The organism is Kluyvera sp., from assembly GCF_965301105.1.
This window is the reverse complement of record NZ_CBDKZX010000023.1, coordinates 1-49,401: the sequence shown is the minus strand read 5'-3', so window position 1 is coordinate 49,401 and position 49,401 is coordinate 1. Positions and strand designations below refer to the sequence as shown.

Sequence of the window (49,401 nt, the reverse complement as noted above, 5' to 3'; positions counted from 1 at the left end):
CTTCCGCGTTTTTCTTCGACAGCAGCAGGATCATGTCCTGATCGCCTTTGATCTCTCCGCTCATCAGACGCATCATCTGCTGACGCAGGTTCGGCATTTTGCCTGAGAGGTCATCAAGGGTCTCAAACGGGATTTCGCACACCATGGAAGTTTCCAGCGCCTGAGCAAAGCTCGGGTGATGGCCGGTGCCGATGGCGTCGAAGCCAACTAAATCGCCTGCCAGATGGAAACCGGTGATCTGCTCATCGCCTTGCTCGGTAATGGTGTAGCTCTTGATGGTACCGGAACGGATGGCATACAGAGACTTCAGTTCATCTCCGGCTTTGAATAACGTTTGCCCTTTCTGAATAGGCTTTTTGCGCTCGATAATATTATCCAGCTGATCAAGCTCATGCTCATTAAGAGTGAACGGGATGCAAAGCTGGCTGATGCTGCAATCCTGGCAATGGATCGCGCAACCGCCAGACTGAATGCGTCGTATAATTCTCTTTTCCGGGATCATAGGTTTGCTCAAGCCTTAATTGATATTGGTCAATTTTAACATCTTTTTGGTGAGCAGGTAAGTCTCGGCGCGCGTATTCACCCAAGATTAAAATGGGATAGCAGAGAATGAGATATATCTCATTGATATATAATATAAATTTTCAGGCGCATTTATGGCTAAAGCGCCTGTTAAGCTCATAAAGGGCACAGAAAATCAAAGCAGCAGATAGCCTTCGTGTCGCAGAAGCCACTCTTTACGCTGTACGCCGCCAGCATAACCGGTCATGGTGCCGTTGCGTCCGATCACCCGATGGCAGGGCACGACGATACTCACCGGGTTAGATCCATTGGCGGCGCCTACGGCGCGAGCGGCTCCCGGACGGCCAAGCTGTTCGGCTAGCTGCCCGTAGTGCATCACCTGACCACAGGGGATGGTGCGCAGGGTTTGCCAGACTTCGCGCTGAAAGGGGGTTCCGGCAGTGGCGGTAGGCAGGGATTCGATCACCGCCAGGTCGCCATCAAAATAGTTCGCCAACTGCTGACTCAGCCCGCCGGGGTTGCGTGATGTGACGCGGGTATAGCCTTCAGTTCGGTAGTGAATATCCAGCAGTTGCACCATACGGTCGCTGTGTTCTTCCCATTCCACGGCGCGCAAATGAAAGTTCTCATCACACAGAATCCACAGCGGCCCGAGCGGTGTGGCAATTTTATCTTCAAGCAACGTCAGCATGCGCACTCTCTATATATGATATGTTTACGCAAATTATTCCTGCTTGACACCATAGCATGTGAATGGCCGCTGGCTCTATACCTCAGATGTATAACATCACAAAGGATATGGCTTATTTATCATCAACAATAAAGCGCAGTTATATCGAATAATAATACCTGGATGAAGAGTTGGTTAAAATATAACCCGATAAACGCTGGGGGGAAAGTGATCTAATTGAATATAACTCAATGAAAGTTAAGGTGAATAACGCGTAATAAAAATCGGGGTCTGTCGACATCGCCAGACCCCGCAGCAACCACACAGGTGTATCCGTACCGATTCCCACATTTTGCTCCGCACAGCGGGTAATACTATTTATAACGGGTCTGTGCTTATTTTCCAGATAATTCTTGGTGATTTATTTCACGTATTCTGAATAGGGATAGATAATTAATTAATGATTTATATCATTTAAGTTTTAGTTAAATCATAAGTGAAGAAAATTAATTATCGTGCTGTATATTTTGCATGCCAATCATTTTGACGCAAAGGGAAAAGCATTGAGCCTGCAAGGCCGCGCGGCTATAGTATCCGCCTGTGGTAATAAGGGGGGAATTCTCATGAATCTTGACGACAAATCGCTGTTTCTTGACGCCATGGAGGATGTCCAGCCGCTGAAGCGCCACAGCGACGTTCATTGGCAGCCAGTGCGCAACGCCCGAACCCGCCAGCAGGTGGATACACTGCAGCTCGATAATTTTCTGACCACCGGTTTTCTCGACATTGTCCCGCTCGCTACCCCGCTGGAGTTTAAGCGAGAAGGGCTACAGACAGGCGTTCTGGATAAACTGCGGCAGGGCAAATACAGCCAGCAGGCCAGCCTGGATCTACGTAAGCAGACCGTCGAACAATGCCGTCAGAGCCTGTTTGCCTTTCTCCTACAGGCTGAACAAGACAATTTACGCAATATCCTGATTATTCACGGTAAAGGTAAGGAAGAGGGCTCGCACGCAAACATTATTCGCAGCTATCTTGCTCGCTGGTTAACTGAATTCGACGACGTTCAGGCTTTCTGTAGCGCGCTACCGCATCATGGCGGTAGCGGCGCATGTTATGTGGCGCTGCGTAAATCGGCGGCGGCGAAACAGGAAAACTGGGAGCGCCACGCTAAACGAAGCCGCTAACGCAGCAAAAGCGTCAACTCTGATGCGGCTTTTTGCAGTTCGGGCAACACGCGATCCAGCAATTCAGCCGCGGATACCTGTCCGGCATGGACGCCGACGTTCAGCGCCGCCTCCACCTGGCCCTGCGAATTAAACAGCGGCACCGCCAGTGAACGCAGCCCCATCTCCAGTTCCTGATCGTTTAACGCATACCCCTGTTGACGGACCGCCTTCAGCTCGCTGCGCAGCTTACTGACGGACGAAATGGTCTGCGGGGTATAGCGGATCATGGTGATGCGGGCCAACATATCGTTGAGTTTTTCTTCTGGCTGGTAGCTCAACAGCACGCGCCCCATTGAAGTTGACCATGCCGGCAGACGGCTGCCGATATCCAGGTCTATGGTCATAATGCGCGAGCTGGACGCTCGGGCGATGTAGAGAATATCGTCGCCGTCGAGGGTGGCGATTGAGCAAGACTCATTAAGCATATCGCTTAAATGTTTCAGCACCGGCTGCGCGGAACGAGCCAGGGGGGTAGAGGCCAGCCATGCGTGCCCGAGCGATAAAATGCGCGGGCGCAGTTGAAAATTCTTGCCATCCTCGGCGTAGACAAACCCCAATTTACCCAGGGTATACAGGCAGCGACGTACTGCCGCTCGGGGGATCCCCGTCTTCTGGCTGATTTGCGAAATCGACAGCAGCCGCCGCTGCGGAGTGAAGGCCTGAATCACCTCCAGCCCACGCGCCAGCGAGGCCATAAAGTTAGGGTCACCTTTAAACGGGTCGCTATCGCCCGTCAAAATATCGTCTGGATGCTTCTCCATTTTTCTCTCCGATTATGCCGCCGATCACATTCTCAGCCTAAACATACACGATGTTCGATTATCGCACCATATTTCGATTATCGCCCTTGACCGGCATCGTTAAGCGGGTCACATTTTGTGCGAACAACGAATATTAGTGCGATAACCGCACAACGAGGAGCAACCTGATGATTGATAAAAGTGTGCCGACGCTGGCGGATGCCGTCGCGGGTATTCACGATGGGGCGACCATTATGATCGGCGGCTTTGGGCCGGCCGGGCAGCCAACGCTGCTGATTGATGCGTTGATTGAACAGGGCGCACGCGACCTGACCATTATCAATAACAACGCCGGAAACGGTGAAATCGGCCTCGCGGCGCTGTTGAAGGCCGGGCGGGTACGTAAAATGATCTGCTCATTCCCACGCCAGGTCGACTCACAGATTTTCGACGACCTGTATCGCCGCGGCAAAGTGGAGCTGGAACTGGTTCCGCAAGGGAACCTGGCCGCCCGCATTCAGGCCGCTGGCGCAGGCCTTGGCGCTATTTTCACCCCGACGGGCTACGGTACACCGTTAGCGGAAGGCAAAGAAACCCGTGAAATCTATGGCCGTCACTATGTGCTGGAGTACCCGATTAGCGCCGACTTTGCGCTGATTAAAGCTCATCAGGCTGACCGTTGGGGCAATCTGGTTTATCGCAAAGCGGCACGTAACTTTGGGCCTATTATGGCCACGGCGGCGAAAACCACCATTGTGGAAGTCACCAGCATGGTGGCGCTGGGCGATCTCGACCCGGAAAACGTCGTCACGCCGGGCATTTTTGTGCAGCGCGTGTTCGCGCAAGAATCTTTCACCGCTCAGGCGCAGCGAGCTTAAGGAGCCGACAATGCAAAAACTCTCTCGTGACGATATGGCAAAACGCGTGGCGCAGGACATTCCGGAAGGCGCCTACGTGAACCTGGGCATTGGCCTGCCGACCCGCATTGCCAACTATCTGCCGTCTGATAAAGAAGTCTTTTTACACAGCGAAAACGGCCTGCTGGGCATGGGGCCAAAACCGGCGCCCGGTGAAGAAGATCCCGAACTGATTAACGCCGGCAAAGAGTACGTGACTCTGCTGCAGGGCGGCTGTTATTTCCACCATGGCGACTCCTTCGCCATGATGCGCGGCGGCCATCTGGATATTTGCGTGCTGGGAGCCTACCAGGTTTCTGCCGCCGGCGATCTCGCCAACTGGAGCACCGGCGCGCCGGACGCGATTCCTGCCGTTGGCGGGGCGATGGATCTGGCCGTTGGCGCACGTCAGGTGTTTGTGATGATGGACCACCTGACCCGTGACGGTGAATGTAAGTTAGTGGAACACTGCACCTATCCGCTGACCGGCGTCGGTTGCGTCAGCCGCATTTATACCGATCTCGCCGTCATTGATATCACCCCCAATGGCCCGGTGGTGCGGGAAATCTTCAACGGTATCTCTTTCGATGAATTACAGCGTATTACCCCTGTTACCCTGATTTACGACGCGGTCGCGGAAAGCGCCTAAGGAATGATGATGAATCAAGCATTTATCTGCGACGCGGTACGCACACCGTTTGGTCGTTTTGGTGGTACTCTGGCTGGCGTACGCGCCGACGATTTGGCCGCTCTGCCGCTGAAAGCGTTGCTGGAGCGTCATCGCGGGCTTGACCCGGCGCGTATTGACGATGTGATTTATGGCTGCGCGAATCAGGCTGGGGAAGATAACCGTAACGTCGCGCGTATGGCGCTGCTGTTGGCCGGGCTGCCGGAAACAGTACCTGGCAGCACCATCAACCGCCTTTGCGGCTCCAGCCTGGACGCCATAGGCGTGGCGGCGCGGGCGATTAAAAGCGGTGAAACCCAGTTGATGATTGCGGGGGGCGTAGAGAGCATGTCGCGCGCGCCGTTCGTGATGGGCAAAGCGGAAAGCGCGTTCAGCCGCGCCATGAAGATGGAAGATACCACCATCGGTTGGCGGTTTATCAACGCGCAAATGAAAGCGCTGTACGGCGTGGATTCGATGCCTGAGACGGCAGAAAACGTGGCGACCGATTTTACCATTTCTCGTGCCGACCAGGATGCTTTCGCGCTACGTAGCCAGCAGCGTACCGCACAGGCGCAGGCCAATGGCGTGTTTAATGACGAGCTGATCCCGGTGTGGATCCCGCAGCGCAAAGGCGAACCGCTGTGTTTTGCCCAGGATGAACATCCGCGCAGCACCTCGCTTGAGGCGCTGGCGAAGCTGAAAGGCGTGGTGCGTCCCGATGCGACCGTCACCGCGGGTAACGCGTCCGGGGTAAACGATGGCGCCTGTGCGCTGCTGTTAGCCAGCGAGCAGGCGATGGCGCAGAATGATTTACAGCCGCTGGCTCGCGTCGTCGGCGTGGCAACTGCCGGTGTTGCGCCACGTATTATGGGATTCGGGCCAGCGCCAGCGGTACGGAAAGTCCTGGCTCAAACGGGTCTGACGCTGGCGCAGATGGACGTTATCGAGTTGAATGAAGCTTTCGCCGCCCAGGCGCTGGCCGTGCTGCGCGATTTAGGTCTGCCGGATGATGCCGCGCACGTGAACCCGAACGGCGGGGCGATTGCGCTGGGGCATCCGCTGGGCGCTTCCGGTGGACGGCTGGCGATGACCGCGGCCTACCAGCTGCGTCGTACCGGCGGGCGGTATGCGCTATGCACGATGTGTATCGGCGTCGGCCAGGGGATCGCGCTGATTATTGAACGCGTATAAGGAGCTGGAATGAGTTTGTTGACCCCGCTATTGCGTACCCAGGCGCTGACGGAATTTTTCAGCGCCGAGCAAACGGTGCAGGGGATGCTGGATTTTGAGGCGGCGCTCGCGAACGCACAGGCGCAGTGTCAGGTGATTCCCGACGCTGCGGTTGCGCCGATCGCCGCAGCCTGTCAGGCGCAGTCGCTGGATTTACCCGCACTGGCGAGCGCGGCGGCCAACGCCGGCAATCTGGCGATACCGCTGGTTAAGCAGCTGACGCAGCGCGTGAAAGCGCACGATCCTGAAGCCGCGCGCTACGTCCACTGGGGAGCAACCAGCCAGGACGCCATTGATACCGGGCTGATTTTACAGCTGCGCAAGGCGCTCGATGAAACACAAGTCCGTCTTCGCCGCCTTATGCAAGTGCTGGCCGAACAAATTACCCGGCATCAACACACGCTGATGCCGGGCCGCACCTGGATGCAGCACGCGCTCCCTATCACCTTTGGTCTGAAGCTGGCCGGTACGCTTGACGCGCTGCTGCGCTGGCAATTGCGGCTGGATGAACTGCGCCCGCGCGTACTGACTCTGCAGTTTGGCGGCGCGGCGGGGACGTTGGCCTCGCTGAAAGACAAAGGGCCAGAGGTCGCGAAGCGGCTGGCCGACACGCTCAACCTTTCGCTGCCCGATACCCCCTGGCACAGCCAGCGCGATCGTATTGTTGAAGTGGCGAGTTGGTTTGCGGGGCTTAGCGGCACATTGGGCAAATTTGCCAATGATTTTTCGTTGTTGATGCAAACCGAAGTCGCCGAAGTAAGCGAACCGATTGCCGAAGGTCGTGGCGGGTCGTCTGCGATGCCGCATAAGCGCAATCCGGTAAGCTGCGCGGCGATTCTTGCCGCCGTACAGCGTATACCCGGGTTGATGGCGACGCTCTACGGCGCACAAATTCAACAGCATGAGCGTGCGCTGGGCGGCTGGCAGGCCGAGTGGGAAACATTGCCAGAGTTAGTGATGTTGACAGGCGGCGTACTGGAAAACAGTGAATATCTGCTGCGCGGTATGCAGGTTAATGCGGCGAAGATGCGCGCCGACCTGGATATCACTCACGGTCTGATTATGGCCGAATCCGTTACTCAGGCGCTGGCGGCCTTTATTGGCAAAGCCGACGCCCATCATCAGGTAGAAAAAATCTGTCATCGGGCGATAGCGCTGGATTGCCCGTTACAACCACTGCTGGAGAACGATCCGCTGGTCAGCCAGCATCTTTCTTCAGCGCAACTCTCGCAACTGCTGGACCCAGCGACCGCACTCGGCAGTACCGACCACTTTGTGCGCCAGGTTGTGGCGCGCTATCAGGAGCAGGGAAATGAACATCCATTATCGCCTTGAAGGACCAGAAACGGCACCGGTGTTGGTGCTCTCTAACTCGCTGGGTACGACTCACGCTATGTGGGATGCGCAGATGCCCGCATTGACCGAGCATTTTCGCGTGTTGCGCTACGACACGCACGGTCATGGACAAACGCAAAAACGCGGAAAGGTGACGTTGTCACAATTGGGTGAAGACGTCATTACGCTACTCGATCACCTGAATATCCCACAGGCCTTTTTCTGCGGCATTTCAATGGGCGGCCTGACCGGCCTCTGGCTGGCTCGTTTCGCGCCGGAACGCTTTACTGCCGTTGCGGTGGCGAATACGGCGGCGAAGATTGGCGAGCAGGCCAACTGGCTGTCGCGGGCGCGCACTGTGCGTACCGAAGGCATGGGCGTGGTGGCGGCAGGGTCGGCGGATCGTTGGTTTACACCGCATTTCCGTCAACATCAACCGGCGGTGGTTGAACAGCTTTGTCACCAGCTCGCCACCTCCGAGGCGGAAGGTTACGCCGAATGCTGCGAAGCGCTGGCGGCGGCTGATTTACGAGGCGAAGTTGCGGCTATCACTGTGCCGATGCTGATTATTGCCGGTGAGTTCGACCCGGTGACCACCGTAGCCGATGCCGATTATTTACATCAACAAATTGACGGTTCTTTCCAGGTGGATTTGGCGGCATCGCATTTGTCGAACGTCGAAGCCAGCGAAGAGTTTACCGCCGCGTTGATCGCATTTTTACGGAGGAATGATGGAAGATAATCAACGTTATCAGCAGGGTATGGTGGTGCGCCGTAAGGTGCTGGGTGATGCCCACGTTGACCGGACGCTGCAAAAATTAACGCCGCTGAACGAAGAGTTTCAGGATTTCATCACCCGCTACGCCTGGGGGGAAACCTGGACCCGTCCAGGTCTGGACCACCACACCCGCAGTATGATCACCATCGCCATGCTGATTGCGCTCAATCGCGAAGCCGAACTGAAAATGCATCTGCGCGCGGCCTTCAACAACGGCGTAACCCGCGATGAGCTGAAAGAGCTGATCATGCATTCGGCGCTGTATTGCGGTCTGCCGGCGGCAAATGCCACGATGCATCTGGCACAGCAGGTCTTTGATGAAATGGATGCGGTACAGTCGCAATAAAAATCAACACTTGTTGAAATTTATAATTTTGTTGAATGTGTAAAAGGGCAGTGCTATCGTTATGGCTCCTTAACCGCAGGAGTTGACGATGGCACTTGTCCGTTATCCCACGAGTAAACCTTTTCCTTTTTCCGACGCCGTTGCGGCGAACGGGTTTCTCTTTCTTTCTGGCCAGGTCTCAATGAGTCCGGACGGACAGCCGCTGTACGGTACCATTACCGAGCAGGTTAATCGGATTATGCATTCGGTCAGCGAGACGCTGGCGCGCGGTGACGCGCAATTGCGCGATGTGGTGCGCGCGCAGGTTTGGTTAAGCGATATGGCGCACTTCGCGGAGTTCAATCAGGCCTGGCGTCCATGGTTCCCCGAGGGTTTCCCCAGCCGAAGCGTCACCACCAGCCGACTGGCATTCGATCTCGACGTGGAAATTGAATTTCAGGCGGTGCTGCCATGAGCGCGGAACGGGATATCCTCATCGCCACCTTGAGCGCCTCGCTGGCGGCGTTGAAAGCGACATTACCGGCGAATACCGAAGTGGTATTGCACGATTTAACTCAGCCGCAATCCTCGGTAGTCGGTATTGTTAACGGTCACGTCAGCGGGCGGCAGGTAGGCGATGGACTGCTTAGCGGGCCAGAAGAAGATGATGGTTTTCTGGGGCTTATCGACGAGACGCAGCCGCCATCCTCAACGCGGCTGTTCAGCGGTTACACCTCGTACGCGCGCGGCGGTAAACCGTTAAGCAGCGCGTCGACGCTGTACTACGATGCCAACGGAAAGGCGGTGGCGGCGTTTTGCGTCAACGTCGACATGGAGCCGGTGATGCGTTTTCGTCGCGAACTGGATTATCTGGTTTCCGGTATGTCGGCAGCACAACCCGCGGAAAATCCTGCCACCTCGTTACCCGCGCAATCTCTGGCGGAGGTTCTGGCTCGTTTCCAGGCCTCCCCAGAGGAAAATCCAAAAGCGTTTCGCCTGCGGGTGGTCAGCGAACTGCATTCGATGGGCATTTTCAAAATTAAGGGCAGCGTCAATGAAGTCGCCAGAGCGCTCGGCGTGACGCGTTACACAATCTACAACTACCTGGATAAACTCAATGAACAATAATCTCCCGGCTACGCTTGCGTTTTATCAGGTTGATGCTTTTACCGCTAAGCCATTTGGCGGTAACCCGGCGGCGGTGATGCCGTTGACGGAATGGCCAGAAGACAGCGTATTACAAGCGATTGCCGCCGAAAATAACCTGTCCGAAACCGCCTTTTTTGTGCCGCTTGATGAGGGTTTTCATCTGCGCTGGTTTACGCCAGCGGTCGAAGTGGATCTCTGCGGCCATGCCACGCTCGCTGCGTCATGGGTACTGTTCAACGTACTCAACTATCCGCAAGAGACGCTGCGTTTCACCACCCGTAGCGGCTTGCTGACCGTCACGCGGCAGGGCGATGAGTTGTGCATGGATTTTCCGACGAAAACGCTCCAGCCGATTGACGAACCACAGGGGCTGCTGGCCGCGCTGGGCATTACCCATGGCGTAGAAGGATTCTGGCAATCAGATGACATTGTGGTGCTGGTGAAGGATAAAGCGATCGTTGAGGGGCTATCGCCCGATTTCAACCTGCTGTCGGCGTTTAACACCCGCGGGGTGATCGTCACGGCGCCAGATGATGCGGAGTTTGATTTCGTGTCACGCTGGTTTGGCCCGCAGGTCGGGGTGAATGAAGATCCGGTGACCGGTTCGGCACATACCTGGCTGGCACCGTTCTGGGCTAAACGCTGCGGTAAAAATACCCTTCATGCGCAGCAGGGCGGCGCGCGTAAAGGCACGCTGCGCTGTGTGTTGGGCGCTGATGGTCGTGTTTCGCTGTACGGGCAAGCGAAACTGATGATTGAGGGGACGTTCCGTCTGTAAAGCCGATGAACGATAAATCGCCCGTTGAGTGCCGGGTTGTCCGGTTAACGATAGTGTGTATGCTGGTGCTATATGGCCTGCTGATCTGGCTTTCCTGATGTCGTAAAGCGTGATCGTGCAGGGTTAAAATAAAATAACGTTCCATTATTATCGGTTCTCAGTTTCTATTTAACGTTGTTAATGGAGAACCGATGTCAAAAATACCTTATCTGGGCATGTCGACGCTGCTCTGTATGCCATTGGTGCTACAGGGCTGCGCCGCGCCTTCGTCAACAGGAACGGCGACAAGACCGCTGCTAACGGCGCAGGAAGCCGCACCGTATACCACCAAAAACTACTTCGCACAGGGTGGCCTGTTCAGCCAACCACAGGGGCCGTGGCAGCCGTCGGAAATTACCCTGACGCACATTGAGACACCATGGCGCGTCGCGCCAGAAGGCGCGCCTTACACCCGCGTCCAGCAGGCGGTGGATGCCGCTCTGGCTCATCATAAGGGCAATGAACGTCTCTACATTCGTCTTGAACCGGGCGTTTACAGCGGCACGGTGTATATACCCGACGATGCGCCGCCGATTACCCTTTTTGGTACGGGAAAAGGGCCTGAGGATGTACGTATTGAACTGGCGCTGGACTCGCAGTTCAGTCCGGCGAAATATCGTCAGACCGTCGACGCCGACCACTATCCGCCGACCTCGCCGGCGTATTACCAGTATGCGCTGTGTGCGGGGAAAACCACGGCGATGATCGGCACCAATTGCGCCGCGGTATTCTGGTCGCAAAGTCACGATCTCCAACTGGTCAATTTAACCATTGCCAACAGCCTGCTCGACACGGTTGACGGCGGCACCCACCAGGGCGTTGCTCTGCGAACCGACGGCGACCGCATTCAACTGCAAAACGTTCGCCTGCTTGGCCGTCAGGATACGCTCTATCTCAACGTCAGCAATCGGCGCAATGATGCGCTGACCGATCGCATTAATCGGGTTTACGTGCAGGATAGCTACATTGAAGGTGACGTTGACTATGTCTTCGGCCGCGCCAACGTAGTGTTTGACGGCGTGCATTTCCATACCGTCTCAAGCCGCCAATCGCCGGAAGCCTATGTGCTGGCACCGAATACGCTCCCCGACAATCCTTACGGTTTCCTGGTCAAAAACAGCCGTTTCACGACGGATGATGGCTACAAAGGCACCTTTAAAGCCAAGCTGGGCCGCGCATGGGATCAGGGGGCAGGGAAAACAGGTTATTTGCCGGGCAAGACCGCGAATGGGCAGGTGTTGATTGTGAACAGCACGATTGATAGCGGCTATGACAGCCTGTCGCCCTGGGGCGCGGCGGCGACTACCGCCAGGCCGTTTAAGGGGAACGCGGAGCCTTCACGTCAGTTGAACGATGTGAACACGAACCGTCTTTGGGAGTGGAACACGCGCTGGGAAAAATGAAAACCCGTAGCAGCGTAAAGAGGGCCGGATATAGCGTTAACGCTTTATCCGGCCTGATTCCTGGCAGGACGGCTTAAAACGGCAGCGTTCTCGGCTGCGTCTGCATCGTTACCCAGCGTAGCTCGGTAAATTCATGAATTCCCGCACGACCGCCAAAGCGCCCATACCCGGAGTCTTTGGTGCCGCCGAAGGGCATTTGCGCCTCGTCGTGCACCGTGGGGCCATTGATGTGGCAGATCCCGGTTTGCAGATTTTGCGCCACGTTCCACGCGCGGGCGGTATCGCGGCTGTACACCGCCGACGACAGACCGTAGGCGCTGTCATTGGCGATACGCACCGCCTCCTGCTCGTCACGGGCGCGGATCACCGCTTTCACCGGGCCAAATGACTCTTCGTGCCAGATACGCATCGCAGGCGTTACGCCATCGAGCAGCGTTGCTGACATCTGCGTAGAGTGGGCCTTGCCGCCGGTCAGCAGCGTCGCGCCTTTGGCCAACGCATCGTCAATCAATGCATTGCAGCGCTCAACGGTTTTCATCTCGACCACTGAACCTAACAGCCCGTCCGGTAGCGCGTTAACACGCTTCACCAGTGCGCTGATAAACGCTTCGGCAATGCGGTCCTCAACGATAATACGTTCGGTGGACATGCAGATTTGCCCGGCGTTAGCAAACGCGCCGAAAGTCGCGCCAGCGGCGGCCTGGGTAATATCGGCATCGTCCAGCACCAGCAAGGGCGCTTTACCGCCTAACTCCAGCACCACTGGTTTCAGATACTTCGCGCAGGTTTGGGCGATGATCCTTCCCACCGGCGTGGATCCGGTGAAGTTCACCCGTCTGACACCTGGATGAGCAATCAGCGTTTCGACAAAAGCCGGGGCATCCTGCGGCGCGCAGGTCAGATAGTTCACCACGCCCGCAGGGAATCCGGCTGCCGCCAGCGCATCAATAATCAGCCCCTGTGTCGCCGGAGAAAGTTCAGAACCTTTGAGGATCACCGTATTGCCGCAGGCAAGCGGGGTGGCAATGGCGCGAACCGCAAGGATAATCGGCGCGTTCCACGGCGCCATCCCTAACACCACGCCAGCCCCCTGACGTGTCGCCATCGCCAGATTGCCCGCAATATTGGACGGGATCACCTGGCCCTCAATCTGCGTGGTGAGCGCTGCAGCTTCACGCAGGATCTCCGCGCCGAGGTGGACGTTAAACTCTGCCCAGTGCGCTGTCGCACCGGTTTCAGCATTCATGGTGGCAATAAACTGCTCGCGGCGTTGTTCAAGCTCATCTGCAGCGGCAAGCAGCAGGCGACGTCGCTCGCCGGGTGTGGTGTCACGCCAGGCGGGAAACGCGGCGGCAGCGGCGTCTGCGGCGTGTGTGGCATCAATGAGACCCGCTGCTGGAGCGGTACTGGCAACGGCGTCGTTGACGGGATTCAGGCGTGTAAAGGTCGCATTGCCTTGCGCGGCGCACGCTTCGCCGTTAATCAACAGGGTACAGGTGATGGTCATGGAAACCTCTTCTGGGCTCGGGTAACGCTCTGAGTGTAGAGAGGCGCAAGCGTGCTGAATATCCATGATACGGATTTCGCACGCTTTTTTTCAGCTTTTGAAAGCGGTTCACATCCTTGTGCCGCCGAGGGTTACGCGAGTCGCGCCCGCAGCTCGCGCTGGCTGCTATCGCTGAGTTGGAGGAGGTTCACTGTCTCGCCCGATTCCGTGCTGCGGGCATACAGCGCGACCAGCCAGTCGTACACGTAGCGTGTGGCGGCGTGTACCGGCTGTTCGCCAAGCTGAGTCAGGCGTGCGCTGGAGGTTGGCGCATCGTGGGCGAAAACCGCGCTGCCTTTGGCGATACGGCTGGCGGGGCGCTGGCTGATGGGCTGTTCAGCGTAGCCCAGCCAGTGAATAAAGTTCGCGATGATCGCCCGCAGCTGCGCCGCGCCAGCCTGCTGTTCTGCGCTTGCGTGGCGTAACTGTTGCGCCAGCCCTTGTCGTTGGCTGGCGGTCATCAGCGCAAGTACCAGCTGCTGTTGAGTGGCTGATGTGAGCTGCGGGTGCGGCTGGCGACTCCACTGGCGCAAATGTTTACACCACAGGGCATAAACCTGTGATCCCCGATCCTGATACGTCGGCGTAGTCTGACTGACGGCTTCCGGAGCGGCGAACAGGTCGACGGATTCATTAAACAACCCGCTGGCTTTTTCTTCACGCTGCTGCTGAACCTGGCACAACGCCTCGAACGCGGGCAGAGCGGGAAGCAGACTCTCCAGCAGCTCGCCGTGGCGCGAAGCGTGCGTTTGCAGTTCACGAATCATCGTTTCCGCCTGCGTGGCGTCATGGCTTGTCGACGCGAGCAGCGGCTGGCACAGGGTGATCAACTGCTGTTGAAGGGTGTTTGCCATGGCGGCAAAACGGCGCTGGCGCAGTTCAGGCTGTGTGGCCTGCGACAGCCATTCCATCAACCGTTGCAGGCTGCTGTGATCCAGCGCTTGCAGCGTTCCCCAATGTTGGCCTGGTTTACCAACCAGCTGTTGAATCGCCTCGTCAAAGTGACGCTTATGTACAAAACGATCGTCTTCCGGCGTAATGGCCCACACCAGCCCCGGCAGTTTATTCTCCTGCGTGGGTTGGGTGTCGTTTACCCAACGCAGTAACGCCCTGGCGGTAGACGGAATCGCCGCGCGCTGGGTGGTAGCGTTACACACCAGCAGGATATCCGGTTGCCGATGCTGACGATAGTTTTCCAGCAGCCAGCGACATTTACTGGCCCACAGCGGGGTGTCAGGGGTGAGCGACGGCACGGGAATATCAATAATGTCCACATTGTCGAGCACGCCTTGTTCCGCGTTCAGCACCAGTTCAACGGTTAGCAGCGCCAGGGTGGCAACCGGTATGCTGACCGCATTCTGATAACCATCGTCGGTGAGCGGATGCACCAGTACCGCGTCATCGCTCTCAACGCCCGGCGTCAGGAACGCATCCATCGGCAGGGTAAACGCATCCACCAATAAACTCAGCGGCGCCATTACTTCCCGGCGGTTGCCCGCCTGGTGCAGGGTATGTGCCAGCGTCAACCATTGCTGGGTGAGTTCCTGTTGTTCACCCCACAGTAGCGACCACGCCCGAGCGCGCGCGGTGAGATCCAACGACGGCAGGAGATGCGCGAACTGGTACCACAGATCGTCATCGATCGTCTGGTACGCCGTCGGTAGCGTATCGCGCCAGAAGCGGGCCACGCTGGCCACTTCCGCCGCTGTCAGGCCCGGCACCGGCTGCGGCTGGCGTAGGTTCTGCCAACCGCGCAGGCGGGAGGCGATAAGGTGGCTATCCGGTGGGCGAATATCGCCGCGCTGCCAGGCATGGGCGATAAACAGCTGTACCAGCTCAGCTTCACTTATCAGTACCAGCCGCAGTGGGAAGGCGTCGTCCGGCGTAGGCTGCTCGCGGCTAAAGCGAACCGCCATTTGCGTGAGGCTGTGACCGGGATTGATATGGCTGAAGTAGTCCAGCGTTTTGCTGCCGGTTTGCACCGTCAGACGGCCATCGCCGCTGCCGCACAGGGTGCGCAGCAGGTGGGCTTTAGAGGCCTGTGAATGGCCAAACAGCGCGATGCTGGCGGGCTGGGCGCGAGTGTCCTGACGCGCTTTCTGCTGGGCGTCGAGCGCCAGCAGTCGAATCAGCAGTGCGTTGGCGTCATCATCCAGTAACGGATGCTCCTGACGGGCGGCAGCGAGCCAGTCGATTACTGCGGCTATCGTGGTCATTTGAGGAATACGCTCCCGCTGTCGATCCAGTAGTGGCTGCCGCTATGGCGACGGTCAGCCAGGGTATTGAGTTTCAGGGTCAGGGCATCTGGCGAAACCGGCGTGCCGTCCTGAAGCCAGGCGTCGCTCAATACAAACGACAGCGGCGCTTCGTGTCGGCTACCGCCTTCAAGCTTCAGGCGAACCTGCAGCACGCCGTCTCCGGCGATGGCTTTCGCCAGTTCTGGCGAGTTGATGCTCAACGTATACAGCGGCGTCGCGGGCCAGCGGGTGTTCGCCAGTTGGCGGAAGCCGAGGGTTACATTGCCGCGCAGCGGGAAGTGCAGGCGGGCATCCAGCCTGGCGCCGGGTTTGTCGAGATCGAGATCGTGGTACCAGATATTTTCATCGCGCAGCGTGTTGACGGTTTTATCCAGTACCCCCAGATAGCGCACGGTGGAGTACGCGCCAATATCGGCGGCTTTAAAGTTGAAGTGCGGCAGGCGTAGGTCCAGCGCCAGGCTGCACAGCATCGCTCCCACAGCGGCGGTGGATTTCGGATTGCCGATACGCCCCTGTTGGCTGAACGGATACCATTCATGGACATGATATTTATCCAGCCAGACCATCCGGTTGACCGGCACTGGCTGAAGGTAGCGGATCAGCGCCTGTATGCCCGGCAGGCAGCCGGGCCGCCCGGTAATCAGCAGCACGTCGCAGGCATAGTGTGAGATTGCCTCGCAGAGCGCGTGCAGCGGACCGGCGAGGGTAAACTCACCGGCGAGCATGGCTTCCTGCAATCGGCTGAAGGTCACTTCCAGCGGTACGGCCAGCAGGTCGAACGGCGCGCTACCGGAAGGCAAGGCGTGCTCTACGGCCTGGCCGACGTAGTTCATTACGTTACGCGTCGGCGCCTGGTTCAGCAGTTCACCGAAGGTGGCATGTAATCCAGCGAGCGGATCCTGCGGGTCGCTCTGTTCCCACGCCGCCAGAATGGCGTGGCCGATGGGCATAAAGAGTTGCAGCGTGGTTTGCTGGCGCAGCACGGCCTGAGTATCCAGCCTGCCGGAGTCGCCAAACAGCGTGGCCATCAGCGCCTGTGCGTCAGCGACGCCGGATTTTTGCAGCTGGGTTTGCAGCGCGGGCAGCACGCAGCGCTGAATAATATCCAGCAGGACATCATCCCCGGCAATTTTAAATCCTTCGCGGAACAGCAGCTGTGGGGTGATTTTGACGTTGCCGCCAATACCGTCGTCCAGTTGATACTGGGCGATAGCCATGTCTGTCGTGCCGCCGCCGAGATCGAGCGAGGCGATGCGCAGCGCGCGGCCCGGCGCGATGCCTGGCTCCGGCTGGCGGTCCGGCCGCGCCATCGCTGCAAACAGCGCTTCGGTCTGCCCGGAGAAATGGGAAATCGCTTCGTTGTAAAGCCACACCAGCTGGCCGCAGCTGGCTTCATCCCACTCCATATGAATTTTCGGGATGGGCACGACGCTTTTTTCCTGCACGCGGACAGGGGCAAAATCATCATCCTGCGGGTGCCAACCCATCGCTTTCCACACCAGCGCGATAGCTTCAAACATCCGGCGGCGGAAAATTTCGCGTTCCTGCTTTGGCATGGCCGACGGTAGCGTGAGGATCAGCGTACGCAGCTGGCGCGGTGAGGCGGGGAAGCCCAGGCGAAGGCGGGTGGCGACGCTGTTAATCTGCCCCAACGCCTGTGCCAGCAGTTCGCACAGCATATGGGTCATCAGGGTGCTGCGGCTGTACTGAGGCGAGAAGACCGGCATCCGCTCGTCTGGCGGTAGGGTAAACAGCGGCTGGCCTTCGTCGTTCATCAGGTTCATCAGCGGGAAGGCGGTGGCCAACGGTTCGCGCTGGGTCTTGCCATTCATCTGGCTAAAGCGCCAGTCCTGCACGGTCGGTGTCTCATCCCACAAATAGCGGCGTGGGCTGGAGATACCGCTGTAGCCTTCCGTACCTAAACGCTGCATCGCCAGCTTACGGGCTTCATCACCCACACGCACCAGCGATGGCCAGATAAACGCGTCTTCGCGGCCGCTTTCCACCGAGAAATGCTGCTTGCCAAACCGTGATTCCGAGAACTCGACGCGGCTGGTGAACAGCGGTTCATTCAGATATTGCGGTTCGCTTAATGAGCGCACTTGCAGCTCGGCGGTCTGGCGTAAACCGTCGTTCGCGTCGCCGTGATCTTCGATAATGACGCCACAGGTATGGGTGTTACCCACGTCGAGGATCAAATCTACCGGGATGGCCGGGGTGCTCAGCGTGGCGGTGACGATTTTAATTTCCGGCACCGTCAATTGTTCGCCCAGCAGCGCCAGAATATTCAGCCAGTGGCCCTGATATTCAAAACTGCGCAGCGCCTGTGCCACATCGCGTTCGCTTCGGGATTCATGAGTGGCAACGGTCTGCTGGAAAACTTCACGCAGCCAGCCGTCAATCCATGTTTGATCGAGGAAGTCGCTGATTTCATTGTCGCGCCACGCCAGCGCAAAGCGGGTACCGTTGAGCAGATCGCTGGCGACGGGCGACAGGCCGTTGGCGTCATCGTCGCTGATCTGGCTATCAAACGCTAACGTCACGCGGTGCGTATTGCCCGCGTTGTCCGGTTCCGCCAGGCGACGAATCTGCACGCGCGCCCAGTTGTCCGGTCCTTCAACGAAGGTGCGCGGCGGGTTAAAACGCAGGAACGGCAGCGGCAGCCAGATGCCGTCTAACAGCGTGAGTGAGTGGTGCAGGGCCAGGGTCGATTCCGGTTTCACCACCTCGGGCGCGCGTCCGGCTTCACCGGGCAGCGTGTAGCGCTGATTGACGACGTCATAGTCCAGACGTAGCAGCGGGCCGTTAGCGGTTTTTCGCACGAAACGACCGTTTTGCAGCGACTCCTGCGGGCTAAGGCCAAAGTCGAGAAACTGCACGCCGCTGTTGGCAATTAATGTGACGCTCTGTTTGTAATCGCAAAGAGTGACCAGCATAGGTTACGCTCCCGTCTTCTTAAAGGTCAGCGGTACCACCGTTCTGGCGTCAAAGCGGGCGGTGCACACAGCCACGTTGCTGTTGCCGGGTTTACAGCTGATTTCCGGCAGCGGGTAGCGGGCGCCGTCGCTGCACTGGGCGTTGCCGCGGCTTTTGATCATCAGCTCGCCGTTTTGATGCAGGCCAGAAAAGACCGCGGCTTTACAGACGATATTGCCTTCTCGCACGAGGCGCACGGCGCCTTTATTGTTCTGAATCTGGTAGCGCAGGCTTGGCGCTTTACCGGTATGCGCGTCGCTGATATCCATCTGTGCCCGCCAGTTGCCGTTGAGGAAGCGCGTGGTGCCTGCGCGCATTTGGTCGGCATCCATCACCAGCGCATCTTTTGGAATAACGGCAATCACCACCGGTTTTTCTTCTTCTTTCACCACCGGTTCCGCTTTCACACTGGCCTGATGCAACGGCAGGTCGGTAATCAGTACCGGCATGGCGGGCGCTTGCGGGAGGGCTGGCGCGTCGGCAGTCTGAACGACGGGCTCGGACTCAGCCTGAGTGGTCGGGATCATCATGGGAACCGCAATCGCTACGGCGGCAACAGCGGCGGCAATCGGCAGGCCCCATAGCCAGCGCGGACGGCGCGTTCTGGCGACCGTCATCGGTATCATCGGTTCGGCGGGTACCTGCGGTTCTTCAGGCTCCTCCACCGGCAGCGTGTAGGCGTTAATCAACGGTTCATTCGCTGAAATCAGCGGCGCATCGGCTTCGCTAAACGTCACCACGGCGGGTTCGGGTTCTTCTACGAGAGGCACTTCGTCAATGGTCGGCGCTTGTGGTTGTTCCGGTTCAACGTAGCGCAGACAGTCGAATACGTCTTCACGTGCGCCTTCGTTGAGGTTCACAAAGCCCCAGAAGCTGATAACCGGCTTACCGTCGACGAGGAACAGGTGATTTTCACCAGGAAATTGCAGCGATTTATCCAGCAGGGCGCCGAACAGTTGTTGTGCGGTTTTGTCGGATTGCAGGCATTTTTTGCTGAGCGTGCGTGCGCTCTCCTGCAAACCTTCTAAATAGTGCAGCGCCCGCGTGCGTGAGGTTTCATCCGCCGCTTTCCAGCTCATCGCCGTACCATCAATGGGCGAATACCAGTCCACCCGGTCGCCTTCATCATTTAACTGCGGTATCGCCAGGCAGTCGACCAGCGCGTTTTGCTTTCGTAAACGCAGGGTTTCGCGCACCTGAAGCGCGGAATGAAATACGGTTTGCCCGCCGCCGCCCACGGCCTGAAAGTCATCAAGACTTCCGCTGCGTAAAAGAGTTTTTGCCACGTTCCTGTCCCATAGACTTCTTCACGGCATTACTTTACGCAAAGCAAAATGCAACAAACGGCGAAAGAGAGGGGTAAATCGGGTAATTCTCGCGGCATTGAATCGCTGGACTTAAGTCAAACCTGAGGAATCGCCGATGAAGAAACCAACAAATTAAGGTTATTCAGCATAACCTGAGACAAATTGGTTATTTGCCAGTTATCCGGGGCTGTGCTGTTATTAAGCCGTTAATATAATAAAATCGAAAGGCTTATAACCATGACCACAGGGAAAACGCTCCTCGCGCTGGCGCTCAGCGCGTTGTTACCGGCAAGCGCCGCCTGGGCGGCGAACAACGACACACTCGTCTACTGCTCCGAAGCCTCGCCGGAGTCCTTTAACCCGCAAATCGCCAGCTCAGGCCCGACGTTCGTCGCCAGTTCGCAAACGCTGTATAACCGGCTGATCAACTTTGACCCGGTGAAAAATACACCGATTCCCTCGCTGGCTACCGACTGGACGATTTCCCCGGATGGGCTGACTTATACCTTTACGCTGCGTCAGGGCGTGAAGTTCAACAGCAATAAATTCTTTACGCCGACTCGCGACTTTAACGCTGATGACGTGATTTTCTCCGTACTACGACAGAAAGATAGCGATCATCCGTACCATAAGGTTTCGCAAGGCAACTACGAATATTTCAACGACGTGGGTCTCGCTAAGCTGATTAAGTCGGTGAAAAAGCTCGATGACTATCACGTGCAGTTTGTTTTGAGTGAACCGAACGCCGCATTCCTGGCCGACTGGGGGATGGATTTTGCGTCTATCCTGTCGGCGGAGTACGCCGATGCGATGATGAAAAAAGGCACGCCGGAAAACGTGGATAACTGGCCGATTGGTACCGGACCGTACGTGTTACAGCAATATAAGGCTGACTCGCAGATTCGCTACCTTGCGAACCCGAACTACTGGGACGGCGCGGTGCCGACGAAGCACCTGATCTTCGCCATCACCCCGAACGTCGAGACGCGTCTGGCCAAGCTGCAAACCAACGAATGCCAGATTATCCCTGCGCCGTCGCCGGTACAGTTTGATGTGATTAAAAACAATCACGATCTGGCGTTGCATGCGGTCGAAGCCCTGAACGTTGGCTATCTGGCGTTTAATACCGAGAAAAAGCCGTTCGATAATGTGCTGGTCCGCCAGGCGCTGAACTACGCTACCGACAAGCAGGCGATCGTCAATGCGGTATTTATGGGCTCCGGCACGGTGGCAAAATCACCGATCCCGCCAAACATGATGGGCTTTAATAAAGATCTGAAAGATTACAGCTACGATCCTGAAAAAGCGAAAGCGTTGCTGAAACAGGCCGGGTTAGAGAAGGGGGTTGATGTGACGCTGTGGTCAATGCCGGTGCAGCGCCCTTACAACCCGAACTCGCGCCGGATCGCGGAAATGATCCAGAACGATTGGGCCAAAGTGGGCGTGAAGGCCAAAATTGTGACCTATGAGTGGGGGGAGTACCTCTCCGGTATCCGCAAAGGCGAACATGGCAGCGCGCTGTACGGCTGGATGTCGGACAACGGCGATCCGGATAACTTCGCCAATACGCTGCTCGGATGCGATAGCATTAAAACGGGCTCTAACGCCGCGCGCTGGTGTAATAAAGAGTATGATGGCCTGGTGAAAAAAGCGCTGGTGGTGAGCGACCCGGCGAAACGTGCCGCGCTCTACGAGCAGGCGCAAGAGATTTACTACCAGCAGGCGCCGTGGATTGCGTTGGCGAACGGCAAAACGTTCTATGCCACGCGTAGCAACGTAACCGGCTACAGCGTAAGCCTGATGGGCAGCGATTTCTCGAAAGTGAAAATCAATTAAGGAGCAGGTATGTCACATCTGGATGAGGTCATCGCGCGCGTTGACGCGGCGATTGAAGAGAGCGTGATTACGCACATGAATGAGCTGCTGGTGGCGCTAAGCGACGATGCAGAGCTGAGTCGTGAAGATCGTTTTACCCAGCAGCAGCGCCTGCGCGTGACGATTTCCCATCACGGGCAGCATCTGCGCGAGCAGGAAGAGTCACGTAAAGAGCAGCTCACTCAGGGTGGAACAATCCTGTAAACCGCTCTGGCCGGGCTGAGCCCCGGCCAGGCGCAGCGCGGGGAGGCGGCGCTGATTCAGAACTGCCTCCTCGCCACCAGCCACGCCCCGACAATCAACATCACCGCGCCGCACACCGGCCCCACCAGCGCTCGCCAGGGCACACCATGGCTGCGCATCACGTCCATCACCAGACCGCCGATAAGCTGGCTGGCGACCAGCACGGCAATCGTGGTTGCCGCGCCCACGTACTGATAGCCGCTGATGCTGGCAAAGACGAAGAACGAACCCAACAGACCGGGAAGCAGCGTCCACCACTTAACGGTGGAGATGAGTTCGTTTACGCCCGCCAGCCCGTGTTTGATCAGCAGAATACTGACGAATAGCACAATACCAACCAGTGAATTGAGCAGCATCGCCACCAGAATCGTCGAGGCCGATTGGGTGATCCGCACCATCAGCGTGTTCTGGATAACCAGGCCGATGCCGGCGGCAACCAGAAACGTCAACGTGAGGGATTGATTCATGCTTTACCGTCCGGATCGCGACGATTATCCAACTGAAGTTGCATAAAGGTGAGGTCCAGCCAGCGGCCAAATTTGGTGCCCACCTGCGGCATTTGCCCGGTGGTGACAAAACCGTGCTTTTCGTGCAAATGCAGGGAGGCATGGTTTTGCGACTCGATGCCTGCGACCATTACGTGCTTACCGCGCCGCTTCGCTTCTTCAATCAGCGCGGCGAGCAGAATATGGCCCAGCCCCTTACCCTGATGGTCCGGATGGACGTAAACGGAGTGTTCGACGGTATGGCGGAATCCATCGAACGCGCGCCAGTCACCGTAGGAGGCATAGCCCGTCACCACGCCGTTTTCTTCGCTGACCAATACGGGAAAGTGCCCAAGCTGACGCGCTTCAAACCAGGCAATGCGGTTGTCGGTATCGACGGTTTTATCGTTCCAGATGGCCGCGGTATGCAGCACGGCGTGATTATAGATGGCCGCAATCGCGGCGCAGTCTTCTTTGGTCGCAAAACGAATAGGCATGGTTGCACCCTGTGTGTTGTTCACTATAGTATAACGATATGAATACTATTGAAGACAACTTAAATCAACGGATCGGCGCAAGAATTCGTATTGAGCGCGAATCGCGAAGCTGGTCGCTGAGTGAGTTAGCCGAGCGCGCTGGCGTATCTCGGGCGATGATTCACAAAATTGAGCGCGGTGAAAGCAGCCCCACGGCGACGCTGCTGGCGCGGCTTTCCGGCGCGTTCGGCATCAGCATGTCAACCTTGATTGCCCGCGCCGAGATTCAGGAGGGGAAACTGCTGCGTTTCGCGGACCAGCCCGTGTGGCACGATCCACAAAGCCACTATCTGCGGCGTCATGTTTCGCCGCGCGGTGAGTTGCCTGTCGATTTAGTACAAATTGAGCTTCCCGCAGGTAGCGATATCCCGATGCCGGCTTCGGCTTACGCGATGGCGCGTCAGCTGATCTGGGTGCAGCAAGGGGAATTGCTCTTCATGGAAGGGGAGACCGGGCATCGTATGCAGGCTGGCGACTGTCTGGAGCTGGGGCCGCCGAACGACTGCCGCTTTATTAACGATAGCGGTCATACATGTGTTTATCTGGTTGTTCGTTTGAATCTTCCACTCTCGTGATTATTTCGCTAATGACGTATTAATGCGTCATTTGGCGAAGCGCTCTCAATCGCTTTTAATTTCACGTCTGCAACATGTGAAAAATATATATTGTGTTTTTTGCACAAAACAGGAAACGCCAGCTATTAATTATTATAGGCTCTGGGCCAATTAACCGTGGGGTTATAATAAATATGCTGGATTTTGCTAAAGCACAACGTATGAGCCTGACACAGCAGGTTGAGAATAATATCAAGAACGCACTTATCATTGGCGCATTAAAACCCGGTGCCCGACTCGTGACGCGTGAAATAGCCGCGAATCAAGGGATCAGCATTACACCCGTTCGCGAGGCGCTGCTGCGGCTGGTCTCCTTGGGGGCATTGCAGGCCGCACCGGCGCAGGCATTTATGGTTCCGGTGCTAACCGATTCCAGCTATCAGGAAATAACCCAGATACGAAAAAATCTCGAAGGAATGGCGGCCGCAGCGGCCTCCGGGAATATGACCGCACAAAAAATGCAGGAACTCCATCATCTGTTGGCGTTACTGCATGAAGCAAAAGCCTCTGGTGATATCACCCGCATGCTGCAGAGCAATTACCAGTTTCGTTTTCGAATATATGAATACGCGGAAATGCCCACTTTAATGATTATGATCGAACAATTATGGGTTCGGGTAGGGCCAAGTTTCCACTATTTATATTTAAATTCAGTAGAACCGTTTCAGCAAACCAATTTATATCAGCGCCTGCTGATGGCGCTGGAGAAAAAAGACTCGATGGCCAGCCATACGGCAATGTGCCAGATTGTTGATGAATCAGCGCATTTTTTACAGCGCCAGTATTGCCCTAGCCATTAATCTGCAAATACGTTTCCGGGTTTCCCCGGAAACGTTCACGCGCTTTACTCAAAACGCCAGGCGACATTCACGCCAACGCCGTAGTTACGCCCAGGAGCCGGTTCGTAATAACGACCATTCGACTCGTTGACGATAACGGAGCCGACATATTGGCGGTCGAAAAGGTTATCGACCCGGCCAAACACATCCAGATTCCAGTTGCCGATATCGAACTTGTAGCCGGTGTTCAATCCGACAACCGTCCACGATGGCGCGCGGGCGGTGTTTTCATCGTTGGCCATAATATCGCTCATATAGCGCACGTCGGCACCCGCATACCAGCCGTTCTCCGGTTCATAGCCCAGAGAGGCAAAGCCCATATTGCGCGCAATCCCGGGAATGCGATTGCCATTACAATTGGAGTCATCACAAACGTTGGTACGATAGGTCGCGTCAAGCCAGGTCCAGGCCGCTTTGGCGCGCCAGTTTTCAGCGAATTGCTGATCCAGCGACAACTCCGCCCCCTGGCGACGTGTTTTACCGGCGTTTTTGTAGCTGGTACGTCCGCCGCTGCTGCTGTCGACGACAATTTCGTTATCGGTATCTGTCTGGAACAGCGCTGCCGTCAGCAAACCGTTGCCAATACGCGTTTTGCTGCCAATTTCCACCGTTTCGTTGGTCGAAGGTTGTAATCCAAAGTTCAGTCCGCCGCGATCGTCCGAACGGTAGGAAAGCTCGTTAATCGTCGGGGTCTCAAAGCCGCGTCCGGCGGAGAGATAGACGTTCCACGCATCGGTGACCGCGTACTTCAACGATCCCGCAGGTAGCCATTTGTGATAGCTGGCGTCGCCGCTATCGTCGCCATTTGTCGCGGTGATGTAGTGGTCGTTGGAGTCAAACCACACTGAGCTGTAGCGCACGCCTGCATCAAGACTGAGTTTATCGGTTAACTGCCACTGGGTTTGCAGGTAGGGATCGACGTTCCACATCAGGTTGCGTTCATTGCGACGCAGATTACCTTTCTCACCGTATTCCGGCGTGGTGCCATTCATCACGAAGTTTTCGTAACCGCGACGCTTCTCGCTCATGTTCTCGTAGTTCAGGCCGGTGGTGAAGCTGACCGGAACCAGCAGTTCGCCGCGGTGCGTCCAGCGGGTATCGATGCCCTGATAGTGACGATCGAGGTCGATCACGCCGCCCGCATGGGTGGGTTTAAGCTGCGGGGCACGTGGAATCGACTGATACTGCGTGGTTTGACGTTCACCAGCGTACATCATGACGCTTAAATCGTCCTGTTCACTGAGCTGACGCTCGTAGCGCAGGCCTGCCTGGGTCTGTTTTACGCTTTTGCGCATGTTGTACTGGTCACCACGCGGCGACTGCTCGCGATTCTGGTGCAGTTCGTTGTAGTCCAGCCCACCGGGATCGTTGGCCTTAATATCGACACTGTTAAACAGCAGGGTCAGCTTGCTGACATCGTTGATGCGTACACCCAGTTTGGCGTTGGCGAGGTTTTTGCGCGCCGCGCTGTGGTCGCGATAACCACGGGTGATGAATCGATTCGTCGACACGGTGTAATCGACATCCCCCGCGTGACTACCGTCGCCGACGGCGCCCGTCGCTTTCATACCGTAATGCCAGGTGCCATAGCTACCGTAATAGCTGCTGGCTTCCAGCGTGGTGGGCTGTTTGCCGCTTTCGGTGGTGACGTTGACTACGCCGCCGGATGAGTTGCCGTATAGCGCGGAGAAGGGGCCGCGTAGCACGTCAATATGATCGACGCTACCAATATCGATGTTTGACGTTTGCCCCTGACCGTCTGGCATGGTCGCCGGGATGCCGTCAACGTACATGCGAATACCGCGCACACCGTAGGTGGAGCGTGAACCAAAGCCGCGAATCGACAGCTGGAGATCCTGGGCGTAGTTCTGCCGGTTCTGAATTTGTAAACCCGGCACGGCGCCGAGCGATTCTGACAGGTTAACGCGCGGCGTGGCGTGGCGCATATCCTCGCCGTCAACCACGCTGACCGCGGCCGGCGTATCCAGCTCAGAGACGGTTTGAGGCGTGGCGGTCACAATTAACGTTTGTTCGTCAGCGGCCCAGGAAAAGGGGGAGAAAGCAAGCGGCAACAGCAGCACAGGCAGCGTCGCTGAGCGCACAGAAATGATTTTCATGAAAAACTCGCAAAATGTACCAAATGGAACAGACTCTGAATAGAGTAATACTTTTGTAAATATATTGAAAACTTTAGCAGCATAAATGGTTAATTTCAGGTGATGAAATAGAAACTTTTTGCCGCACGGTAGAAAGAAAAGCTCCACTTTGTATAAATTAATGATTACTATTCGCATCTACAAAACGTAGCGCCATGACGCTGCGAAGGCTGAAGCCATGTGAGCAGTAACAATTAAGTTCATCAAAGGGAGTCGTCATGTCATTACGTCAATTGTCCGCACCGCGCCTGCGCCGTTCTCTGTTGTTGAGTGCCTTACTGCTGGCGGGAAGCTTTAGCGCGCAGGCCGCAGAGGAAATGCTGCGTAAAGCGGTCGGTAAAGGGGCATATGAAATGGCCTACAGCCAGCAGGAAAATGCGCTGTGGCTAGCCACCTCACAAAGCCGTAAAACGGATAAAGGTGGGGTGGTGTACCGCCTGGACCCGACTACGCTGGAAGTGACCCAAACGATCCATAACGATCTTAAACCGTTTGGTGCCACTCTGAACTCGCAGACCCAGACGCTGTGGTTTGGCAACACCATCAACGGTGCTGTCACCGCCATTGATGCGAAAAGCGGTGACGTGAAAGGGCGTCTGGTGCTTGATGGCCGTCAGCGTAGCGAAACGGTGAAACCGCTGCAGCCACGTCAGCTGGCGGTGAATGAGAAAACCAACACCGTGTATATCACCGGTGTTGGGAAAGAGGGCAGCGCGGTATGGGTGGTTGATGGCGATAAAATCGCGCTGAAAACCACAATCGAAGGCACCGGCAGCTTCGGCACCGGGCTGGCGGTTGATGCGGAGAAACAGCGCCTGTACGTGACGAACGCCGACGGCGAGCTGGTGACCATTGATACCGCGAGCAACAAAATCGTCAATCGTCAGAAATTGCAGGACGATGGCAAAGAACACTTCTACATCAACCTGAGCCTGGATACCGCCGGTCAGCGCGCCTTTATTACCGACTCGAAACAGCCGGAACTGCTGGTGGTGAACCTGAAAGATGGCAAAGTGTTGTCGAAGGTGGATACCAAAGAAGGGCTGGCGGTGCTGTTTAACCCGACGCGTAATGAAGTCTATGTTACCCAGCGCAAAGCGGGCACCGTGACGGTTATCGACGCCAAAGATTACAAGGTGACCAAAACCATTCAGACCCCGACCTTCCCGAACAGCCTGGCGCTGTCTGCCGATGGCAAAACGCTGTTTGTGAGCGTGAAGCAGGAATCTACTCGTCAGAAAGAGGCGACCGCCCCGGATGATGTGATTCGTATCGCGCTGTAACCTTTAACGGGAGACGGTCGACGTCTCCCGTATCCTGCTAATTTATCTTCTGTTACATCCGGTTTATTTCATTTTGCGCCATCGGGCATACAATGCACCCACTTAACCCCACGGTGGGTAGAAGAATGAACGGAGAAACCATGAAAAAATCTTTATATGCGCTGTGTGCGGGCCTGATGGTTCTGGCGCTGGCGGGTTGCACCACTAACTACGTGATGACCACCAAAAGCGGACAAACGATTGTGACGCACGGCAAGCCGCAGCTGGATAAAGAGACCGGTATGACCAGCTATACCGATCAGGACGGCAACGCGCGAGAAATTAACAGCAGTGACGTGGCGCAACTGGTCGAAGATAACTGATTGCGCTGACCTCAGCGGCCGCGTTTACGATACTCTCCCGGCGACATGCCAAACCGCTGTTTGAAGGCGGTGGAGAAGTGGCTGTGGTCGCTGAACCCCCAGCGGTAGCCAATTCCCGCCAGCTTTTCATCGTCGTGCGCGCTCAGCAGCGCCTGGGCGCATAAATCTAAACGGCGATTTTTTATATATTGCGCCACCACCAGACCTTTATCAGCAAACAGCCGGTACAGACTACGAACCGACATCCCGGTTTCGCTGGCCAGCCATTCAGGACGCAGATGTTCTTCCTGGATAGCATCGTCGATCAAGCGCATGATTTTTTGATATTGCTTCTCTCGCCGCGAGGGCTGGACATCCTGTTGATGCAGCATCGGACGCAGCAGGCAGACCATCGCATCGAGCGCCGCTTCGCTTTCGCTGGCCGAAAGTTGCGGGCTGCTCATGCTTTCATGCAGCAGACGTTGGCTGAGCTGCACCATCGGTAGCGATTTATCCAGACGGGTGGCGACGCGAATTCCGCTGCCGCGCAGCTGGTTTTCCAGCAGTTGGCGAGGCAGCAACAGCGAGACCTGACGCGAGGTTTGCTGCCAGAGAATAGAACAGGGACGTGAAGCATCAATCAGCGTCATGTCGCCGCTTTGCAGGCACACCTGACGATCGTCCTGCTCAATGCTGGCTTCGCCGGAAAGCTGAAAAACGGTATAGAACCAGGCATCATTGCCGCCGCGGATCTCCTGACGCGTGCGATACAGATTGACGTTGCGGGTGGTGACGGTACTGAGCTTCAGGCTGCCCGCATAGCTGGTATCAATCTCGCCGTGGAAGTCGCCTTCCAGCGGACGTGCGGCAAAATGCCCGCAGACCTGATTAATCTTCGCCAGCCAGTCATGATACGTCTCACCGCCTTTTACCGCTGCCATACGTCATCTCTGCAATGAAAATGTGATGTTATTGTTGCATTTGTGTTTCTTTAAACAAGGCCGTTCACAGGAATATATGAAAGAACTATTACCTGCGACACACTTCTGCCAACGCAATCTGCTTAATTGCGGCGTCTGTCACAGCCGCACAAGCGAATGTCACAGAGACAAAAGCGACTTCTTCAGACCCGCCGTAGACTGAAATGACTAACCGCGAAGAATAAGGAGACGATATGTCCTCAGCACAGGTAGCGCTGCTCCCAGGCGTGCAGCAATTTTTAGACCGTCAGCATGGCCTGTTTATTGATGGCGCGCAGCAGGCGGCGCAGAGTGAAAAACGTCTCACCGTTTGGGATCCGGCGACCGGCAAAGCGATTGCCACCACGGCCGATGCCAATGCGGCCGACGTTGATCGCGCGGTGATGTCCGCCTGGCGCGCGTTTGTTTCCCGCAGTTGGGCCGGTCGAACGCCTGCGGAACGTGAACGTATTTTGCTGCGTTTTGCTGACCTCGTTGAACAGAACGGCGAAGAACTGGCCCAGCTGGAAACGTTGGAGCAGGGCAAATCGATCAATATCTCCCGCGCTTTCGAAGTGGGCTGTACGCTGAACTGGATGCGCTACACCGCCGGATTAACCACTAAAATCAGCGGCCGCACGTTGGATGTTTCCATTCCGTTCCCGCCGGGCGCGCGCTATCAGGCGTGGACCAAAAAAGAGCCGGTCGGGGTGGTTGCCGGTATCGTGCCGTGGAACTTCCCGCTGATGATCGGCATGTGGAAGGTGATGCCCGCGCTGGCGGCGGGGTGCTCTATCGTGATTAAGCCATCTGAAACTACGCCGCTGACGATGCTGCGCGTGGCTGAACTGGCTATCGAGGCCGGGGTGCCGGAAGGTATTTTCAACGTGGTCACCGGTAGCGGCGCCGAGTGCGGTGCGGCGTTAACCTCGCATCCACATGTGGCCAAGGTGAGCTTTACCGGCTCGACCGCCACTGGCAAACAGATTGCCCGCGTTGCCGCCGACAGGCTGACCCGCGTCACGCTGGAACTGGGCGGGAAAAACCCGGCGATCGTCCTGAAAGACGCCGACCCGGCGTGGGTGATTGAAGGGCTGATGACCGGCAGCTTCCTCAATCAGGGGCAGGTGTGCGCGGCCAGTTCACGCATCTATATTGAAGCGCCGCTGTTCGACACCCTGGTGAGCGGTTTCGAGCAGGCGGTGAAATCGCTGCAGGTGGGGCCAGGTATGCTGGAGACCACACAGATTAACCCGGTGGTTTCTCAGGCGCACTGCGCTAAAGTGGCGGCTTATCTGGACGAGGCACGTAAACAGAATGCAGAGCTGATCGCCGGCAACGGCGGCCCGGACGCGCAGGGTTTCTACATTCCGCCGACGCTTGTTATCAACCCGGACGCCAACCTACGCTTAACCCGCGAAGAAGTGTTTGGCCCGGTCGTGAACCTGGTGCGCGTCACCGACGGCGAAGAGGCCCTGCGCCTGGCCAACGACAGCGACTTCGGCCTGACCGCCAGCGTCTGGACCCGCGACCTGACCCAGGCGCTGAACTATACCGACCGCCTGCAGGCCGGCACGGTATGGGTCAACAGCCATACGCTGATTGATGCTAACTTGCCGTTTGGCGGCATGAAACAGTCGGGCACGGGGCGTGATTTTGGCCCGGACTGGCTGAACGACTGGTGTGAAACCAAGTCGGTGTGTGTTCGTTACTGAGTGATGCCGGGTGGCCTACGGTTGAGGCGATACTTAAACCTATCGCCATATTCTGTAGGCCTGATAAGCGAAGCGCCATCAGGCAACCAGGCGAGTTCCGGCGTTTATGCGACAGTCATCATCGCGGGCAACTCGCTTATCAGTTTATCGACGGCCAGCCGGACCTTAAGAGAAGGATGGGGCGTTCTCAGCCATACGGCATAAACTGGCCACGTTCCCGAAGACTGCGCTTTTAATATTTGTTTCAGTTCGCCGTTAAGCAGTTGCTCTTTGACCAGCCAGTAGGGCAGCCAGACAATCCCCGCTCCCGTTAACGCACTGTCTTTTACCGCCTGCATATCATCCATCATGATTCTGGCAGGAGGATTCATCTCGATTGCTTCCCCACGCTCATTTTGCACTCGCCATTTGAGAATGCGCCCGGAATGAATGTAGGCCACCGCCTCGTGTTGATGAAGGTCTTCTGCACAAGTGGGCTCACCGGCGTGGCGGAGATAATCCGCAGAGGCGCAGAAAACCATGGTGTGCGAGGCCAGCTGCCGTGCAATCAGGCTACTGCTGTCGGCCAGTGCGCCGATCCTGACGGCCAGATCGAACCCTTCTTCTGACAAATCAACCTGGCGATCGCTGAACGAGATTTCCAGTATCAGCTGCGGATGTTCTTTTGCCAGCGCCGATAATAGCGGCGCAATACACAAGTGGCCGAGCAGAACAGGAACGGACACCCGTAGTTTGCCGTTTGCCTGGAGTTTGCCGCTGTCCAGGATATCCTCTGCCGTTTTGATTTCCGCCAGCGCCCGGCGACAGTATTCGTAATAAAGCGAGCCTTCGTCGGTCAGACTCTGGCTGCGGGTGGTACGGCTAAAAAGGGTTACGCCTAATCTTTCCTCAAGCCGGGAGACGGTTTTGGCTACCGCCGAACGCGTGACGTGAAGTTTGGCGGCAGCCTGTGAAAAGCTCACCGATTCAGCCGCGGCGACAAAGACGGGAATACTGTTCAATTCACTTTTCATATTGTTGCCATTCAGGAATCAATCAGAGGAAATACTATCTCCACTGTAGCGTAAAGCGCAATGTTACCATCCATAACATCCGTGATTAACTTTGCAGGAATCGCCATGAACCGTACGATGAAACGTTGGACGCTAAACGAAACCGGACGTCAGAATCTCAAACTCACCGAAGCAGAAATCCCGCAGCCCGGCCAGAATGAAGTCCTGGTGCGGGTGAATGCGGTCGCTCTTAACTACCGGGATAAGGTCATTATTGAAGGGGGAATGGGGAACGGTATGCCCATGCCTTTCACCCCCGGTTCCGATATGGCTGGCGTGGTCGAGGCCGTTGGGCCTGGGGTGACCCGTTTTCGCCCTGGCGATCGCGTGATTTCTTCTTTTAACGCCGACTGGATTGATGGCAAGCTGGAAAATAATGCCGCCAATCCGCATTACAACACCCTGGGGTACGCTATCCAGGGCGTTCTGGCGGAATACGTCGTGATGCGTGAAGCGTGGCTGGTTGCGGCGCCACGAACGCTCAACGACGCGCAGGCCAGTACGCTGGTGTGTGCGGGGCTGACGGCCTGGTTTGCCCTGGTTGAGCGTGGCCACCTGCATGCCGGTGAAACCGTACTGGTTCAGGGCACGGGCGGCGTGGCGATCTTTGTCCTTCAGATTGCCAAAGCGATGGGGGCCGAAGTGTTTATTACCTCATCCAGTGACGACAAGCTGGCAGCAGCGGTGGCCCTTGGCGCTGATCATGGTATTAACCGCAACAAAGAGGACTGGGTTGACGCGGTCTATCGGCTGACTCATCAGCGAGGTATCGATCACGTTGTGGATACCGTTGGTGGCCGTAATTTTGCCGATTCTGTTCGCGCGGTGGCGTCGCACGGTCGTATCTCACTCATTGGGATGATGGACACGCACGACACCTCAGCACCAGGGGGATTACTGTTGCTCAAATCGCCAACCGTTCAGGGGATTGGCGTTGGCCATCGGCGGGCGCTGGAAGATCTGGTTCGTGCCGTTGACACGATTGCCCTGAAACCGGTTATCGACAAATCTTTCCGCTTCGACGAATTACCAGAGGCGCTAAACTACCTCGATAAAGGCGCGTTTGGCAAAATCGTCATTCAGATTAACTGATTGCCGGGGAGGTCACCTTACTCACCGGGATACAGGCGAGCAGGGGACACGCGCTGACGAGTACGTGTCCTACCCCCACGCTTTGTTCTGGATAACGACTCTGTATCCATCGACGTCAACAAATGTCTTCCCGTTCACGTCCCAGTAAGGGTTGAATGATTTTGTCATGATAAAACCGGCATCGGTCATTTTCTGGCAAGCATGCATCCATTCCTTTTCATCCGGATAATAAAGAACGAGTAAATCCTCTTCGGTATGCAGCGGTTGAACCGGATGGTATTCGCAATGAGTCAATTCGATATGCCAGCCTAAGCCTTCCCGGCCTAACATGATTCCGTTGAAACCGTCATGGTCGTTGAATTCAGCAATTTTCTGCAGCCCCAGCCCCTGACTGTACATCAAAAAAGACCGTTCAATATTGGTGACGGGTCTGGCAATACGCATGTGGCTAAACATCGGCGACTCTCCTGGCGAAGATAGGGTATGAACGTGGATATCTTCGATGAGTTTACACGTTAGCCTGCTTTTGATTTGTCGATGAGAGCCTGCCAGATACGCTTAATTCTTGATGTATGAGGTCCATCAAGGGATGGATGATGGCACCTTGCAGAATAAAAGCCGCAAGCAGTGTTCTGCTTACGGCTCCAGGAGCGGTGAGGTTACGTTCTGGTATTCAGGCTGCCTTCACGGCTTTAATTTTTTTACTGTCAGCCGTATCAGACGCTGGAGTGTCGGTTTTCGTTGCGGTATTCATCTCCGGCAGCTTGCTGGTGCGTAAAATATGCTGCACGGTCACTTTCTGCTCGGCGAGATACAGACCAAGATCTTCTGCCTGCGTTTCATCCATCGGCATTCCGCTTTGCAACAGGAAGTCGGTAAACGCTTCTGCCATATCGAGCAGTCTGTCGTGAGCGTCAGCCTCTTTCTTACTGGCAAATGTCATTTTCTCTTCACCTTTTCTTACGACAACATATTTTATTTCAACGGCCATGATTTGCCCCTTACACTGTGATTATATCCAGTATATCAAGTCAGAGGCCGTGTTGCAGCTAAAAATACCCACAGCCGAGCAAGCCCTACCAGAAACCGGAATATAACTTGTTTCAGGAAGACGCTAGAATGGCCTGGTGGTTCTCCCGTATTAACAGCGGCCGCTGACACCGAACATACCCATGGCTATTTGCAACAAATTTGATAAACGGCTTGCATAAAGGAATAAATAATGAAAGTAAGGGCGCTTTGCAGTCTGTTTCTTTTCGCTGCATCATTTAATGCCGCAGCTATTACGCAATTTAAACCGGCGGTCTTAAATGCTGCTCTTTTGTTTGAGCATGATCCAACCATCGGCAACGTCAAACATAGTGTGCAGTGGATTCGGGATGTTAACGGCAAACTCAGGGTGATGACGGAAGTAAGATATGACCGTAACGGCTGTTTTACTCATATCAATATGGTTGACAAGGAGAACACTCGTATTTTTCATTTGGTCAATAAAGAAGGGGCGTTAACCTCTTTTAATGGTCAGCACATTACCGGAAAAATTAATGGTCGCTGCGAAATCACTGAGCTTGAAAATGAAACAGGGCAATATACCCTTAACTACAATATACGTGGGTTGCTTGAGACTATTGTCGATAAAAGTACGGGCGAAGTGGTAGAACGATATGAATATGGCAATAGCCAATTACCCGTACGTATCCGAAACTACCAGGATAACACCGACCAGCGTATTTTTTATCCGTCAGGAAGCGCACAGTTTGTTGATTCAGAAATCGTGTCGAAAAGAGGGGGGGCGACTGTGCGCGTGAAACAGAGTTGTTCTTATACTGTTGATGGCAATGCCGATAAATGCTCGCTGATATCCTCTGCAAATGAGGAATATCGTGGCTCAATTCTGTTCTGGGTTTCAAACCACGAAACGGAATATTTCTGATTGGTGCAAAAGCGCGATAGTCACGTATCGCAACGAACCTGTAGGCCTGACAAGCGTTGCGTCATCAGGCCTACAAGCGAAACAACAGTAAAAGATTATCGCCGCTCAAAGTATCTATGATTATTTGTATCTAATTCAATGAATTATGATGTGCGTTAGGCTATTTTATCTTTGCCGATCTTTTTTTGTTGTATCTCCTGGCTTCGATTTGTACTGTCATGTAGACAAACCCTGGAGAATTGCCATGATTTACACTGAACGCCTTGAATTGATCCATAAAAGTGGTGATGTACTGTACCCTGTGAAGATAACCAGAAAATCAACGGGAAAAACCGCCTTTCACCTTGTACCATTTGGCCTGGATAAAACTGACGACCTCCTGGAGGTGGAAGACCCTTCAGAAGCAATTCGGCTGGTGATTGATGAACGGTATTCCATTCGTTGTAGCACAATTACAGCGACTATTACGGATAAAAAGGGCAAGCGAATTAAGCGAACAGGGATATACAACATTAAGGGAATTAGCATAAAAGGATATAACGTCAGGTAATGGCGCCGAGCGTACAAGCTACCATCATGAGCAGTGAGCAGATAATCGCCTGTTGATGAGTCGCTTATTCAATGCAAACGGGGCATAGTAAGCCATTCGGAACAGGATTATTCAGTCCAATCCATCGACACAGAATAACGGTGAGGTCACAAATATGACGCCTACATTGCAAGGATCGCTAGTCACGCTCCGTCCTCTGCTTGAGACAGATGCTCAGCTATTGATTGATGCGGCAGCGGATGGGGAGCTCTGGTCCCTGCCATTTACGGTGGTTCCGTCTGCTGACACCGCCGATTCCTACATTCAGAAAGCCCTGAAGGGGCAGGCTGAAGGCACAGTCATGCCGTTTGCGGTAACGCTTTCATCCGACCAACGCGTCATTGGGTCAACACGTTTCTGGAAGCTTGATCGAGAAAACCGAAAACTCGAAATAGGCCACACCTGGTATTCCCAAAGCTGGCAAAAAACAGCTGCAAATACCGAGAGTAAACTGTTACTGCTGCAATACGCTTTTGAGCAACTGAAGTGTGTTCGCGTTCAGTTTACGACTGATGTATTGAATGAGCGCTCGCAGGCAGCCATTCTCCGTATTGGCGCGGTTCAGGAAAGCATCATCAGAAATGAACGCATTATGCCTGATGGTCGAAAACGGACTTCCATACGCTACAGCATAATTGATGATGAGTGGCCGCAGGTTCGGACTAACCTTGAGCACCGCCTTTCCCGTTACAGGGAAGAAAAATAACTCGAGGTTTTGCGGACAGAAGGTCTGCTGTGGGCGAGGAGCGGAAGTTCATAATTCCTTTAGACAATCCTCCCGGGAGGTTATGATAAAAATATACAGCCACAAAGGGAGTGGACATGACATTGTTTGAGGGATGTAAGGAGTTGCTCAAGGCAGATTTTGATGTTGTGGAAGGGGATGATTTGAGTATGGTAATGGATATTTTTCATCAATATCCATGGTATAGCGGTAATCTCATATGGTCGGAAATGGATTTCAGCGATTATGAACTTACTCATGATATGTTTAATGGGAGCGGCTTAGGCAATGAAACAGTATTTGTCATAGCGGATGATGCCGATGTGCCCGTGTTCAGAACCCATCTATAACTCATTGTCGATAATATCTACGATGTCATCTCCATATCACCTAAGCTATTTATTTTTAACGATAAGATAATGATTACGCCTTTATTCCCGCATAATTTTATACGGTTGGGTCTGCGAAAGTGATGAGCAGAAATACTGACCAGCTCCCCGTTGACCAACTAAGACTGTAGTTAGCAACGTCTCCTCCTGGAACGCAGTGGACCGCCTGAAGCGTGGCGAAATATGCTATGAGTGACGCTCAAAAGTAACAAATGCGATGGCCGAAAAATAAGCACATCAGCATGTATGGTGGATTTAACCAAAAACATGCATAGCTTCCAACTGCTCTTTTTTCATTTCATTACAAGAGGATAAAAAATTATCTTTAAAATCTGATGGGGGATCTCTTAATTGCTGCACTGCCGCTATATTTACTTCTAACTCCCGTAATTGTACAATTGTGCTTCTACGAATCGAGGAGAGAAAAAAATCCCCTGCATTTTCTTTATGACTCTCCAAATAATTAGTTAGTATTTGAGACGATGCTTGAATTGCTTTTTCCTCAGAAAAACCCAAAGTAAAGCGAGAGTAGATGACATTGTATTGGTATAGACATGCTGCTTCAGCCATTTGTTTAGCTTGCTCCTCTGGGGAGGGTTGATTTGCCCACGATTGGGAAGTGACGAGCAATATAAGCAGTAATAATTGTTTTTTCATGTGTAGAATCCCTACCATTGTGAATGCAATATTTAAAACTTTGAAGCCTGGCATTGACAACAACCGCTGACCAGCTCCCCGTTGACCAACTAAGACTCTTGTTTTCCACGTCCGCCCTGGCACAAGGCGGACATTGCTGACTGAGCTAAAGGTCCGATGTGAGCGAGGAGCGGACCTCTGTCATGTTGTCGTAAAAACTCACCGCTTAATCAGGAGATAGCAATACCTCTTGCCCTCAAGCTCCGTTTACTTGAATTGATGGCTTCCAGTAGGCGAAGGCGGCTTTCGCTGAGATGAACGGCGAGTAACTCTGCCGCTTTTTCAGTCTCCCGCGACCTAAGCGCAGCTATTATCTCTTGATGATCTTCCCATGCGGGATTCGATGGTGCTTTGTCGAGCCATCGTGCCCGTGAAAGCCGGCGCAGGGCATCGCTAACCCCTTCGAAAATAAACGCATTCTGACAAAGACGGGCCAGCTGTAGATGGAATCGTGTCCCGGCATCCTCCATCACCTCTTCTGACACATCAGTAGTCTTCGTTTTGAGCAGGTTTTCCAGACCGTTGAGTTGTTCTTCTGTCATCTGGCTGGCTGCTAGTTTTAATGCCGCCACTTCCAGTACTTCCCGGTAAATACATAGCTGTTCAACTTCTGCGACATCGATCGGCGCCACTAACCAGCGCAGCCCATCACGACGGACCAGTCCTTCTGACTCCAGTTTTTGTAATGCGGCTCGCACAGGCGTTCGGGATGCGTTAAACGTTGCTTCAGCCCAGCGCTCGGTAAGTCGTTCTCCTGGCCCCAGCTCCATACTGAGTATCAGTTTTCTTAATTGGTTTTCAACTTCTGATGCTTGACTCATAACAACAATGTTCTCCCGCAAATTGACAGTAAGATGCGCAATCGATATGGTATACCAAATTGGTATACCAAGAAAGAGTGCTTCTATGACCCAATTCTATAACAGCTTCTGGCAGCGAAACCTGCTTGTTTGCTTCATTGGCTCGTTCTCAACGGTCTTCGCAATGACCCTTATGCTGCCGTTTCTGCCTTTGTATGTCGAAGAACTGGGTGTTAGTGGGCATGCTGCGGTCGTGCAATGGTCTGGCGTAGCATTCAGCGCAACGTTTATCACTGCCGGGTTGATCGCCCCTGTCTGGGGGAAACTCGGTGACAGATATGGACGCAAGTCGATGCTCGTGAGAGCCAGCCTTGGCATGTCGGTGACTGTTTCGCTTATGGGGCTGGTGACCAATATATGGCAACTTGTCGGACTAAGGTTGTTAGTTGGTCTGGCTGGTGGCTACTCATCCGGCGCGACAATTCTTATCGCAGTCCAGGCTCCCAGAGAACGTGCAGCCTGGGCGTTGGGGATTGTTTCATCCGGTGTAATGGCGGGCAATCTTATCGGTCCACTTGCTGGAGGGTGGCTCCCTGGTCTGCTCGGCATTCGAACCACGTTTTTCTGTGCAGGTGCGCTGATATTTCTGTCCTTTATCATGACCCTCACTCTCATTCGCGAAGAGGTGCAAAAGCCTGAGAATACGCTGGCAAAAACGGCAGTGAGCTGGTCGCAGTTGCCTGCCCGTACTGTCATTATTTGCATGCTTTGCACCGGTCTGCTGCTGATGCTGGCCAACATGTCGATAGAGCCCATTATTACGGTCTATGTGCGAACTCTCGTCAGTGACGCTTCTCAGATAACCAAAGTGGCAGGATATGTAATGGCTGCCGCAGCCCTGGGCAGCATTATTTCTGCATCCTGGCTTGGAAAACTGGCTGACAGGATAGGACATTTACGCATTATCACAATGGCATTGGCGACAGCCGGTTTTCTGCTTATTCCTCAGGGGTTTGTTTCCTCAGGCTGGCAGCTTATTGCTCTGCGTTTCCTTATGGGGCTGGCACTAGGTGGATTACTGCCATGTATGGCGGCGGTAATACGTCATCGTGTACCAGAAGGAATGGTAGGTAGCATCCTCGGTTATTCCGTAGCGGCACAGTTCGCAGGTCAGTTCATCGGGCCGTTGATCGGCGGCTTTGTCGGCGGGCATATCGGTATGCGAGCTGTCTTCCTGGCAACCAGTTGCATACTGCTGCTCGGAGCAGCCTGGAACCTCAAAATTTATCGTCAGTCAGCAACGCGTTGACTGACGGCATTGCCTTTTACCTGCAAATCCCGGAGATTTTATGACGACTCAACTCAGTAATATCAATAAAAATAGCGCGCTGCTGGTAATGGACTTTCAGATGCTCATCCTCAACAACTTCCTCCCGCAAGAGAGTGCCAGGGATGTTATTCGCAACACGGCATCGCTGATATCTACCGCACGCGCAGCTGGCGTAACGGTTATCTACGTGAGTGTCGGATTCCGCAAGGGTTACCCTGAAGTCAGTCACAACAACACGATTTTCTCGTCAATTAAAGAGAATGGCATTTTTATGGTTGATAACGAGAGTACGGCCATTCATGCAGATGTCGCTCCTGAAGAGAATGAGGTCGTCATTGTTAAACACAGAGTGGGGGCTTTCTCCTTTACTGAACTCGATTTGGTTCTTAGGGCGCAGGGAATAGAAACCTTGATTCTTACTGGCGTCACCACAAGTGGCGTTGTGCTGTCTACCGTTGGGCAAGCTTTTGACCTGGATTACCGGCTGGTGATTGCGAGAGATTGTTGTGCCGATCCAGATCATGACACCAATTTGTTTTTACTTGAAAAAATTCTGCCTCAACATGCTTTTGTTACCGGTTCTGCTGAAATATCAAAAGCCTGGGCATAAAATATCTGATGTCGAAGTACCCACCGTTTGGGTTGTAGAGTTGACCGGAGAAGCGCGATTGCCGGTCATATAAACGTCCGCTTCTGGCACTGAGCGGACGAGTTTACTGGGGTGAAGGTCCGCTAGCTGAAATTGTGCTTAAATAATGATAGCTCTGGCAGGATGGGTGTTCAATGATTGCAAGGTGGCCACTAATTCAGGTGACGTAAATGTGTAGCAATCCCCCACTTTAGGCCGATACATTTTCCATTAATCAGGTCGATAACAGAATAACTTGCATTGGGGTGAGCATAGCGAGGGAAACTATTGACAGTCCCTTCTTTAAGAATTGCCAGAGTGCCCTGACTGACATGCCCGTGAGACACAATACATATTGTTTGTTGATGTGATGAGGTATCTTCCAGGTTTTGTAAAAAACGCATAACTCGCTGAGAAGCATGCGCCAGTGACTCCCCCCCAGGTGGACAATACTCTGCATCAAGCCTGAATAACGCATTTGCATCGTTCGGATGTTTTTGTCTGAGTAGTTCTAACGGCATACCTTCAAACTGACCAAAGGCCTGCTCTTTAAGGGCCGGTTCAGCCGTCAGTGAACAATGAAAGTGTTCAGCCAGGCTTTGCCCCATTTGCCAGGCACGCCCAAGCGGAGAAGCGTAAACACTCTCTATTTGATACTCACTTGCACTAAACGCTGCTAGTAGGACGGATGTTTCACGCAAACCCCGACAGGTCAAGGGGCTATCGCTGTGCCCCTGAATAATTCCTTCCAAATTCCACTCTGTTTCTGCGTGTCGAACAAGTATCAATTTCATCGTTAGCTGGCCATGCTCGTTGTTGATCAAAATGTCCCAACTGCGCGATGTCAAACACACACCGTTGAAGCAGCGGAAGGCTTTCCTGTTTTGGAAATAATGAACAAGTGTAGCTTATTGCCGTTATGCAGCGGCTCTGGGTGTGAGGCGCTGAATTTTATCCGTAGTTAACTTCTGCTTCTGGCACGAAGCGGACTAGGTCACTGAGGTGAAGGTCCGCTGTGAGCGAGGAGCGGACGGTTCTCTACTGATTGAATCACAATCTGGTGAGGCGTCATATGTAGTTCAGATAACCGCTCATGAAAGGTTTTTTTTTGCCGATATAACATGGATGTTATGCACTGAAGTTAGATAACATATTGACTGTGATAAAGACATGGTTTTTATTAAGTAAGGAATAATGATGATTAGAATTTTAGGGTTTATATTTTTGTTACTTACGGCAGGGTGTTCAACGCCAGGAAAACCAGCTTTCTATTATACCTGGACACAGTACAAAACCGGTGTTGAAGTGATGCTGGTTAATGAACCGCAGTACAAAGATGGTTTTGATGGAATTCTTCGCCTTGACGATAAAGGCAAATACGCAGTAATGGCTATATACAACGGTGGGGATATGTCGAGTCACTTCGGATATGTCACCAAGGACAGTCTCGAAAGTTGGATAACCATGTACACCGACTTTTTAAAATGGGATCCGCAAAATCCAGCGCAGCCGACAAAATTTACTATTCTGGATAATCTTTCGTGGACCCATAAAGACTACGATGTTGAGTATCGCTTCGTGAACGGTAAAAAGCTATTTGTTATCAATAAGCATAGTACTGGAAACTGGTTTGTGGACTTCTCAGCGCTCTCCATGGATGAAGCCAATGTCGCAAAGCTGACTAATGTCTACATCGATCTGAGACAGAAGCTGAAATAGCCAGTCAACAGCCCTCGGCTGGGCCTCATTTGGAGGTTTTCAGTGACTGGCAGAGGTAATTTAATCGTCTGCATTGTACGTCTCCAGTGAATGCAATGCAGACTTAGCAATGTCCGCTTCTGGCACGAAGCGGACATTTCGCCCATCATTTCAGTAAAATTACCTGACAGCTTTCGTTACTACACCAGAGCCGCTCAACAGCATGCGGATACCAAGTCCTATCATCACAAAACCGGTAAAACGTTCCTGCCATTTGATAAACCCTGGGTGCTGGCCTAGCCAGTTTCCAAATGTTCCTGATGCCATTGCGACGGAGCCCAGTGAAACAATTCCTGCCAGTTTTTGGATACTGCCCAGCACAAGCAATTGCAGCCAGACAGGACCCGCGGCGGGATCGACAAATTGAGGCAGAAAAGCAAACATAAACAGCAGGGATTTTGGGTTAGTGAGGCTATTCAGGGCGCCTTCCTTAACGGCATTCCAGTCAGAAATTTTTGCCGTTTTTCGTAGCCGGGTATCGGTTCCGGAAGTCGCAATCATTTTTATGCCCAGCCACATCAGATAAGCTGCGCCCACCCACCTCAGGAGGTCTAGCGCAACCGGCCACGCATGAACGACGGTAACCAGCCCCAGAACAAGAAAAGAGACTTGCACAAAACCTGCGACAAAGACATTACCCAGAACGGTAAGAAGGGCAATACGTCTTCCCTGGCCGACGCCTCTGGCGATAGTCAGCATCATGTCTGGCCCCGGAGAAATCTCCAGAAGCGTCAGCGCGAGAAGGAAAGTCATAAACGTTTCGAGGGAAGGCATGTTTGTTGAATCCGGAGAAATTTTTCCGTTACGTTACCGCAGACTGATTCGCGCGAAAAGCGGAACATATTGCACAACGCGAAGTTACCAAAGTGGTGCTAAATTTACGGCGCAAAAAACAAGCTGGCCCAGGCTTCCCCGGGCCATTTTGTGCTCAATCCACAGCCGCAGAATATTCCTCAATCACTCTCTATCCTGCGCTGCTTTTCATCGTTAAATTCTATTCAACAAGATATTCAGCATACGACGCAGCGGCTCTGCTGCCCCCCAAAGCAGCTGATCGCCCACGGTCAGTACCGAGTAGATAGGGTCATTGTTCAGCGCCATTTTTTTAAAGCGACCAATACCCACCTGAAGAGAACCGCTGATGTGGGCAGGGGTCAATTGAGCCACGCTTGCCTCCTTATTGTTTGGCACATAGTTCACCCAGGGATGGGAATGCGTCACCAATGCTTCAAACTCGGCCTCACTGACTTCGCGCTTGAGTTTTAGCGTGATAGCCGCGCTATGGCAGCGAATCACGCCAACACGAATGCACAAACCGTTGACCGGGATGGTCCCCACGGGAAGGCCCAGAATTTTGTTCGTTTCCGCTTCGCCTTTCCACTCTTCCCGGCTGTTTCCATCCCCTAAGTCGCTGTCGATCCACGGAATAATGCTCCCCATTAGCGGTGCGCCAAAGTTGTCGATGGGCATCTTATCACTGTGAATCAACTCGCTCACTTTGTTGACTAAAGGCAGGACCGAGCCTGGATTTTCCAGCTCATCGGGCGACAAATGTTGGCTGATATAAGCGCTTTGCGCGATGAGTTCGCGAACGTGTTTGGCACCGGCGCCGGAAGCCGACTGGTAGGTCATGACGCTCATCCACTCTATCAGGTCTGCGTTTATCAAACCGGCAAGGCCCATCAGGCTTAATGTAATAGAGCAGTTGCCGCCGACAAAAAGTTTAATACCATCGTTGACGGCGCGATCGATATTCTTACGGTTAACGGGATCAAGAATAATACAGGCTCTCTCGTCCATACGCAGCGCCGAAGCGGCATCAATCCAGTAACCCTTCCAGCCATATTCAAGCAGAGCGGGGTAAATAGCCTTAGTATATTCACCACCCTGACAGGTAATGATAATATCCATTTCAGCAAGCGCCTCAATAGAATGCGCATCCTTCAGCGTATAGCGGATGCCATCAATAACCGGACCGTGACCACCCGCACTGGAGGTGCTAAAGAAATGGGCGGAAATGCCATTGAAATCATTCTCCTCCAGCATTCTCTGCAGCAAAACAGAACCCACCATCCCGCGCCAACCAATAATGCCAACCTGCGTCATTTTTTAACCTTAATGATGTTGTTAAAATGTTAATATCAAGAAAGGAATTTATATCTTATTCATAAAACATCGTCATCAAGTGAAACGATAAAAAACGCTTTAATAAGAATGTTTCATCTGGGGTTAGTAAAAATAATGAAAGAACAATGGGGGCAATCGAAAGGGCGTTAATATCAGGGGGAGCGCGCGATTAATCGCGTTTTAGGGAGGGAATAGCCTCATTGCTGAGGCTATTCGAGGCTGTGAATTATTTCTTCTTCTCGCCCAGCGTCGGCGTCTCGTCAAAGAAGTTCCACGGCTTCAGCAGCGCATGGGCCCATTCGGTTGGCATAATCGGCCACTCTTCGGCGCGCGCCACGTGGGTGGTGCCGGTCGTGATCCACACCACATCGTCCTGGTTGCTCAGCGATTCGTCATCTTTCGCATACTGCCCGAGGCCGGTATCGTGAACGGACCGGTTCGGGTATTTCCCTTCCGGATAGCGCTCTTCCTGGTGATAGCGGGTAACCCACAGCTGTTTATCCATAAAGCTCAGACGATGGTAGATCCATTCGTCCGGGGCAAACTTCGCGCCGGTTGCAGCCGGGTGGGTACCACCGGCATAAGGGATAATCTGATACGAAATCGGGTTCCCCATGCGGTTCTCTTTGGTGGTATTGCTCAGCAGGCGAATGGTACCCGGATCGAATTTCTGCGCCGCTTTCTGCTCAGACTCAATCGTATACTGATTGACCTGCATCGTACTGGTACGCGGGCCGCCCGAGGTGTTCGGCTTCACTTCCGGGTCCATTGCCACCAGGGTGTTATTTTCGCCGTCCACGTCGAGGTCGAGACGGAAGTTATAAATATGCTGGTGGGTGGTGCCGACGATATTATGATCGATCAGCGTACCGTAGCGGGTATCCTCTTTGGCGCTTGGATCGTGCATGGTTTTGGCCTTCACGCCCTTAACCGCTTCAATACCGGTGGCGCCGGCATCGATACCGATGGTGCCATTTTCGTGGAATACCCAGTCGAAGATATAGTCGTAGTTACCCACGGTACTGATCCAGCGAACCACCAGTTCACGACGCTCGGTGCTGACGTTCGGCTGGCCCATCTCCTGGTGTTTATACTCCGGCCCGGCGTAGCGCTCGAATACCGCCACCGCGCGAGGAATGGTGGTAGGCGTACCGGTGTAGTCGGCGATGGTCTCATCCAGCAGCACGGCGTTGTTCGGGGCATCTTTACCGCGCGCGATAGGCGAGGTCAGGGTGCCCATGCCGTAGTCGCCGGAATCCAGATAGGCTTTGAAGTACCAGCCTACGTCCGGGTCGCCGTAGGGCACGATCATCCCGCCGAGCGAACCTTCGTACATCACCTGGCGTTTGGTGCCGTTGTCGTTATAGGTCACGGTGGAGAGAATCGGCCCCACGCGGGAGTTCAGGCGCAGGTGGAAGTCCCAGTTCTGCCAGTGGATCATATCGCCGGTGATAGTGTAGTTTTTACCCTCAGGTTCAATAATTTCCAGCGGTTTCACCGCCTTGGCTACGCGGTCCCGGCCATCAAATGGACGAGACTCCATCGGTACGGGAATAACCGGGCCTTCTTCAATCTTGATGATTTTCTTCTGTTCAAGGTCAACCACCGCCACCAGATTTTCGATCGGGTGCGCCCAATAGTTGCCGTCACCGGTATCCAGATAGCTCACCACTTTCAGCAGGCGCGCGTCCTGCTTCAGGCCGTCTTTACCGTCGAAGTAGCCGACGGTCAGCGGGGTGGTGATGACTTTAGTGGTGTCTTTGATGCCGTGTTTTTTCAGTACCTCAGCAAATTCGCTGCTGGCGTTAATGATGTTCTGCACGCTGACGAAGTCGTCAATCAGCACCATGCCGTGCGCGTCTTTAATCGGCTTCCAGGAGAGGACTTTTTTGTTCTGCAGGTCAACCACGGCTTCAATCACGTGCTTGCCGTCCAGCATCACCACATCGGCAGTGCGCGGAGTGTTAACCGGAGTGCCCTTTAAGGCAAACTCCCACACCGCCTTTTTGTCCGGCTCGTGCAGGGAAATCTCGGTAAAACGGGTGTTCGGCTGGAACTCTGGCGCGGCCTTCACGATGGTGACCGCTTCGCTGATTTCAGCGGAGGAGAGTGAGTTCAGCGGGTGAGGCACTTTCTCAACCTGGAAGGTTTGATCGAGGCCAGACTGGAAAACGTCGTTGATAAAGGTATCGGATACCCACGCTTTACCGTCTTTCATCACCACCGGCACCTGTAGGTTCAGGGTTTTGCCGTTGACAACCGCGGTTTTCGCACCCGGTTTCACCTTCACGAATGCGCCGTCTTTGATCAGGGTGTACATCTGCGCGTAGTCATCCCACTGCACGTCAGCGCCGAAATCTTGCAGGGTTTTGTCCATCGGAACCATATGCGCTTCGCCGCCGTGGGCGAAGGCCGGAGCTTGCCAGGCGCAGAACAGGGCGACGGCCAGCGCCAGCGCTGTTTTACGGTTTGAACGAATCGAGCCTGTTGACATTGTGACCTCATCTTATCGTTATGTTGTGCCTTGCCGCTGCTACTTCGGCTTCAGTCTCATACCCTAACAGCCGATCGTCACGAGACGTTTGCTTGCGCTTGCCAGGTTATTTGTCAGTTTTGCCAGTTACAAAAAATGCCTCCGCAGAGGCATGAATGTTTGAATTGCCGGACGTCACCACCGCTTACGCCGGGAAATCCCCGTGCTGACGCGCGACCAATGTCAGAATGGAATACAGCGCCACTGCCTGCTGATGCTGGTTGAAAATCTCCACCGCCCATTCCACCACGCCGGTGGCTTTCTCTTCGGCGTTGCGCTGGCGTTTGACCGTTTTACGCTTGCAGGTGAGGCGCACCTGGATGGTATCGCCCGGCTTAACCGGCTCAATAAAGCGCAGGTTTTCCATGCCGTAGTTAGCAATCACCGGACCGACGCCCGCGTCAACAAACAGACCGGCCGCCGCGGAAATCAGAAAGTAGCCGTGTACCACGCGCTCGCCGAAAATGGAATCGGCTGCCGCAATCTTGTCCATATGGGCATAGAAGTGGTCGCCGCTGAGGCAGGCAAAGTTGACGATATCCGCTTCGGTTAAGGTACGACGCGGGGTCAACAGGCTATCGCCAGGCTGGATCTCTTCGAAGTATTTACGGAACGGGTGAATACGATCTTCCACCACCTGCGCGCCGCGTACCCACTGCTGGCTAACGGCAGCCAGCATGGTGGGGCTGCCCTGAATAGCGGTGCGCTGCATGTAATGTTTCACCGCGCGCAGGCCGCCCAGCTCTTCACCGCCGCCTGCACGTCCCGGGCCGCCATGTACCAATTGCGGCAGCGGGGAACCGTGGCCGGTGGATTCCGCGGAGGATTCCTCGTTTAACACCTGAATACGCCCGTGAGCGCGGGCGGCACCGAGGATAAACTCACGCGCCAGTTCTCCGCTGGCGGTTACCAGCGTTCCGGCCAGGCTGCCTTCACCGGCACGAGCCAACGTCATCGCGTGTTCGGTATTCTGATACGGCATCAGGGTGGCAACCGGACCAAAGGCTTCAATGGCATGTACCGCGGAGATTTCATCCGGCTGCGCGCAGAACAGCAGGGTTGGCGGGAAGAATGCCCCAGCCGAGGTGAGATCCGCCTTGCCGCCCAACAGTACTTCGCAACCGGCCTCCACCAGACGGTTGACGTTATCCTGCACGTCCTGACGCTGTTCACTGTTCACCAGCGCGCCCATCTTCACGCCTTCCTGCGCCGGATCGCCGACGACCACTTTTTGCAGACGGGCAATCAACGCCTCACTGACTGCGCTTACCTGCGCCTGCGGCACGATAATGCGGCGGATGGCGGTACATTTTTGCCCGGCCTTGGTGGTCATCTCACGCACCACTTCACGGATAAACAGCGCAAATTCCGGCTGCTCTGGGGTGACATCGTCGCCCAGCACACAGCAGTTCAGCGAGTCCGCTTCCATGGTGAAGGGGACAGACTTCGCCACCAGATTCGGATGCACGCGCAGCTGCTGCCCGGTATGTGCCGAACCGGTAAAGGTCACCACGTCCTGGCTGTCGAGATGGTCGAGCAGGTCGCCCGCGCTACCGCAGATAAGGCTAATCGCGCCGTTCGGTACCAGGCCGCTGTCGATAATGGCTTTGACCATCGCCTGGGTGAGTTGGGCGGTGGCGGTCGCCGGTTTGATGATGGCAGGCATCCCGGCAAGCCAGGTCGGCGCCAGTTTCTCTAACATGCCCCAGCAGGGGAAGTTAAAGGCATTGATATGCACCGCCACGCCGGATTTCGACGTCAGCACGTGGCGCGCGGCAAAGCCGCCCTGTTTGGACAACGGGATCTGCTCATCCTCCGGCCACAGTACGTCATCCGGTAGCTCGCGACCGCCCAGACTGGCGTAGGTGAAGAGGGTGCCTATACCGCCCTCGATATCCACCCAGCTATCGCCGCGCGTTGCGCCGGTCTGGGCGGAGATGGCGTAGAAGTCGGCCTTCAATTCCATCAGATGTTTGGCGACTGCTTTCAGCATCGCACTGCGTTCAATAAAGGTCATCGCCTGAAGCGCTTTGCCGCCGTGCTCAATTGCAAAACGGCGCGCCTGCGCCATATCCAGCCCTTCGCTTGTCACTTCCCACAGCGGCTCACCGCTGATGGCGTGGTGGATAGTACGGGCGCGGCCCCGGCCGGTTTGCCAGACGCCGGACAAATAGCTGGCTAACTGCTGCATGGTGTTTCTCCAGATATGTTACGAATTCTCGCCATTAATAGTTCTTTCATGAATCATTAAATGCAAGTCAGATTTTAATAATTTGTTAACAATGCGATCGCGGGCACCTTACGTGCATTGATTAACATTCGGTTTGCCTGCGATAAATCAGCGGTGATTGCGGTATGTATCACAAAATTCGTAAACAAAATTTGTGGTTTTATTTAACTAAGATGTAACTTTCATAAAACAAAGTGATTCGCAAAAAATGATTTGTTGAATTTATCGGAATCATAAGGTGATGACGTGACAGAAGAACAACGCTTTGACCAGCGCATCGCGCAGGAAACAGCCATCGAACCGCAGGACTGGATGCCGGATGCGTACCGCAAAACGCTGATCCGCCAGATTGGCCAGCATGCGCATTCAGAAATCGTCGGCATGCTGCCGGAAGGCAACTGGATCACCCGCGCCCCAACGCTTCGCCGTAAAGCGATTCTGCTGGCGAAGGTGCAGGACGAAGCCGGGCATGGCCTCTATCTCTACAGCGCGGCGGAAACGCTCGGCTGCGCTCGCGAAGACATCTACCAGAAGATGCTCGACGGGCAGATGAAATACTCCTCCATCTTTAACTACCCGACGCTGACCTGGGCGGATATCGGCGTGATCGGCTGGCTGGTCGA

General features: G+C 54.6%; 46 protein-coding genes and 2 pseudogenes. 27 read left to right on the top strand and 21 right to left on the bottom strand.

Going from position 1 to position 49,401, the window contains the following annotated elements; genetic code table 11:
- Together fnr and ogt are read right to left on the bottom strand one after the other, a co-directional pair.
- The coding region (gene fnr / locus ACW14G_RS10930; protein WP_455648588.1) for a fumarate/nitrate reduction transcriptional regulator Fnr at positions 1–502 on the bottom strand (502 nt) is incomplete at its 3' end.
- Positions 503–697: 195 nt separating this feature from the next.
- The gene (gene ogt / locus ACW14G_RS10925) at positions 698–1,213 is read right to left on the bottom strand and encodes a methylated-DNA--[protein]-cysteine S-methyltransferase (protein ID WP_163449559.1); all 516 of its coding nucleotides are present in this window, start codon (positions 1,211–1,213) and stop codon (positions 698–700) included.
- Between the two features lie 602 nt (positions 1,214–1,815).
- Between ogt and smrA the strand changes: the two genes are divergently transcribed.
- Entirely contained in the window at positions 1,816–2,379 is a 564-nt protein-coding gene (gene smrA, locus ACW14G_RS10920) for a DNA endonuclease SmrA (protein WP_167575905.1), read from the top strand.
- On the opposite strand, the gene ACW14G_RS10915 is transcribed toward smrA, so the two are convergent.
- On the bottom strand, positions 2,376–3,182 hold the full coding sequence (locus ACW14G_RS10915) for an IclR family transcriptional regulator domain-containing protein (RefSeq protein ID WP_064545606.1): 807 nt from the start codon (positions 3,180–3,182) through the stop codon (positions 2,376–2,378). The genes smrA and ACW14G_RS10915 overlap by 4 nt on opposite strands.
- A 167-nt stretch (positions 3,183–3,349) precedes the next feature.
- On the opposite strand from ACW14G_RS10915, the gene ACW14G_RS10910 reads away from it, so the two are divergent.
- The 10 genes from ACW14G_RS10910 to ACW14G_RS10865 all read left to right on the top strand — a co-directional run bounded on the left by ACW14G_RS10910 (position 3,350) and on the right by ACW14G_RS10865 (position 11,764).
- Positions 3,350–4,039: a 3-oxoacid CoA-transferase subunit A gene (locus ACW14G_RS10910; RefSeq protein WP_249021854.1), complete on the top strand. Its 690-nt coding sequence runs from the start codon at positions 3,350–3,352 to the stop codon at positions 4,037–4,039.
- A 10-nt stretch (positions 4,040–4,049) separates the two neighbouring features.
- Positions 4,050–4,706, top strand: a complete 657-nt coding sequence (locus tag ACW14G_RS10905) for a 3-oxoacid CoA-transferase subunit B (protein WP_249021853.1) — start codon at positions 4,050–4,052, stop codon at positions 4,704–4,706.
- A gap of 9 nt (positions 4,707–4,715) precedes the next feature.
- A complete protein-coding gene (pcaF, locus tag ACW14G_RS10900; protein WP_163449555.1) occupies positions 4,716–5,918 on the top strand; it encodes a 3-oxoadipyl-CoA thiolase in 1,203 nt (400 codons plus the stop codon).
- 9 nt (positions 5,919–5,927) lie between these two features.
- A complete protein-coding gene (locus tag ACW14G_RS10895; protein ID WP_249021852.1) occupies positions 5,928–7,292 on the top strand; it encodes a 3-carboxy-cis,cis-muconate cycloisomerase in 1,365 nt (454 codons plus the stop codon).
- Complete coding sequence (gene pcaD / locus ACW14G_RS10890) at positions 7,270–8,034, top strand: 3-oxoadipate enol-lactonase (protein WP_167575902.1); 765 nt, start codon at positions 7,270–7,272, stop codon at positions 8,032–8,034. The genes ACW14G_RS10895 and pcaD overlap by 23 nt, the downstream gene beginning before the upstream one ends.
- Positions 8,024–8,416 (top strand): 4-carboxymuconolactone decarboxylase, encoded by a 393-nt coding sequence (gene pcaC / locus ACW14G_RS10885; protein WP_223802568.1) that lies wholly within the window; start codon positions 8,024–8,026, stop codon positions 8,414–8,416. Before pcaD ends, pcaC begins: the two co-directional genes overlap by 11 nt.
- An 88-nt stretch (positions 8,417–8,504) precedes the next feature.
- Entirely contained in the window at positions 8,505–8,870 is a 366-nt protein-coding gene (locus ACW14G_RS10880; protein ID WP_167575900.1) for a RidA family protein, read from the top strand.
- A complete protein-coding gene (locus ACW14G_RS10875) occupies positions 8,867–9,523 on the top strand; it encodes a helix-turn-helix transcriptional regulator (RefSeq protein ID WP_249021851.1) in 657 nt (218 codons plus the stop codon). Before ACW14G_RS10880 ends, ACW14G_RS10875 begins: the two co-directional genes overlap by 4 nt.
- Positions 9,513–10,322 carry a PhzF family phenazine biosynthesis protein gene (locus ACW14G_RS10870; protein WP_249021850.1) on the top strand — a complete coding sequence of 270 codons (810 nt, stop codon included), beginning with the start codon at positions 9,513–9,515 and terminating at the stop codon, positions 10,320–10,322. The genes ACW14G_RS10875 and ACW14G_RS10870 overlap by 11 nt, the downstream gene beginning before the upstream one ends.
- Before the next feature lie 191 nt (positions 10,323–10,513).
- The gene (locus ACW14G_RS10865; protein ID WP_249021849.1) at positions 10,514–11,764 is read left to right on the top strand and encodes a putative acyl-CoA thioester hydrolase; all 1,251 of its coding nucleotides are present in this window, start codon (positions 10,514–10,516) and stop codon (positions 11,762–11,764) included.
- A 73-nt stretch (positions 11,765–11,837) separates the two neighbouring features.
- On the opposite strand, the gene ACW14G_RS10860 is transcribed toward ACW14G_RS10865, so the two are convergent.
- From ACW14G_RS10860 to ACW14G_RS10845, 4 genes are all read right to left on the bottom strand, one after another.
- Positions 11,838–13,271 carry an aldehyde dehydrogenase gene (locus tag ACW14G_RS10860; protein WP_249021848.1) on the bottom strand — a complete coding sequence of 478 codons (1,434 nt, stop codon included), beginning with the start codon at positions 13,269–13,271 and terminating at the stop codon, positions 11,838–11,840.
- A gap of 131 nt (positions 13,272–13,402) precedes the next feature.
- Positions 13,403–15,526, bottom strand: coding sequence for a virulence factor SrfC family protein (locus ACW14G_RS10855; RefSeq protein ID WP_249021847.1), 2,124 nt, complete (start codon positions 15,524–15,526; stop codon positions 13,403–13,405).
- A complete protein-coding gene (locus tag ACW14G_RS10850; protein WP_249021846.1) occupies positions 15,523–18,504 on the bottom strand; it encodes a virulence factor SrfB in 2,982 nt (993 codons plus the stop codon). The genes ACW14G_RS10855 and ACW14G_RS10850 overlap by 4 nt, the downstream gene beginning before the upstream one ends.
- Positions 18,505–18,507: 3 nt before the next feature.
- Positions 18,508–19,830 carry an SrfA family protein gene (locus tag ACW14G_RS10845; RefSeq protein ID WP_249021845.1) on the bottom strand — a complete coding sequence of 441 codons (1,323 nt, stop codon included), beginning with the start codon at positions 19,828–19,830 and terminating at the stop codon, positions 18,508–18,510.
- 258 nt (positions 19,831–20,088) lie between these two features.
- Between ACW14G_RS10845 and ACW14G_RS10840 the strand changes: the two genes are divergently transcribed.
- Together ACW14G_RS10840 and ACW14G_RS10835 are read left to right on the top strand one after the other, a co-directional pair.
- Positions 20,089–21,687, top strand: a complete 1,599-nt coding sequence (locus tag ACW14G_RS10840; protein WP_249021844.1) for an ABC transporter substrate-binding protein — start codon at positions 20,089–20,091, stop codon at positions 21,685–21,687.
- Between the two features lie 9 nt (positions 21,688–21,696).
- Positions 21,697–21,930, top strand: a complete 234-nt coding sequence (locus tag ACW14G_RS10835; RefSeq protein ID WP_163449542.1) for a DUF2526 family protein — start codon at positions 21,697–21,699, stop codon at positions 21,928–21,930.
- A gap of 56 nt (positions 21,931–21,986) precedes the next feature.
- Here the strand turns inward: ACW14G_RS10835 and ACW14G_RS10830 are convergent, their stop codons facing one another.
- Together ACW14G_RS10830 and ACW14G_RS10825 are read right to left on the bottom strand one after the other, a co-directional pair.
- Positions 21,987–22,436, bottom strand: coding sequence for a DMT family transporter (locus ACW14G_RS10830; RefSeq protein ID WP_163449541.1), 450 nt, complete (start codon positions 22,434–22,436; stop codon positions 21,987–21,989).
- Positions 22,433–22,951 (bottom strand): GNAT family N-acetyltransferase, encoded by a 519-nt coding sequence (locus tag ACW14G_RS10825; RefSeq protein ID WP_163449540.1) that lies wholly within the window; start codon positions 22,949–22,951, stop codon positions 22,433–22,435. Before ACW14G_RS10825 ends, ACW14G_RS10830 begins: the two co-directional genes overlap by 4 nt.
- A 38-nt stretch (positions 22,952–22,989) precedes the next feature.
- Between ACW14G_RS10825 and ACW14G_RS10820 the strand changes: the two genes are divergently transcribed.
- Together ACW14G_RS10820 and ACW14G_RS10815 are read left to right on the top strand one after the other, a co-directional pair.
- Positions 22,990–23,565, top strand: a complete 576-nt coding sequence (locus ACW14G_RS10820; protein WP_163449539.1) for a helix-turn-helix domain-containing protein — start codon at positions 22,990–22,992, stop codon at positions 23,563–23,565.
- A gap of 173 nt (positions 23,566–23,738) precedes the next feature.
- Positions 23,739–24,404 (top strand): GntR family transcriptional regulator, encoded by a 666-nt coding sequence (locus tag ACW14G_RS10815; RefSeq protein WP_167575889.1) that lies wholly within the window; start codon positions 23,739–23,741, stop codon positions 24,402–24,404.
- Positions 24,405–24,448: 44 nt separating this feature from the next.
- Here ACW14G_RS10815 and pqqU read toward each other — a convergent pair whose 3' ends face one another.
- Entirely contained in the window at positions 24,449–26,560 is a 2,112-nt protein-coding gene (pqqU, locus tag ACW14G_RS10810; protein WP_419058682.1) for a TonB-dependent receptor PqqU, read from the bottom strand.
- A 257-nt stretch (positions 26,561–26,817) separates the two neighbouring features.
- Between pqqU and yncE the strand changes: the two genes are divergently transcribed.
- Complete coding sequence (gene yncE, locus ACW14G_RS10805; protein WP_167575887.1) at positions 26,818–27,882, top strand: 7-bladed beta-propeller protein YncE; 1,065 nt, start codon at positions 26,818–26,820, stop codon at positions 27,880–27,882.
- Between the two features lie 140 nt (positions 27,883–28,022).
- Positions 28,023–28,244, top strand: a complete 222-nt coding sequence (locus tag ACW14G_RS10800) for a YgdI/YgdR family lipoprotein (RefSeq protein ID WP_163449589.1) — start codon at positions 28,023–28,025, stop codon at positions 28,242–28,244.
- 11 nt (positions 28,245–28,255) lie between these two features.
- On the opposite strand, the gene feaR is transcribed toward ACW14G_RS10800, so the two are convergent.
- A complete protein-coding gene (feaR, locus tag ACW14G_RS10795) occupies positions 28,256–29,164 on the bottom strand; it encodes a transcriptional regulator FeaR (RefSeq protein ID WP_163449590.1) in 909 nt (302 codons plus the stop codon).
- Positions 29,165–29,397: 233 nt separating this feature from the next.
- Here feaR and ACW14G_RS10790 point away from each other — a divergent pair, with 233 nt between their 5' ends.
- Entirely contained in the window at positions 29,398–30,897 is a 1,500-nt protein-coding gene (locus ACW14G_RS10790) for an aldehyde dehydrogenase family protein (RefSeq protein ID WP_249021842.1), read from the top strand.
- A gap of 104 nt (positions 30,898–31,001) precedes the next feature.
- On the opposite strand, the gene ACW14G_RS10785 is transcribed toward ACW14G_RS10790, so the two are convergent.
- A complete protein-coding gene (locus ACW14G_RS10785; RefSeq protein ID WP_249021841.1) occupies positions 31,002–31,910 on the bottom strand; it encodes a LysR substrate-binding domain-containing protein in 909 nt (302 codons plus the stop codon).
- A gap of 105 nt (positions 31,911–32,015) precedes the next feature.
- Here ACW14G_RS10785 and ACW14G_RS10780 point away from each other — a divergent pair, with 105 nt between their 5' ends.
- Positions 32,016–33,041 (top strand): zinc-dependent alcohol dehydrogenase family protein, encoded by a 1,026-nt coding sequence (locus tag ACW14G_RS10780; RefSeq protein ID WP_249021840.1) that lies wholly within the window; start codon positions 32,016–32,018, stop codon positions 33,039–33,041.
- Between the two features lie 69 nt (positions 33,042–33,110).
- Here the strand turns inward: ACW14G_RS10780 and ACW14G_RS10775 are convergent, their stop codons facing one another.
- On the bottom strand, positions 33,111–33,497 hold the full coding sequence (locus tag ACW14G_RS10775) for a VOC family protein (RefSeq protein WP_163449594.1): 387 nt from the start codon (positions 33,495–33,497) through the stop codon (positions 33,111–33,113).
- 217 nt (positions 33,498–33,714) lie between these two features.
- Entirely contained in the window at positions 33,715–34,032 is a 318-nt protein-coding gene (locus ACW14G_RS10770) for a YebG family protein (RefSeq protein ID WP_223802579.1), read from the bottom strand.
- A 231-nt stretch (positions 34,033–34,263) separates the two neighbouring features.
- Between ACW14G_RS10770 and ACW14G_RS10765 the strand changes: the two genes are divergently transcribed.
- The 4 genes and pseudogenes from ACW14G_RS10765 (at position 34,264) to ACW14G_RS10750 (ending at position 36,760) form a co-directional block, all read left to right on the top strand.
- Entirely contained in the window at positions 34,264–34,974 is a 711-nt protein-coding gene (locus ACW14G_RS10765; protein ID WP_249021839.1) for a YnfC family lipoprotein, read from the top strand.
- A gap of 244 nt (positions 34,975–35,218) precedes the next feature.
- A complete protein-coding gene (locus ACW14G_RS10760; RefSeq protein WP_167575881.1) occupies positions 35,219–35,524 on the top strand; it encodes a transposase in 306 nt (101 codons plus the stop codon).
- Positions 35,525–35,678: 154 nt separating this feature from the next.
- Positions 35,679–36,269, top strand: a complete 591-nt coding sequence (locus ACW14G_RS10755) for a GNAT family N-acetyltransferase (protein ID WP_163449598.1) — start codon at positions 35,679–35,681, stop codon at positions 36,267–36,269.
- 116 nt (positions 36,270–36,385) lie between these two features.
- Positions 36,386–36,760, top strand: a pseudogene (locus ACW14G_RS10750) (CDI toxin immunity protein).
- A gap of 171 nt (positions 36,761–36,931) precedes the next feature.
- On the opposite strand, the gene ACW14G_RS10745 reads toward ACW14G_RS10750, so the two are convergent.
- Together ACW14G_RS10745 and ACW14G_RS10740 are read right to left on the bottom strand one after the other, a co-directional pair.
- The gene (locus tag ACW14G_RS10745) at positions 36,932–37,333 is read right to left on the bottom strand and encodes a hypothetical protein (RefSeq protein ID WP_419058688.1); all 402 of its coding nucleotides are present in this window, start codon (positions 37,331–37,333) and stop codon (positions 36,932–36,934) included.
- Positions 37,334–37,542: 209 nt separating this feature from the next.
- Positions 37,543–38,193, bottom strand: a complete 651-nt coding sequence (locus ACW14G_RS10740; protein ID WP_249021838.1) for a GntR family transcriptional regulator — start codon at positions 38,191–38,193, stop codon at positions 37,543–37,545.
- 85 nt (positions 38,194–38,278) lie between these two features.
- Between ACW14G_RS10740 and ACW14G_RS10735 the strand changes: the two genes are divergently transcribed.
- The gene (locus tag ACW14G_RS10735; RefSeq protein ID WP_249021837.1) at positions 38,279–39,481 is read left to right on the top strand and encodes an MFS transporter; all 1,203 of its coding nucleotides are present in this window, start codon (positions 38,279–38,281) and stop codon (positions 39,479–39,481) included.
- 40 nt (positions 39,482–39,521) lie between these two features.
- A pseudogene (locus ACW14G_RS10730) lies at positions 39,522–40,113 on the top strand (cysteine hydrolase family protein); the annotation flags it as partial.
- Between the two features lie 190 nt (positions 40,114–40,303).
- On the opposite strand, the gene ACW14G_RS10725 reads toward ACW14G_RS10730, so the two are convergent.
- Positions 40,304–40,924, bottom strand: coding sequence for a histidine phosphatase family protein (locus tag ACW14G_RS10725; protein ID WP_455648564.1), 621 nt, complete (start codon positions 40,922–40,924; stop codon positions 40,304–40,306).
- A 400-nt stretch (positions 40,925–41,324) separates the two neighbouring features.
- Here ACW14G_RS10725 and ACW14G_RS10720 point away from each other — a divergent pair, with 400 nt between their 5' ends.
- Positions 41,325–41,849 (top strand): hypothetical protein, encoded by a 525-nt coding sequence (locus tag ACW14G_RS10720; RefSeq protein ID WP_223802586.1) that lies wholly within the window; start codon positions 41,325–41,327, stop codon positions 41,847–41,849.
- A gap of 159 nt (positions 41,850–42,008) precedes the next feature.
- Here the strand turns inward: ACW14G_RS10720 and ACW14G_RS10715 are convergent, their stop codons facing one another.
- From ACW14G_RS10715 to paaZ, 4 genes are all read right to left on the bottom strand, one after another.
- Entirely contained in the window at positions 42,009–42,662 is a 654-nt protein-coding gene (locus tag ACW14G_RS10715) for a LysE family translocator (protein ID WP_249021835.1), read from the bottom strand.
- Positions 42,663–42,875: 213 nt separating this feature from the next.
- Positions 42,876–43,994: an aspartate-semialdehyde dehydrogenase gene (gene asd, locus ACW14G_RS10710; RefSeq protein WP_249021834.1), complete on the bottom strand. Its 1,119-nt coding sequence runs from the start codon at positions 43,992–43,994 to the stop codon at positions 42,876–42,878.
- Positions 43,995–44,241: 247 nt separating this feature from the next.
- Entirely contained in the window at positions 44,242–46,509 is a 2,268-nt protein-coding gene (gene tynA / locus ACW14G_RS10705; protein WP_249021833.1) for a primary-amine oxidase, read from the bottom strand.
- Positions 46,510–46,693: 184 nt separating this feature from the next.
- On the bottom strand, positions 46,694–48,739 hold the full coding sequence (paaZ, locus tag ACW14G_RS10700; protein ID WP_249021832.1) for a phenylacetic acid degradation bifunctional protein PaaZ: 2,046 nt from the start codon (positions 48,737–48,739) through the stop codon (positions 46,694–46,696).
- A 285-nt stretch (positions 48,740–49,024) separates the two neighbouring features.
- Between paaZ and ACW14G_RS10695 the strand changes: the two genes are divergently transcribed.
- Positions 49,025–49,401, top strand: a 377-nt coding sequence (locus ACW14G_RS10695) for a Phenylacetic acid catabolic protein (RefSeq protein WP_455648587.1), incomplete at its 3' end; no start/stop codon positions are given.

Coding starts and splice junctions, on each gene's coding strand:
- ogt (WP_163449559.1), bottom strand. CDS start 1,213: ATGCTGACGTTGCTTGAAGATAAAATTGCCACACCGCTCGGGCCGCTG.
- smrA (WP_167575905.1), top strand. CDS start 1,816: ATGAATCTTGACGACAAATCGCTGTTTCTTGACGCCATGGAGGATGTC.
- ACW14G_RS10915 (WP_064545606.1), bottom strand. CDS start 3,182: ATGGAGAAGCATCCAGACGATATTTTGACGGGCGATAGCGACCCGTTT.
- ACW14G_RS10910 (WP_249021854.1), top strand. CDS start 3,350: ATGATTGATAAAAGTGTGCCGACGCTGGCGGATGCCGTCGCGGGTATT.
- ACW14G_RS10905 (WP_249021853.1), top strand. CDS start 4,050: ATGCAAAAACTCTCTCGTGACGATATGGCAAAACGCGTGGCGCAGGAC.
- pcaF (WP_163449555.1), top strand. CDS start 4,716: ATGAATCAAGCATTTATCTGCGACGCGGTACGCACACCGTTTGGTCGT.
- ACW14G_RS10895 (WP_249021852.1), top strand. CDS start 5,928: ATGAGTTTGTTGACCCCGCTATTGCGTACCCAGGCGCTGACGGAATTT.
- pcaD (WP_167575902.1), top strand. CDS start 7,270: ATGAACATCCATTATCGCCTTGAAGGACCAGAAACGGCACCGGTGTTG.
- pcaC (WP_223802568.1), top strand. CDS start 8,024: ATGGAAGATAATCAACGTTATCAGCAGGGTATGGTGGTGCGCCGTAAG.
- ACW14G_RS10880 (WP_167575900.1), top strand. CDS start 8,505: ATGGCACTTGTCCGTTATCCCACGAGTAAACCTTTTCCTTTTTCCGAC.
- ACW14G_RS10875 (WP_249021851.1), top strand. CDS start 8,867: ATGAGCGCGGAACGGGATATCCTCATCGCCACCTTGAGCGCCTCGCTG.
- ACW14G_RS10870 (WP_249021850.1), top strand. CDS start 9,513: ATGAACAATAATCTCCCGGCTACGCTTGCGTTTTATCAGGTTGATGCT.
- ACW14G_RS10865 (WP_249021849.1), top strand. CDS start 10,514: ATGTCAAAAATACCTTATCTGGGCATGTCGACGCTGCTCTGTATGCCA.
- ACW14G_RS10860 (WP_249021848.1), bottom strand. CDS start 13,271: ATGACCATCACCTGTACCCTGTTGATTAACGGCGAAGCGTGCGCCGCG.
- ACW14G_RS10855 (WP_249021847.1), bottom strand. CDS start 15,526: ATGACCACGATAGCCGCAGTAATCGACTGGCTCGCTGCCGCCCGTCAG.
- ACW14G_RS10850 (WP_249021846.1), bottom strand. CDS start 18,504: ATGCTGGTCACTCTTTGCGATTACAAACAGAGCGTCACATTAATTGCC.
- ACW14G_RS10840 (WP_249021844.1), top strand. CDS start 20,089: ATGACCACAGGGAAAACGCTCCTCGCGCTGGCGCTCAGCGCGTTGTTA.
- ACW14G_RS10835 (WP_163449542.1), top strand. CDS start 21,697: ATGTCACATCTGGATGAGGTCATCGCGCGCGTTGACGCGGCGATTGAA.
- ACW14G_RS10830 (WP_163449541.1), bottom strand. CDS start 22,436: ATGAATCAATCCCTCACGTTGACGTTTCTGGTTGCCGCCGGCATCGGC.
- ACW14G_RS10825 (WP_163449540.1), bottom strand. CDS start 22,951: ATGCCTATTCGTTTTGCGACCAAAGAAGACTGCGCCGCGATTGCGGCC.
- ACW14G_RS10820 (WP_163449539.1), top strand. CDS start 22,990: ATGAATACTATTGAAGACAACTTAAATCAACGGATCGGCGCAAGAATT.
- ACW14G_RS10815 (WP_167575889.1), top strand. CDS start 23,739: ATGCTGGATTTTGCTAAAGCACAACGTATGAGCCTGACACAGCAGGTT.
- pqqU (WP_419058682.1), bottom strand. CDS start 26,560: ATGAAAATCATTTCTGTGCGCTCAGCGACGCTGCCTGTGCTGCTGTTG.
- yncE (WP_167575887.1), top strand. CDS start 26,818: ATGTCATTACGTCAATTGTCCGCACCGCGCCTGCGCCGTTCTCTGTTG.
- ACW14G_RS10800 (WP_163449589.1), top strand. CDS start 28,023: ATGAAAAAATCTTTATATGCGCTGTGTGCGGGCCTGATGGTTCTGGCG.
- feaR (WP_163449590.1), bottom strand. CDS start 29,164: ATGGCAGCGGTAAAAGGCGGTGAGACGTATCATGACTGGCTGGCGAAG.
- ACW14G_RS10790 (WP_249021842.1), top strand. CDS start 29,398: ATGTCCTCAGCACAGGTAGCGCTGCTCCCAGGCGTGCAGCAATTTTTA.
- ACW14G_RS10785 (WP_249021841.1), bottom strand. CDS start 31,910: ATGAAAAGTGAATTGAACAGTATTCCCGTCTTTGTCGCCGCGGCTGAA.
- ACW14G_RS10780 (WP_249021840.1), top strand. CDS start 32,016: ATGAACCGTACGATGAAACGTTGGACGCTAAACGAAACCGGACGTCAG.
- ACW14G_RS10775 (WP_163449594.1), bottom strand. CDS start 33,497: ATGTTTAGCCACATGCGTATTGCCAGACCCGTCACCAATATTGAACGG.
- ACW14G_RS10770 (WP_223802579.1), bottom strand. CDS start 34,032: ATGGCCGTTGAAATAAAATATGTTGTCGTAAGAAAAGGTGAAGAGAAA.
- ACW14G_RS10765 (WP_249021839.1), top strand. CDS start 34,264: ATGAAAGTAAGGGCGCTTTGCAGTCTGTTTCTTTTCGCTGCATCATTT.
- ACW14G_RS10760 (WP_167575881.1), top strand. CDS start 35,219: ATGATTTACACTGAACGCCTTGAATTGATCCATAAAAGTGGTGATGTA.
- ACW14G_RS10755 (WP_163449598.1), top strand. CDS start 35,679: ATGACGCCTACATTGCAAGGATCGCTAGTCACGCTCCGTCCTCTGCTT.
- ACW14G_RS10745 (WP_419058688.1), bottom strand. CDS start 37,333: ATGAAAAAACAATTATTACTGCTTATATTGCTCGTCACTTCCCAATCG.
- ACW14G_RS10740 (WP_249021838.1), bottom strand. CDS start 38,193: ATGAGTCAAGCATCAGAAGTTGAAAACCAATTAAGAAAACTGATACTC.
- ACW14G_RS10735 (WP_249021837.1), top strand. CDS start 38,279: ATGACCCAATTCTATAACAGCTTCTGGCAGCGAAACCTGCTTGTTTGC.
- ACW14G_RS10725 (WP_455648564.1), bottom strand. CDS start 40,924: ATGAAATTGATACTTGTTCGACACGCAGAAACAGAGTGGAATTTGGAA.
- ACW14G_RS10720 (WP_223802586.1), top strand. CDS start 41,325: ATGATGATTAGAATTTTAGGGTTTATATTTTTGTTACTTACGGCAGGG.
- ACW14G_RS10715 (WP_249021835.1), bottom strand. CDS start 42,662: ATGCCTTCCCTCGAAACGTTTATGACTTTCCTTCTCGCGCTGACGCTT.
- asd (WP_249021834.1), bottom strand. CDS start 43,994: ATGACGCAGGTTGGCATTATTGGTTGGCGCGGGATGGTGGGTTCTGTT.
- tynA (WP_249021833.1), bottom strand. CDS start 46,509: ATGTCAACAGGCTCGATTCGTTCAAACCGTAAAACAGCGCTGGCGCTG.
- paaZ (WP_249021832.1), bottom strand. CDS start 48,739: ATGCAGCAGTTAGCCAGCTATTTGTCCGGCGTCTGGCAAACCGGCCGG.